The organism is Burkholderia sp. 567, from assembly GCF_040545115.1.
GTDB classification, from domain to species: domain Bacteria; phylum Pseudomonadota; class Gammaproteobacteria; order Burkholderiales; family Burkholderiaceae; genus Burkholderia; species Burkholderia ambifaria.
Genome location: NZ_JBEPLG010000003.1, coordinates 574,857 through 632,527, shown reverse-complemented (window position 1 = coordinate 632,527; position 57,671 = coordinate 574,857). Strand labels below are relative to the sequence as shown.

The following is a 57,671-nucleotide window of genomic DNA, read 5'->3' as shown; positions in this document are numbered from 1 at the left end:
AGCTCGCTGATCAAGAACGCCCTTCGTCAGGAAGCGTTCGAGCCCGGCCGGACGAGCTTCTCGATCTCGATCGCGGCGCTCTCGCACGAGAGCGGGTTGAACAGCAACAACACGAAGTACGTGAAGGACACGGTCAACTCGCTGATCAGTACCGTCGTCAACTGGGACTACCTTGCAGCGGACCGCTCGACGGTGTGGAAGGCGTCGGGCCTGCTCGCCGGCGCCGAGCTCGAGCAATCGGTGCTGAAGTACAGTTTCTCCGACCAGATTCGCAGCGAGCTGCTCAATCCGGAAATCTACGCGCTCATCGATATGCGGATCGCGCGCGAGTTTCGGCGCTCGCACTCGCTCGCGCTGTGGGAGAACACGGTGCGCTACGAAGGGATCGGCATCACGGCGAAGATTCCGCTGCCGAAATTCCGCGATCTCATTCTCGGTCAGGACAAGGCATCGCAGTCCTACAAGGAGTACAAGCTCTTCAAGAGCAAGGTCCTGGTGCCGTGCATTCAGGAGGTGAACGAAGTTTCCGACCATACGCTCGAGCTGATCGAACACAAGTCAGGTCGCAGCGTGGAGGCCGTGCAGTTCAAGGTGACGCGCAAGCAGAGCGCGGATACGGTCGAGGAAGGCGACGTCAAGAACGAAGCGCTCGTCGACGAGGTCGCCAAGTTCGGCATCCCGCGTTCGGAAGCGCGCCGGTTGATCACGCAGTACGGCGTGCAGCGCATCAAGGCGGCAATCGCCTATACGCTCAATCGGACTACGAAGAAGAACGCGGCGCCGATCGACAACGTGGCCGCGTATTTCCGCAAGGCGCTGACGCACGGCTATACGCTGGCTGATGGGCAGGGGACCGAAACGGCCGCCCCGGCGAGGGAATCCGCGCAGAGCAAGCAGGAACAGATTCGCGACAAATACCTGGCCGCGAAGGTCGACGAAGCCGGTGCGTATTTCCGCGAACTGGAGATCGACGACCAGACCAAGCTGATCGAGCGCTACAACGAGACGGTGGCCGGTTCGAAGGATCTCACGCTATCGCCGAAGAAGAAGGCGAGCAAGCTGGCGCAAACCAGTTTCTTCCGGTGGCTGGCGCTCGATACCTGGGGCGAACCGACCTCGGACGACTTGCTGGAATTCCTGCTGAAAAGCAGCCTCGCGACCAACTGATCGTTCGAGGCCTCGCGCCTGGGATGCGTCGCGCGCCGGACTGCGTCCGGCTACGCGGCGCCGTGCAGGTGCGAGGCCCTTGCCTGCGGCGCTTATTTTTGCGCCGCTACCGCCAGTTCGGCGACATATGCGTCGATCACGGTCTTGAGCCGGTCGGCGAGCGATTCCTGGTGGGACGCGTCGACGCCCTTCAGTTGCAGATCCAGGCGCCCGTCCGGATAGGTCTTCAGTTGACCGATCGCGCGCGATTCGAGCGCGAAATCGTGACGAACGCTGTAGCGCGTGCGCCCCGTCTTCTTGTTGCCGTCGCTCTGCGCGCGCAGGAAATTCTCGAGGTCGCGTACCGACTTTTTCCGGTCGATCACCGCCGTGAGCAAACGGTCGGCAGCCGGTTCGCCCAGGCGCTCGAAAATCAGCTTGAGGAAGTACGCCGCCTGCAGGCCGACCACGTCGTTCGCGCTGGCCATCCGTTCGAGCAGCGTGTTCGGGAGCGCGTTCAGCGACAGCGTCTTGCTGATCGATGCCTTGTCCTTGCCGATCTTCTCCGCGAGCGTGTTCTGGTCGGGGAAGACCTTTTCGTCGAGAAGCCGCTTCCACGCGACCGCGTCGTCGAAGATCGTCTGGCGTTCGTGGTCGTGGTTGGCGCGATACGCGATCGTATAGAGCTGCTCGGGCGTGTGGTCCGTGCGGAACGTCGCGTTGATCGTCTCGTCGCCGTTGATGCTCGTCGCACGCAAACGGCGTTGCCCGTCGATCACGACGAGCTTGCCGGGAAATTCCGGGAGCCGCGTGACCTTGATCGGCTCGATCTGCCCTTCCCGCTTCAGCGTCAGCGCGAGCTCGTGCAGGCTCGACTCCGAATAGAACACACGCGGGTTGAACGGGTTCGGGATGCAGTCCTTGACCGCGACTCTCTGCGGCGCGCCGAGATCGTGCGCGTCGGCGGGCGTGGCGGCAGTCGGGGCCGCGGGGGTTGCGGCTTCGGCGGTGGGGTCCGATGCCGGCGGCGGCTCAGGCAGGCGCGTTTCCAGCGCCGCGTTTTCCTGCGCGAGCCCGCGCAGCAGGCCGGCAGCGAGATGCAGGTTGCCGGTCGGCTTCTTGTCCTTCGATGTTTCCTTAGCCATGTGCGGCTCCCGTAGCGCGCGTCGACGCGATGTATTGGGCCATTTCGGTGACCAGTCTCTCGATTTCCGCGCGGGCTTCCTTCAGCCCCTTCAGGTATCGATTGTGGTGATGGATCGTGGTACCGAGGGCGAACGTCTGCCGGTAAACCTCGCGCTGCGCGATCTGGCTGTCCAGCAGATGCTCCCCTATTTCTTCTGCCCTTAGAATTTTTAAAATTTCTTCACGCATTTTAGTTTTTCCATTGACGCTATTCAGCATCAGCGCGGAAGACAAATTCGGGTTACGAACGGAACGCATCGATTCGATCATGCGAATCATCGCGACAGTGCTGTACAGGTCGGCCGGTGACGGCGACAGCGGCACGAGGCAGAAATCCGCCACTTCGAGCACGGATGCGATGCGCGGATCCTCGAGGTTGCCCGGGCAGTCAACGACGATTACATCGAAATTCGCATCCTGCTTCTTGATCTCGCCGCCGATCCCACGCCCGGCGGGGGCCAGCGACAGCACTGTCATCGGGAGCGTATTTTCGCCGCTCGTCACCCATCTGACCGACGTGCCTTGAGGGTCGGCATCTATCAAGGCGACCTTGTTGCCGCCGGCCTCGAAGGCTGCCGCGATATTGACGGAGATGGTCGTCTTTCCAGTACCACCTTTCTGATTGCTCACGGCGATCTTGAAAGCCATTAAATTCCTCCAAGGAGTTTTGCGTAATATATGCAGTTATTGCGGAAAAGTCCAGAAAAGTGGTAGATAAAAAGACGAGTTTTACGGAGGGGTGTGGTTGTTACGTGACAAGCCGGTCGAACGGCTAAGAAGTTCTTGGGGGAGTTGCGGGCGAATCAAAAATAAAAACGGATGAAAAATTTCGTTCGGGATGAAACTCCCTAAGAGGCGCTAATGAAAATACTGGGGCTTTAGCGTCGATGGGAGGGCGAGAAATCGGAATAGTTCGTAGGCGCCCGGTTTGGTTCTTGTGCGGCAAGTGCTGATGCTGTTTTGCTAACGACTTGCGAGCCTAAACTGCGCCGGAATCCGCAGTTGTCACGTGACAAGTCAATTCGGCTGGTCGGGGTATTCAAATATGGATCACCGGGCGGCGCGCGGATTCGATGTGCCGCGATGATTCCGGTAAAACCACTTTTCTCATTGATACTATCTCTGCTCGCACATGGCTGTCGGTGCTGGTGCTGGTGCTGGTGCTGGTGCTGGTGCTCGTGCTCGTGCTCGTGCTCGTGCTCGTGCTCGTGCTCGTGCGACTGCGACTGCGACTGCGACTGCGACTGCGACTGCGACTGCGACTGCGACTGCGACTGCGACTGCGACTGACGGGTGGGTTGTTACGTGACAACCTCGCACTGACGATTGAGGACGGACGTCTTCTGCCCGAGCGCGCCCACGGTAGAGATCGCTACCGTGAAGGGATCTGGGAGAGACACGAAGCGATGTTGGCCAGTTGTGCCCGGTCGCGGGTCGGCGTTCGATGTAGGCGAGCGGTTGTCACGTGACAACCGGTGCGGTTCGTTCCGGGAATGACCAGCGTGATAGCGGTGTGGCGCGCATGCGGTCTTGGACGAAGCGCACTATGTGAGCCGGAGCGTACACGTCGTATTCTGTTCCACTAGCCGGGTGGCTGGCGCCTTCTGGTGGCATCCTTCACCGGCGTGGGCTCTTCCGAGTGCATGCCGGCCTAGATCCTAGCGTTGATGATATGACCCCAATAAATTCGCCAGTTCAGCATCCACGAAGCAAACAACCCCGGGGCAGGGGAGGGGCAGATATTCCCGAGCTTGTTGTATCAGCGAGTGGTCTGATGGAGGCCCGACATCGGCATCCTGTCACGTAGCCTCGCGTGACGATTCCTCTTTTGAAGGTAAATTCATATGTCCGGCGACACGAAGCGACGTGGATCCGCAGGGTCGTGAAACATTTCTGAAAAACAGGGTGTCTTCGTAAACCCTTGTCTGGCAATGGGTTGCGCCACTTTCTTCATGTTGTTTCACGCAAAATGCGCATGATCTGCCGGCAAAATGGGGGCGCATGAATTCCGCACGGGAGATTGGCTGCGAGCAAGGATCGTCGGTGCGAAATCGTATCGTACGATACGTGTTTCGTGGTGAAAAACACGCATCGCAGACAAATGCAACCCGATCGACATACCAGCGACCCGATGCAGCGCGCCGAACAGTCGGGGGAAGAATTCAGTCGATGCAGTTTCCTCTCGATCGCCAGTTGTCACGTGACAACGAGCGTGTAGGATCGCGAACTGACGGGATGTCGGGAGAAGCCAAAGCTCGAGGCTGGCTATGTTGACTCTACAGTGCGCCCCAAGGCAGGTCGAGCGACATGTGATTCCGTAGACAACCTGAGGTGATCGGCGTGTCTATCGTGGCGCGGCGGGCGAATCCGGAATCTAGAGAGTCTGCATACGGGAGGCGAAGCGCGTCGGCATCGTCGGCCGACCGAATAGCTCTCGGCCGACGCCGAACGTCTGCTTTTCCGGCCGACCATCGTCACCGACACGCAATTGAAGAGTCCGCCGCCACGGCTCACGCCCCAACGCAGCGCAACACTCCTAGCGAGGAGCGCCCCGGCCATCAAACCTACTTCGTCGTCTCCGATGCGCACAGCTGCCACCGGCGCGGCTTAGCTGCTTGCGCCTTTTCTGCGTCATCGACGGTTCGCCACCACCGTTCCCCGCGATGCGGCTCGGTCAGATCGAGCCGCTCGCCCATCCTGGGCGTTGACAGCTCGACGCCGCGCACCATTGCCAACGCCGTGACGCGCTCGAACGGCTCCTGCCAACGATGCATCGCGAGATCGAACGTGCCGTTGTGAATCGGTATCAGCGTGCGTCCGCGCAGGTCGATGTGCGCCTGCACGGTTTCTTCCGGCTGCATGTGCACGTAGGGCCATTGCGGGTCGTATGCGCCGGTCTCGATCAACGTCACATCGAAAGGCCCAAGACGTTCGCCGATTGTCCGGAAACCGTCGAAGTAACCGGTGTCGCCGCTGAAGAACACGCGTAGATCGTCGGCGACGATGACCCAGGACGCCCACAGCGTGCTGTTGCCGTCAAACAGGCTGCGGCCGGAGAAGTGCTGCGCCGGTGTTGCGGTCAGCGTCAGGCCGTCGATGTCGATGCTTTGCCACCAATCGAGCTGGCGCACCTTCTTCGCGTCGATACCCCACTCGATCAGGCGGTCGCCGACACCCAGCGTCGTGACGAACACGCCAGTCGTGGCCGCAAGCGCGAGCACCGTGTCACGGTCGAGGTGATCGTAGTGATCGTGCGACAGGATCACGCCGCGCAACGGCGGGAGATCCTCGAGCGCAATCGGCGGCGCATGGAAGCGCTTGGGGCCGACGCGCCGAAACGGCGATGCACGTTCGGCAAATACCGGATCGGTCAGCCAAAACTCACCGCGCAGCTTAAACAGCAGCGTCGAATGTCCCAGCCGGTACAGGCTACGGTCATGGGCCGCGTCGAGTTGCTCGCGAGTCAGCGAATCGATCGGCAGGGCAGCAGTCGGAACCGTGTTGCGTGGCTTGTTGACCAGCATGTTCCATGCAATGCCGAGCGTCTTGCCGAAGCCTTCGACCGGTCGCGGCGCGACGTTGCTGAAGCGTTCGCCATTGTGCTGCGGCGACTCGCCGGACAGCGTGCGGCCACGCCTGGCGGCGGCGAAACCCAGTACGCGATGAAGAAAAACGAGGGGCGAAGCCATGTCGATCTGTCCGGAAATAAAAGTACACTGAGCAGTGTAGTTTATCCCTGGGAAAAGTAAACTCAGCGGTGTAAAATTTTTGCATGGATACGAGCACTTCCCCCCAGCGCATGACTGACCGAAAGCGCGCGGCAATTCTCGCCGCGGCGATCGAGGAATTTCGCGCGGCGGGCTACGACGCGACCAGCATGGATCGCATCGCCGCGCGCGCGGACGTGTCGAAGCGCACCGTCTACAACCACTTCCCCGGCAAGGAAGCATTGTTCGCAGCGATCCTGCACCAGCTGTGGGACGCGACGCTGACCGCCGGCGCGCCGGCCTATTGCGCCGACGTGCCGCTGCGTGATCAGTTGCTCGCACTGCTGGAGCGCAAATTGCGGTTGTTGAACGACGAAGCGTTTCTCGCGCTCGCTCGCGTCGCGATCGGCGCGGCCATCCACTCGCCGGAACGCGCGCGCGACATGGTCGAACGCATGGGCGAGCGTGAAGAGGACGTGACGGTATGGATTCGTGCGGCCGCGGCGGCTGGCCGGCTGGCGGCGACTGATCCCGTATTCGCCGCACATCAGCTGCACGGGATCGTGAAAGCGTTCGCGTTCTGGCCGCAGGTGACGATGGGCCAGCCGCCGCTGGGCGCACAGGAACAGCAGAAGGTCGCGGAAACGGCCGCCGACATGTTTCTTGCGTACTACGCGCGTCCGGATCACGGCGGTGCGTTAGGTGCACGGCAGGGCTGAGGGTGCACCATGCGACGCGCGAAGCGCACCGGGCGCGTCGTTTTACTCGATGCGCGGTCCATCCGCCGCTTGGAAGAAATCGCCACGCAACGACGGGCGAGTGCAGGATCGGGCATACCCGTGGAGATTGCCCGCTTGAGCCGATTAAGCCTTTTGCGCCGCATGAGCCGTATGAGCCGTATGAGCCGCACCGACGCGTATGGCCGCCGCATATGAACCCCAACCCGAGCGAACACCGATGAAGACGCTGTTGATCGTCTATCACACGATGACCGGCGGCACGCAGCAGATGGCCGAAGCGGCCGCGGGTGCAGCGCGCGAGCAGCCCGGTGTCGACGTGAGGTTGCAGCGTGCGGATGCGACAAGCGCGGACGACGTGCTCGCCGCCGACGCCTATTTGTTCGCGACGCCGGAAAATCTCGCCGCGATGTCCGGGCTGATGAAGGATTTCTTCGATCGCTGCTACTACGCGGCGCTCGATCGCGTGAATGGCCGCCCGTATGCGGCGATGATCTGCGCGGGCAGCGACGGACAGAACGCGCTGCGCCAGATCGACCGGATCGCGACCGGGTGGCGGCTCAGGAATGTTGCGCCGGGCCTGATCGTTTGCACCCATGCGCAGACGCCGGAGCGGATCCTCGCGCCGAAGACGATCGGCGCCGAGGATCTCGCGCGCTGCGCGGAGATCGGCGCGGGTCTTGCTGCCGGGCTCGCGCTCGGCGTGTTCTGATCATCGGCGATCAACCGGGTCGAAGCGGTGCCGCAGCTGCACGTAAGGACCGCGGCGCGACGCCTGCCGTTATATCTCCAATCGCATCGAGTTCAAGCGAAGTGCACTGTTCGCGCGACGTGGCGGCTGCGACTCGCATCGCCGTTCGCCGCAGCGGCCCTGTCGAGTATCGATGCCCTAGTCGCCCTGGGGCGACACGGTCGGCTGATGGTATTCGGGCCACAGGCGCTTCACGAGATCGCGCGAAGCGCCATACGCATAGCAGCTGTCGATCTTGAGCGGCTTTCCGTTGTCGTCCCGGTAATTCAGCGACGACGGCCGCACGCCGACCATCGTCTGATAAGCCGCGGTCGCGACCGGTCCGAGAATTTCCTTCAGATGGGTGCACGTGTCGCAGGACGGCAGGCGTTTGCGGACCTCGCTGTTCCAGCCCGCGCCGATGCGCAATCCGACGAGCGCCTGCAACGTATCGCCGCCGCCCGGACACTGCGCATAAGGATGCGACCGGATGAACGTGGATACCGCGCGCACGATCATGTCGACGTCGAACACCAGCGTCACGCCGAGGTCGTGAATCGGGGCCAGCGCCGCGACTGTGCGCGTGCCGCCGGGAGGGGTGAAATCGCGCGGCTTGCGGTCCGCGAGACAGGCCGTGACTTCGAACAGGCCGTCGCTGCGGCGATAGCCGCGCATGTCGATCTGCCGATGGTGAATCTCTTCGCGCGTAATGCCGTCGTGCGGGAGGTCGTGTCGGGGATTCATGTAACCGCTCCGTTTCGTATAACCGGGTCTTTTTGCATTCGACAACGATGTCGTTGGCTGATCGGTGCGTAGCGAAACCACCACAGGCCGCAGACGATGTCGATCCGGTCATACTACGCATTTTCCGGTGCCGCCGTACGATCGACGATCGATGCGTACGCAACTAATTGAATACCGACAGCGATCGACGCGAACGCCGCCACGCCGCGCGGGTCGTACGCGAAAGTCCGGTCTTCGAACCGCGTGAATCCGCCGGCGACGGCGTATTTGGACCTCCGTGCCATCTTTCGGCATTCCGTAGTGTGGAATGATCGGCTAAAACCGAAAGTACCGAAAACGGCACTACGTAACGCGTGTCTCGCTACCGGTCGAAAACGCCGCGATAATGCGCAACGTAGTCGCGTGGATGCCTTGCGCACCCTTCGGATCCGTCAAATGCGAACCGGTGAGTCAGCCGACTGACGCGCGTACCGGTATACTTCCACTCCTGCCTTTTGTCCGGCATCGTGGCCGGGTGCCTGAAAACAGCGGTTGTGGCGATGCGGCCCCGCAATGTTCCGCATCGGTGGCAGACAAGCCGCACGCAATGCGGCAAGACGCCGATGTGCGGAATGGCAGCACGAACCACACCTTATATTCCTGGTGGATTGAATTTATGGGTTTTGAACAACTTGCCGAATTGCGGGCGCAGCTCGCAGCCAAGGCCAAGCAGGAGCGCAACGCGAAGCGACCGGCTGCGCAACCTGACGCCGGCGCGAAGCCGAAGTCCGGCGACCGGCCCGCTCGTGGGGCCAAATCGGGTCCCGCGGCCAAAGCGCCGTCCGGTGCCAAGCCCGCTTCGGCGAAGCCGTCGACCCCGGTCGATCCGGTCATTGTCGCGATCGGCAAACTGCAGCGCCGCTTCCCGCGCGCGTTCCCGAAGAATCCGGCACCGAAAGTGCCGCTGAAGGTCGGCATCTGGGACGATCTCGCCCGCGAGGCGCAGGCCGTCGGCCTGACTGAAGCCGAACTGCGCGACGCGATGTCCACGTGGTGCCGCGGCAATCGTTACTGGTCGTGCCTCGTCGAAGACGCGGTGCGGGTCGATCTGCAAGGTAACGAAGCCGGGCGCGTGACGCACGACGACGCGGCGCGTGCGCGCCGGCTGAAGTCGCGTCGTCCGGGCAACAAGGGCGGCGCGCAAGCGGCAAAGGGCGCACCGCAGCAGCCGAAGGCGGAAGCGCAGGCCGACGCCGCCGCGCCGCAGCCGGCGACCGACGCAGCATCGGCCAACGCAGCACCGGTAAATGCAGCACCGGCGAACGCAGCACCGGCCGACGCAGCACCGGCCAACGCAGCACCGGCCAACGCAGCACCGGCCAACGCAGCACCGGCCAACGCAGCACCGGCAAATGCAGCACCGGCGAACGCAGCACCGCAGGCCGAGCAGCAAACGGCTGCGAGCGAGTAACGCGCCATGCGTCGCCGCGCGATCACGCGGTGACGGCACGCCTGCACCGCGCGTGCAGCGCATCACCTGACAGACCGGCCTATCCCCCTCGGGGCAGGTCGGGACTGCCTCCGCTGGCGACATCACCAGTCAGCTATCCATCCACCCGTCAGCATCGAATAGCCAATCGAACCCGCGATGAAAGCGCGTCGGCGAACGCAGCTTGCGCAATGCATCACTCGTGTTGAACGAGCATGGCGACCGGATATCGAAACAAGGACGATGTGCATCGCGAATCCGCTTACGTCGTGCCGCAATAGTTCGTTTTCCTAAAGTAACGGCAGCGCAGAGGAAATGCCCGATTCGCACTCACGCCCGTATGTCTCGCGTCAGAAATTACCCGGCGCGAAATGCAATCGTAGTCGCGTGACCGACGCGCGATGTCCGGACGCGCGACCACTGAAGCGGCCGCCAGCCCATCCGTTGGCGACCCGCGACACAAACGCCGATAATCTCAGCAACCGGGAACGCAGGGCCGATACACATTGCCGACCACACATGACGCACAAGTGCCTGAAAAGCCGGCGCCAGCTGCCCCGCAATCCCCGAAATTGAACGGCACCGGCAAACCGTCCGCGCTGCGGCATCACATGAAGCCTGCCAACGCCCAACACCTTACGCCCAACGCCTTACGCAAAGACCGCCTCATGAACCCGAGACACTCAGCGATTCTCGTCGCGCTCATCGCCGCCGCGCTGTTCGGCGCCGCGACGCCGCTCGCGAAGGCACTACTCGGCGCGATGTCGCCGTTCATGGTCGCGGGCCTGTTCTATCTCGGTAGCGGGATCGGTCTCGCCATCGGGATCCTGCTTCGCGGATTGCGCAGCCGCCACGCGCCGGCCGGGAATGCCGCGCCCCTGCAACGCGCGGACCTGCCATGGCTCGCCGGCGGGATCGCGGCCGGCGGCGTCGCGGGCCCGGCGCTGCTGATGCTCGGGCTGTCGAGCACGCCGGCCGCGACGAGTGCGCTGCTGCTCAATCTCGAAGGTGTACTAACGGCCGTCATCGCGTGGGTCGTGTTTCGCGAGAACGTGGATCTCCAGGTGTTTCTCGGCATGGTCGCAATCGTCGCCGGCGGCACGCTGCTGTCGTGGGTGCCGGGGCGCGCGGGCATGCCGGCCGGTGCGCTGCTGATCGCCGCCGCGTGCCTGTGCTGGGCGATCGACAACAACCTGACCCGCAAGGTCGCCGCGAACGATGCAATGGTCATCGCATGCGTGAAAGGCCTGGTCGCCGGGCCCGTGAATATCGGCATCGCGCTCGCAGCCGGTGCGTCGCTGCCCGCCGTTCCGGCCACGGCCGCCGCGATGCTGACCGGCCTCGGCGGCTATGGGATCAGTCTCGTGTTGTTCGTCGTCGCGCTGCGTCATCTCGGCAGTGCGCGCACGGGCGCGTATTTTTCCGTCGCGCCGCTGTTCGGCGTCGTGCTGTCGCTGCTGATCTGGCCGGCGCTACCGTCCGTCACGTTCTGGATCGCGGCCGCGTTGATGGCGCTCGGCATCTGGCTGCATGTGCGCGAACGGCACGAACACGAACATGCGCACGAGCGGCTCGCGCATACGCACCGGCATCGGCATGACGAACATCATCAGCACACGCACGACTTTCCGTACGAGGGCGATGAACCGCACACGCATCCGCACGTGCATCTGCCGATCACGCACAGTCACGCGCATTTCCCGGACATTCACCATCGCCATCGACACTGACCGCGCGGCCCACGGACAAAGACGCGCGACGCACTCAACGTGTTTCGCAAGGTAACCGTTTATGGGGCGTCGTTTCGTGTCCGCCGCGCCCCTTCGACACCCAACGATTCAGTCGTCCGTCTGAATCAGCCGGATCAATGAACCGTCCAGGTCGATCAGCGCACCGCGGGTACCGCCCCATGGCTCGCGTTTCGGCCGATGCGCACGCGGCCAGCCGGTCGTCTGTTCCGGAATGCCGGCCGCGAGCAGCTCATCGAAGAACGCGCCGACGTCGGCGAGCCGGAAACAGCAGCTGAACCAACTGGTGGCCGGATCGAGGTCGGGATGCGGAAAGAATTCCAGCAGCAGGTCGCCGCGCCTCAGGATCATCCACCTGTCGTCGCGCCAGGTTTCGACGAAGCCGAGATTCGCGTAGAACTGCGATGTGGCTTCGAAATCGCGTGACGGCAGATTGGGAGTGGCTAAATCGGTCAAGACTGTTCCTCCGGTGGGCGTTGAGATCGAACGAACGCGCGGGACAGCGCGCGAATGGCTCTCGTGCATGCTCGGTCAAGCGCTGCGTATCGGCAACCGTCGCAGGGCACCGTCGTGACGCAGGTGCGGCGAACGACGGGTCGTCATCGCAAGCGGTCAGACGATCAGCCGATCACTCGACTCCGACGATCACGCTCGACGCCTTGAAGATCGCCGACGCAGGCTTGCCGCTCGCGAGGCCGAGTCGATCGACGCTGTCGTTGGTGACGATCGCGACGATTTCCGCGCCACCCGCGGCCCGGATCACGACTTCCGAATTGACCGCACCCTTCGCGATCGACGACACGGTGCCCGCGATGCAGTTGCGGGCAGACACCTTGCTGCTGTCGACGTCGACCATCACGATCACCGACGATGCCTTGACGAGCGCGAACGCTTTCGTGCCGGCCGCGAGGCCGAGCGACGCGACGCTGCCGTGCGTGATCACGGCGACGATGTCGAGGCCGTCCGAGGTACGCAGCGTGATTTCGTCGTTGACGGCACCGGGCTTGACGGCGCTGATCTGGCCGGCGAACTGATTACGGGCACTGCTTCGCATGATGACTCTCCGGAACATGGGCCGCGCGGCGGGCGGCGAGCGAATGATGGAAACCGCGGACGAGCTTACCGGCAATGCCGGTGACGCGCGCCGTCGGCATCGACATACCGGACATGCGAGACCACGCAGGGTGATGCGCGACGGCGCGTGTCACGCACGCCGTCCCGCACAGTGCGCGATTACCTGGCCGGGGCCGACGCAGCAGCCGGCGCACTGGCCGCCGACGTCTGCTGCGACACAGCGGGCGCCGCGTCGCCTTCCCATCCGCCGCCGAGCGCGAGGAACAGCTTCACCTGGTCGGCGGCGACTTGCCCTTCGGCCGCAGCGACCTGCGCGCGCACACTCGTTAACGTGCGCGTTGCATCGAGATCGGAGATGAACGATTCGCGGCCGGCCACGAAGAGTCGGTGCGTTTCGTCAGCGGAGTTGCGCGCCGATTCGTAGGCCGTGCGCAACGCATCGGTGCGCTGCACGTCGGCCGCGTAGGTCGCGAGACTCGACTGCGTTTCGCGCAGCGCGTTCAGCACGACGCCGTCGAAGTGCGCGAGTGCGCCGCCGGTCGCGGCTTCGGCTTCGCGCACGCGCGCGCGCTGGCCGTTGACCGGGAACGACCAGCTGATCAGTGGTCCGAACGACCAGCGATTCGTGGTGGACGAGAACAGGTCGGCGGCGACGCCGACCGATCCGGCCGACGCGCCGATGCTGATCGACGGATACAGCGCGGCGGTCGCGACGCCGATCCGTGCGGTTGCGGCGGCGAGCTGGCGCTCGGCTTCGCGAACGTCGGGGCGGCGGCGCAGCAGCGCGGCGCCGTCGCCGATCGGAATCGGCTGGCGCAGCTTCGGCAGGCGCTCGCATTCGGCGACCGCCTTCGGCAGGTCGGCCGGCGAGCGCGCGAGCAGCGCGGCGAGCTGGTATTGCGCGATCTTGCGGCGACCTTCGAAACGCGGGATGTCAGCGGACAGCGTGCGCACCTGCGTGACGCCGCGCGTCACATCGGTCTGGTTGCCGCGCCCCGCATCGCGCAGCCGCTGCGACAGCTTCACGCGCTGCTGCTGCAGCGCGAGCGACTGCTTCGCGATCGCGAGCTCGTCGCCGGCGGAGCACGATTCGACGTACGCACGCACGACGTCCGCGACGACCGTGATGCGCGCGAGGTCGGCGGCCGCCTGCACGGCTTCGCTGTCCGCGCGCGCGGCCTCGACGCCGCGCCGCAACTTGCCGAACAGATCGAGTTCATACGACACGCTGATGCCGACCGTGCCTTCGTTGACGACCGGCAGCTTGTTCTCGAGCAGATACTGCTCGGCCGATTCCTGCGCGCGCTGCACGGCTGCTTCCGCGCTACCGGAGAAGCCGCCCTGTTCGTGCGCGACTTCCAGCGCTGCGCGCGAACGCGCGAGGTTGGCCGCGGCGACGCGCAGGTCGGTGTTCGATTTCAGCGCGCTACGCACGAGCGCGTCGAGCACGGGATCGTCGTACAACTGCCACCAGTTGCCGGGCACGGCGTCGCGCGAGACGAGCGCGCCGTTCGCGTCGTCGAGCGCATGGTTCGCGAGCGGCGCATTCACGTACGCCTGCTGCGGCAGCGTGTAATCGGGGCCGACGGACTTGCACGCGCCGAGTGCGAGCGCGAGCGGCGCGAGTGCCGCCGCGAGGCGCAGGTCGTGCCGCTTCATTGCGATGCTCCCGTCGCGCTGACGGCCGCCAGCGCGGATGCCGCGGGCGCCGAAGCGGATGGCACGGCTGCCGTGGAAGCGCCGGCAGCCGGCTTCGTCTTGTCGTCGCGGCGCGTGTCGGTGCGCACCGCGACGGTCGCGGTGCGGCCGGCGATCATCCGGAAGTCGTCGGGCACCTCGTCGAGCACGACCCGCACCGGCACGCGCTGCGCGAGCCGCACCCAGCTGAATGCCGGGTTCACGTTCGGCAGCAGGTTCGCGCCCTGCGTGCGGTCGCGATCCTCGATCGCGGCGACGATGCTCTGCACGTGGCCGCGCAGCGGATGCGGCTCGCCCATCACGACGATGTCGACCGGCTGGCCGATGTGGATGCCGCGCAGCTTGGTTTCCTCGAAGTAGCCGTCGACGCGGAACGAATTGCGGTCGACGACCGACAGCACCGCGCGGCCGGCCGGCACGTATTCGCCGACGCGCGGCGCACGGTCGTTCAGGTAGCCGTCGACGGGGCTCACGATCGTCGTGCGCTGCAGGTTCAGCTTCGCGGTATCGAGCGACACCTGCGCATCGGCGACGGCGGCTTCGCCCTGCTCGACGCGCGTGCGGCTTTCCTCGACCTGTTCGCTGGCGACCAGATTGCCGAGCTGCAGGTTGCGCGCGTATTCGCGCTTCGCCTGGGCGAGCGTCGCACGGCGCTGCGCGAGCGTCGCTTCGGCGAGCCGTTCCGCGAGCGTGTAGCGCGCCTGGTCGATCACGAACAGCACCTGGCCGCGCTTGACCTCCTGGTTGTCGGCGACCTGCACGGCGGTGATGAGCCCCGCCACGTCGGGCGCGACCTGGATCACGTCGGCGCGCACGTGCCCGTCGCGTGTCCACGGCGAGAACATGTAGTAGTTGATGATCCGCCACAGCACGAGGCCGGCCACGACGACGACGATCAGGGTGAGCAGGATCTGCCCTGCCGAGAGCCAGGTTTTTTTCACGGTTAGCTAGCCACGAGATGGTGAGACACGATGACGACGGCGGCAAACACGAACACGTAGATGCCGAGGTCGAAGATCGAACGGTGCCAGACGAGGCGGTAAAAGCCGACGCGCTCGAGCAGCGCGCGCACGACGATGTTGATCAGATAGGCAATCAGCATCAGCACGAGCGGAGCCGGCACGAATACGCCGAAGATGTCGATTTCGCCGATCATGGTCGCGGTCGGAAAGACAGGTTGGAAAGCGGGATCATGCGCGTGCTCCGTCCGGTGCCGATTGCGGCGGCTGAGCGGACGCGGCCGGGTACAGCGACAGCCGCAGGCCGACGAGCGCATGCAGCGTATCGCGCAGCCGGCGGTGCGTCGCGGGCGTGGCGGGGGCCGCTGGCGCCGCGGGCGTCGTGCCGTCGTCCGCCGGGGCCGCCGCCGCGCCCGGCAGGTTGCGACCGGCCACGCGCTGCAACGCATCGTCGATCGACGCGAGCAGCGCCGGTGGCGCCGGCTGGCGCGCGTTCGCGGCCGCGCAGCGCGTGTAGTGATCGGTGACGCCGGCCAGCACGCGGTCGATCGCGTCCGGCACGTCGCCCGACAGCTTGCGACGCGAGCGGCGCAGGTCGAGCGCGTTCAGCGCGATGCGCAGGTCGCGGAAGCTCTCGATCGACGGATGGCGATGGTCGTCGGACGCGCCGAGGCGCGGCAGCAGTTGCGTGACGCGATCGAGCATGCGCGACGCATGGTTGCGCTGGTCGTCGAGCGGCTGCGTCGACGCGGAGCGCGCGACGTCCTCCCAGCCCGAGCGCAGCAGTCGCCGCACCGCGAGTTCCGCGCCGAACGGCCGCGTCGCCCGCGTCCATACGTATGCGAACAGCAGCCCGGCGACGCCCGCGAGATTGCTGTTCAGGAACACGAAGAAGTCGGCCTCGTACGCGCTCTGGATGCTGATGAAGGTCGCGGTGTTCACCGCGACGAGCATCGTCACCATGTTGAACTGCGGGCGCGGCAGCAGCGTGCCGATCAGGATGAACGGGCCGGCGAACATCAGCACGAGCATCGCGAAGTCGTGCACGTGCGGCAGCACGGCGAACAGGTACAGGCCCGCGAACACGACGCTCGCGGTGGTGGCCAGGAAGAACTTGAACACGAGCGGCGCGGGCTCGTCGAGCGCCGCGAAGAAGCTGCAGGCGACGGCGACCAGCGTGACGGCGCCGGCGCCGTCGTGCCAGCCGGACTGGATCCACAGCCAGCACGCGAACACGATCGCGCCGGCCACGGTCAGCGTCGAGAACAGCATCATCCCGCGATCGAAGAAGCGCTCGGTGCCGCCGAGCCGCCAGTGCCGGTAACGCGGCTGCCAGACGCCCGACTCGTTCGCGATCAGCGCGCGCAGCGAGCGGCAGTCCTGCCAGATGTCGATGACCTGGCGCAACCGCCACAGCGCGTTCGACAGCAACGCGCCGTCCCAGCTCGTCAGCGCGCTGTCGGGCGGCTGCAGCGCCGCGACGCGCGCGCGCAAGTCGTCCGCGACCGGGTCGTCGGCCATCGCGCCGTCGGTGCCGTCCTTCAAGGCCGGCAGCGGCGCGTCGAACCACTTCGCGGCGTCGGCGAGCAGCGCGTCGAGCGCGGGAGGGCGCACGTGCAGGTCGCGCATCAGCGCGATCAGCGGATCGGCGAGCGACGACATCAGCGGCAGGAACAACTGCATCCGGCCCGCGAGCGCCTGCGTGCGGGCGAGCACGTGCGGGTGCGCGTGGTCGTAGCTCAGCTGGCTCAGCAGGAATTCGAGGCCGGTGATGGTCGCGGCGAGGCGTTGCCGGCACGCGGACAGCGCCTTGCCCGCGAGGTGCCCGGACAGCGTCTCGCGGCCGTAGAACGCGGCGTCCTTGAACCACGCGTCGGTGCGCTCGATCAGCGTGGGCGCGAGCCGGTTCGGGAACACGGCGCTGCCGACCACGCTCGCGCACACGATGCCGAGCACGATTTCCTCGGTGCGCGCGATCGCGACGTCGAAGACCGTCGACGGATCGGTCACGGTGGGCAGCGCGACCAGCGGCATCGTATAGCCGGCAAGCATGAACACGTAGCTGCGCGCGGTGCGGTCGGAGATCGCGAGGTAGAGCAGCGTGCCGCACCACGTCGCGACGATGACGCTGAACAGGAGCGGCGTCTCGACGAACGGCGGCACGAACAGGATCGCGGCGGCCGCGCCGAGCGCGGTGCCGAGCGCGCGATACAGCGCCTTCGAGCGCGTCGCGCCGACGAACGGGTTCGACACGATGTAGACGCTCGCCATCGCCCAGTACGGACGCGGCAACTGGAAATACAGGCCGAGATACAGCGCCAGCATCGACGCGGCGAACGTCTTGCCCGAGAACAGCCAGTCGCGAAGGCTCGGATAAGTCATGAAGCGGAATCGGCGGGATGGGACGGACGGGACGCCGGGTGCTGCGCATCGGCCGCGCCGAATGCGTTCAGGACGCGCAGCGTCGCTTCGAGATCGGCGCGCGTGACGCCCTTGAGCACCTGCGCGCGCAGCACGCGAAGGTCTTCTTCCATCTTCGCGGTGACCGCGCGGCCGGCGGCCGTCAGCGAAATCGTCTTCGCGCGGCGGTCGTGCGGATCCTCGTCGCGGCGCGCGAGGCCGGCCGCGCACAGCTGGTCGAGCAGGCGCACGAGCGACGGCCCCTCGATGCCGACGTGCTCGGCGAGCGTGCCCTGGCGCACGCCTTCGCCGAGACGGCCGGCGATCAGCAGCGGCGTCGCGCAGGCTTCGGACACGTTGTACGCGGTCAGCACGGCGTCGCTCGTGCGGCGCCACTTGCGCGCGGTGAGCACCAGCAGGCTGCTGACGGCGAGGCGAAGATCGTGCAGATTGGTCATGCGCGAGATGATAGAGGCAAAAACATTCGATAGCAAACTATCGGTTTTGTCACCGGAGTGTCATTGCCGAACGCTGCGGCGCCTGCCTGTAACCGGAAATTCGGGCAGCGGGCCCGGGGCTGGTCGCGCTGTAAACCTGTGAATTCGCGGTGGATCGAATCAGACCATGCCGCGCGGACTGCGGCGGTCGAGATCGCCGCGCTGGGGGGGCGCACGATTCGTGCGCCGTGTCGGCGCGTTATAAGCACGACGCGCGGACGCGCCACCTGGACAGCCCCACACCGGTCCCGCCGAATGAATGTAGCGCATCATGCGTTCCTGACCGTCCTGCTTGCACACGCGATTGCACTAGGACAATAATTTTCGGGTGTCTTTCTGAGCGACCATGCGAAAGCAACGACGGAGACATCGAGATGGGACGGACCGAGGTATCGGCGCGCTGGCACGACGCGATCGGCGCGGTGCACGGCATCGAGTCGAAATACAAGCGGCTCGTGAAGGCAATCGCCACCGACATCGAAAGCGGCGCGCTCGCACCGGGCGCGCGGCTCGCGCCGCAGCGCGACGTGGCGTCGAGCCTCGGCGTCAGCGTGCAGACCGTCACCAATGCCTACAAGGAACTCGAAAGGCAGGGCCTGATCCGCTGCGAAGTCGGGCGCGGCAGCTTCGTGGCCGCCCGCGTGACCGAATCGATGTCGAACTACATCCTCGATACGGCCGAGCGCGAGCTGGTCGACTTCTCGATCGCGCGCATCGTGCATACGCCGGAGCACGATGCCGCGTGGCGGGGCGTCTGCGCGGCGATGGCCGACACCGACGACCAGCCGTGGATCCGCTCGTTCCGGCCGATCGCGGGCCTCGACGCGCATCGCGAGGCCGGCGCCGCGTGGCTCGGCTCGCTGAACCTGCCGGTCCATCCCGAATCGCTGCTGATCACGAACGGCGCGGCGCACGGCATCTTTCTCGCGCTCGCGTCGATCGTCGGGCCGGGCGACACCGTGCTGTGCGAGAGCCTGACCGACCACGGCGTGATCGGCTCCGCGAACGTGCTCGGGTTTACGCTGAAAGGGCTCGAGATGGACGAACATGGGATCCGTCCCGAACATTTCGAGGAAATGTGCGACGGCGAGCGAATCAGCGCGCTCGTCTGCACGCCGACCCTCAATAACCCGACGGTGTCGATGATGTCCGATTCGCGCCGCAAGTCGATCGCGCGCATCGCGTCGCGCTACGGCGTGTACGTGATCGAGGACGACGTGTACGGCCCGCTCCCTGCGAAGACGGCGACGCCGATCGCGAGCCTGATCCCGGACCTCGGCTTCTACTGCACGAGCATGACGAAATCCGTGCTGACCGGTTTGCGCACCGGTTATCTCGCGATGCCGAGGCGGCTCGCGCTGCGCGTCGAGAGCGTGCTGCGCGTGAGCAGCTGGATGGCGACGTCGCCGATCGCGGAGATCGCGACGCGCTGGATCGCCGACGGCACCGCGCGCAGGCTCGTGGAGCTACAGCGCCAGCGGCTTGCGACGCGCCAGGAGATGGTGAAGGCCGCGCTCGGGTCTTATGTGCTGGGTGCGCATCCGAATGCATTGTCAGCGTGGCTGCGCGTGCCCGACTACTGGCAGGCCGACCGGCTCGTGCGCGAATTGCGTACCCGCAAGATCGCGGTGACGTCGCCCGACCCGTTCCTCGTCGGCGGCACGGAGCGGCCGAACGCGGTGCGCGTGTGCATCGGCGCGGAGACGACGGATGCCGCATGCAACGCCGCGCTCCAGACCATCGCGGGCGTGTTCGAGCAGTATCCGCACGTGCACGATTTTCACTGAAGCGCGGCAGGCGTCGTGCCAGCGACGCACAATGTACCAGGACATTCGAAAGCGCAATTTGGAACATTAGACTGGATCGCACCACATCAATGAGGCGCGCGATCCATGTCTTTCCTGTCGCTGTCCGACGTCTACCGCGCGCGCCGACGCATCGCCAGGCATGCGTGCGTCACGCCGCTCGTCACGTCCGCCGCGCTGTCCGCGCTGTCCGGCACCCCCGTCCATCTGAAACTCGAAACGTTGCAGCCGACCGGCAGCTTCAAGCTGCGCGGCGCGGCCAACGCGCTCGCTGAACTCGCGTCGCAGGGTGTGACGCGCGTCGTCACCGCATCGACCGGCAATCACGGCCGTGCGGTTGCGCATGCGGCGCGTGCGTTCGGGATCGAGGCCGCCGTCTGCATGTCATCGCTCGTGCCGGCCAACAAGGTGGACGCGGTCGCCGCGCTCGGCGCGCGGGTCGTGATCGCGGGCGACAGCCAGGACGACGCGCAGGCCGACGCGCGGCGTCTCGTGCGCGACGAAGGCTATGCGTACGTGCCGCCGTTCGACGATCCTCGAATCATCGCCGGGCAGGCGACGATCGGCGTCGAGATTCTCGAAGCGTTGCCCGATGCGGCAACGCTCGTCGTGCCGCTGTCCGGCGGCGGGCTGTTCAGTGGCGTCGCATTCGCCGCGAAGGCGATCCGGCCGGCGATCGAGGTGATCGGCGTGTCGATGACGCGCGGCGCCGCGATGCACGCGAGCCTCGCGGCCGGGCACCCGGTCGACGTCGACGAACAGCCGACGCTCGCCGATTCGCTCGGCGGCGGCATCGGTCTCGACAACCGCTACACGTTCGACATGACGCGCGCGCTGGCCGACGACGTCGTGCTGCTCGACGAGCCGGCGATCGCGCGCGGCATCGCGCATGCGTATCGCGAAGAGCGTCTCGTCGTGGAAGGCGCGGGCGCGGTCGGCATCGCCGCGTTGCTGGACGAACGGATCGCGCGCCGCGATCGCGGCGGTCCGATCGTCGTGGTCGTCAGCGGCGCGAACATCGACATGGCCGTGCATCGCCGGCTCGTTTCGGAGAACTGACATGACCCATCCCGTCACGCTGCTCGGGCAGGCGCAATTGCGCGCGCTGGTTCCGCTCGATCTGGCCGCGATCGACCAGGTCGAGGCCGCGTTCGTGTCGCTCGCCACCGATGCGGTCGCGATGCCGCCGATCCTCAATCTCGCGCTGCCGGCGCGGCACGGCGAAGTCGACGTGAAGACCGCCTACCTGCCGCGCTTTGACAGCTTCGCGATCAAGGTCAGCCCCGGCTTCTTCGACAACCCGTCGCTCGGGCTGCCGAGCCTGAACGGGTTGATGCTGGTGCTGTCCGCGCGCACCGGCCTGACCGAGGCCGTGCTGCTCGACAACGGCTACCTGACGGCCGTGCGCACCGCGGCGGCCGGCGCGGTGGCCGCGCGCCAGCTTGCGCGTGCCGATGCGCGCCGCGCGGCGATCGTCGGCGCGGGCGAACAGGCGCGGCTGCAACTCGACGCGCTGATGCTCGTGCGCGACATCACGCACGTGACGGTCTGGGCGCGCGACGCCGGGCGTGCCGCGCGATTCGCGGCCGACGTGCGCGCCGCGCACGGGATCGACGCGATCGTCGCGCGATCGGTGCATGCGGCGCTCGCCGACGCGGACATCGCGGTGACGACGACGCCGAGCCGCGAGCCGCTCGTGCACGCGGAGGATCTGCATCCGGGGCTGCACGTGACAGCGATGGGTTCCGACGCCGACTACAAGACCGAGCTCGCGCCGTCGGTGTTCGGCACGGCGCGCTACTTCTGCGACCGGCTGCAGCAGACCCGCGTGGCCGGCGAACTCGCGCACGCGATCGCCGCCGGTGCGGTCGCGGCCGACGCGGTGTTTACCGAGCTCGGCGAAGTCATCGTCGGGCAGCGCGACGGCCGCACGCATCGCGACGACATCACGATCTGCGACCTGACCGGCACCGGCGCGCAGGACACCGCCATTGCCGTGCTCGCGCTGCAGCGCGCCCGCGCGGCGGAGGTGGGCACGATTTTCCACAACGACCTCACGACCTGAGAGGAGACAGATGTCCGCAGTCATCGAACCCCACCAAGCCGTGCCACGTCTCGCGTTCGAGCGCAGCGAATACGCTGCGCGCATCGCGAAGACGCGCACGGCGATGCAGCGGGCCGGCATCGACCTGTTGATCGTCACCGACCCGACCAACATGGGCTGGCTCACCGGCTATGACGGCTGGTCGTTCTACGTACACCAGTGCGTGCTGCTGCCGATGGACGGCGAGCCCGTCTGGTACGGCCGCGGCCAGGACGCGAACGGCGCGAAGCGCACCGTGTTCATGGCGCACGAGAACATCGTCGGCTACCCGGATCACTATGTGCAGTCGACGGCCCGTCACCCGATGGACTACCTGTCGACCGACGTGATTGCCGCACGCGGCTGGAGCACGCTGCGCATCGGCGTCGAGCTCGACAACTATTATTTCAGCGCGGCGGCGTATGCGTCGCTGCAGAAGCATCTGCCGGCCGCGCGCTGGGTCGACGCGACCGCGCTCGTGAACTGGCAGCGCGCGGTGAAGTCGCCGCGCGAGATCGAGTACATGCGCGTTGCGGCACGGATCGTCGAGCGCATGCATGCGCACATCGTCGACACGATCGAGCCCGGCATGAAGAAGAGCGATCTCGTCGCGCAGATCTATGCGACCGGGATCGGCGGCGCGGACGGCTTCGGCGGCGACTATCCGGCGATCGTCCCGCTGCTGCCGACGGGCGCCGATGCGGCCGCGCCGCACCTGACGTGGGACGACACGACGTTCGCGCGCGGCGCGGGCACGTTCTTCGAGATCGCCGGCTGCTACCGCCGCTATCACTGCCCGCTGTCGCGCACCGTCTATCTCGGCAAGCCGCCCGCGCACTTCATCGAAGGCGAGCGCGCGGTGGTCGAAGGCATCGAGGCGGGGCTCGCGGCCGCGAAGCCCGGCAACGTGTGCGAGGACATCGCGAACGCGTTCTTCGCGGTGCTGCGCCGCGCCGGCATCGAGAAGGACAGCCGCTGCGGCTACCCGATCGGTGCGAGCTATCCGCCGGACTGGGGCGAGCGCACGATGAGCCTGCGCCCGGGCGACCGCACGGTGCTCGAACCCGGCATGACGTTCCATTTCATGCCGGGGCTGTGGCTCGACGACTGGGGTCTGGAGATCACCGAAAGCATCCTGATCACCGACACCGGCGTCGAGACGTTCTGCAACACGCCGCGCAAGCTGTTCGTGAAGGAGTAGGGCGATGCGGGCTTCTCCGATCACGCCGACCGTCGACTTCGACGCGGACGGCGAACAACATGGCTTTCTGAAGCTGCCTTACTCGCGCGACGATTCCGCGTGGGGGGCGATCATGATTCCGGTGACCGTCGTGAAGCGCGGCGACGGGCCGACGGTGTTGCTGACCGGCGGCAATCACGGCGACGAATACGAAGGGCCGGTCGCGCTGTCGAAGCTCGCCGGTTCGCTGAAGGCGGCCGACGTGACCGGCCGCGTGATCGTCGTGCCGTTCATGAACTACCCGGCATTTCGCGCCGGGTGCCGTACGTCGCCGATCGATTCGGGCAACCTGAATCGCAGCTTTCCGGGGCGGCCGGACGGCACCGTCACCGAGAAGATCGCCGATTACTTCCAGCGTCATCTGCTGCCGCTCGCGACCCACGTGCTCGACATCCATGCGGGCGGCCGCACGCTCGACTTCGTGCCGTTCGCGGCGATCCACGTGCTGGACGATCGCGACCAGCAGGCACGCTGCGATCGCGCGATGCGCGCCTTCGGCGCACCGTACTCGATGCGCATGCTGGAGCTCGACAGGGTGGGACTCTTCGACAGCGCGGCCGAGGCGGCCGGCAAGGTGTTCGTGTCGACCGAGCTGGGCGGCGGCGGGTCGTCGACGGCCGCGAGCGTCGCGATCGCCGAACGCGGCGTGCGCGGGTTTCTCGCGAATGCGGGCGTGATCGCGAAGGGCGACGGCGCACGCGCCACGCCGCGCACGACCACGCTGCTCGACATGCCGGACGGCTCGTGCTTCACGACCAGCGAGCATCGCGGGCTGCTGGAGATGTGCCGCGACCTCGGCAGCGAGGTCGACGCGGGCGACGTGCTCGCACGCGTGCACGACATCGACCGCACGGGCGTCGCGCCGGTCGAATACGTCGCGCGCCGGCGCGGCCTGCTCGCGGCCCGGCACTTCCCGGGCATCGTGCAGGCCGGTGACACGATCGCGGTGGTCGCCGACATCGTCGAGCGCAACATTCCGGTGGCCGCATAGGGGTGTGCACGACGTGATCAAGCTCGACCGATACGACCTGGCGATCCTGCGCATCCTCGAACGCGACGGGCGCATCACGAAGTCGAAGCTCGCGGAAGCCGTGAACCTGTCGATCTCACCGGCGTGGGAGCGCGTGCGCAAGCTCGAGGAAAGCGGCGTGATCCGCGGCTATCGCGCGGACGTCGACTGGATCGGTACGTTCTCGGGCAGTCGCATCGTCGTCGAGGTGACGCTGTCGCGTCATACCGCGCCCGACATGCGGCGCTTCGAGGATCGCGTGAGCGCGGCGCCCGAGGTCGCGCAGTGTTTCGCGACAGGTGGCGGCGTCGACTACGTGCTGCATGTGTTCGCGCGGGACATCGACCACTACCAGCGCTTCATCGATGCGTTGCTGATGGACGACCTCGGCATCGAACGCTACTTCACGTACATCGTGACGAAGGTCGTGAAGTGCGAATCCGGCGGCGCGCCGGACTGGCACTGAAACTTCGCGCGAACGCGCGGCAATACGGAAAAAACCGCAAGAAGCGGGCGCCGAAACCGAAATTTCCGCACCCGGCGGCACGACAGAATGACGCTCGTGCCCACCCAAACGAGGAGACGCAGCATGCTGCCCGGACACCCCGTTCTGTTCAAGTCGACGTGCTATGTCGACGGTCGCTGGATCCACAGCGACAGTGCCGCGACGGTTGCCGTCGTGAACCCCGCCGACCAGGCCGTGATCGGCCATGTGCCGATGCTCGAGCGCGCGCAGATCGTCGCCGCCGTCGACGCCGCGCAGCGTGCGTTCGACACGTGGCGCTGGACGCCGCAAGCGGTGCGCAGCGCGGCGCTGCTGCGCTGGCATGCACTGATCCTGCGGCATCTCGACGATCTCGCCGCGCTGCTGTCGCTCGAACAGGGCAAGCCGTTCGCCGAGTCGCGCGGCGAGATCCGCTATGCGGCGAGCTTCGTCGAATGGTTCGCGAACGAGGCGAAACGCGTCGCGGGCCGCACGATACCGACACATATCGACGGCGCGCATCTCGGCACGGTGATGGAGCCGGTCGGTGTCGCGGCGCTGATCACGCCGTGGAATTTCCCGGCCGCGATGATCACGCGCAAGGCCGCCGCCGCGATCGCGGTCGGCTGCGCGGTGGTGGTGAAGCCCGCGCACGAGACGCCGTTTTCGGCGCTCGCGCTCGCGCAGCTCGCCGACGAGGCCGGCTTCCCGGCCGGCGTGTTCAACGTCGTGCTCGGCGAACCGCGGATGGCGATGGAAACGCTCGTCGGCGATGCGCGCGTGCGCGCGGTGAGCTTCACCGGATCGACGCGCGTCGGGCGGCTCGTGACCGAAACCGCCGCAAAGGCCGGCATTCGCAAGATCGCGCTCGAACTGGGCGGCAACGCGCCGTTCATCGTCACCGAGGATGCGGACCTCGACCAGGCGGTGCGAATCGCCATCGGCGCGAAGTTCCAGACCTCCGGGCAGGACTGCTGCGCGGCGAATCGGATCTTCGTCGCACGGCCGCTGTACGAAGCATTCGTCAGCCGCTACGCGAACGCGGTGCGGGAACTGAAGACCGGCCCCGCGTTCGAGCCGGGCGTCGACGTCGGCCCGCTGATGCACCAGGCCGCGTTCGATGCGACGGCGGCGCGCGTCGACGACGCCCGTGCGCGTGGTGCGCGCATCGTCGCGGGCGGCCGGCCGCATGCGCTCGGCGGCTGGTTCTACGAACCGACCGTGATCGCGGATGCCGCACCGGGCATGCGCGTGGTCGACGAAGAAAACTTCGCGCCGATCTCGGCGGTGTGCGCGTTCGACACGCTCGACGAGGTGATCGAAAAAGCCAACGACACCGAGTACGGCCTCGCCGCCTACGTGTGCGCGACGCGTATCGACACGATCTTCCAGCTCGTGCGGCGGCTCGATTTCGCGATGGTGTCGGTCAACGGCGTGAAATTCACCGGGGCGCCGATCCCGTTCGGCGGGATGAAGGCGTCGGGCCTCGGGCGCGAAGGCGGCGCCGAAGGCTTCGAGCCGTTCAGCGAAACCAAGTACTTCTGCCTCGGCAATCTCGGCCTACCCGTCGCGGCGACGGCCTGACTCATTCAAAGGAACCCATCATGAAACAATCGATCGACGCACTGTTGCGCGAGGATCGCGCCCACTTCATGCACCCGTCGACGCACGCGTACGACCACGAGACCGGCGCGCTGCCCGGCAAGATCGTGCGCGGCGCCGAAGGCATCCATATCGAGGATCACCAGGGCAAGCGCTATATCGACGCGTTCGCCGGCCTCTACTGCGTGAACATCGGCTACGGCCGCACCGAGGTCGCCGAGGCGATGTACGAACAGGCGAAGCAGCTCGCGTATTACCACACGTATGTCGGCCACTCATCGGACGCGATCATCGAGCTGTCGTCGCGCATCATCGACTGGGCGCCGGCCGGGATGAAGAAGGTCTACTACGGGATGTCGGGATCCGACGCGAACGAGACGCAGGTCAAGATCGTCTGGTACTACAACAACGTGCTCGGGCGTCCGAACAAGAAGAAGATCATCTCGCGCGAGCGCGGCTATCACGGCTCGGGCATCGTGACAGGCAGCCTCACCGGCCTGCCGAGCTTCCACCAGCACTTCGACCTGCCGATCGATCGCGTGAAGCATACCGTGTGTCCGCACTGGTATCGCAAGGCGCCCGTCGGCATGAACGAAACGCAGTTCGTCGCGTACTGCGTCGACGAGCTCGAGAAGCTGATCGCGCGCGAAGGCGCCGACACGATCGCGGCGTTCATCGCCGAACCGGTGATGGGCACGGGCGGCATCATCGAGCCGCCGCGCGGCTACTGGCCGGCGATCCAGGCCGTGCTGCGCAAGCACGACATCCTGCTGATCTCGGATGAAGTCGTGTGCGGGTTCGGGCGCCTCGGCTCGAAGATGGGCGCGCAGCACTTCGGGATCGAGCCCGACCTGATCACCGTCGCGAAAGGGCTGACGAGCGCGTATGCGCCGCTGTCGGGCGTGATCGTCGGCGAGAAGGTGTGGGACGTGATCGCGCGCGGCTCGCAGGAGCATGGGCCGATGGGGCACGGCTGGACGTACTCGGGGCACCCGGTATGCGCGGCCGCGGCACTCGCGAACCTCGCGATTCTCGAGCGCGAGAATCTGGTCGGCAACGCCGCCGACGTGGGCGCGTATTTCGGCGCGAAGCTGCGTGACGTGTTTGGCTCGCATCCGCTCGTCGGCGAAGTGCGCAGCGTCGGGATGCTGGCCGCCCTCGAATTCATGGCGGACAAGGACGCGCGCACGCCGTTCGATCCGGCGCTGAAGATCGGCGCGCAGGTGTCGGCCGCGGCGCTGCAGCGCGGCGTGATCGCGCGCGCGATGCCGCATGGGGACATTCTCGGGTTTGCGCCGCCGCTCGTGATGACGCGCGACGAAGCGGACGAGATCGTCGGCATCGTGAAGGATGCCGTGGACGAGGTCGCGGAGCGGAATATTTCGACCGTCGCGTGAGGGTCATGCGGCGCTGATGTGCGCGAGAAGACGCCGTCGCACCGAAGTGCGGCGGCGTCTTTCTATCGACCGGTGCCGATTCGGGAAGCGTCGTCCGTCGTCAGCCTTGCATCAATCAGTAGTCCCACGTTACCGGAACGAAGCGGAAACCGTCGCCGTTCTTTGCGACATGCCCGATCGACGGGAACGCCACATGCGCCGCGGCCAGCATCGCGCCGGTTTCGGCGGCTTCGTTGAACAGCGCGATACGCACGTCGACGGCACCTTCGGGATCGTGTTCGAAGCCGTTTTGCCAGTCGGGATTGTCGAAGTTGACTTCGAAGACGGCGTCGCCGACGAACGTCAGCTTTTCACCCTTCGACGCGATGTCCACCACGCAGTGTCCCGGCGTGTGCCCGCCCGTCACGCGCGCCGACACGCCCGGCGCGACTTCCACGGTGCGGTCGAACTGCATGATGTTTTCGCCGTAGAGCTCGACGAACTTGGCCGCCGCCTTGCGCAGCGCGGGCGGAACGGTTTCCGGCATCACCGTCTTGCTGAAATCCGGATTCTTCCAGAACGCGACTTCCGCGGCCGCTACGTGAATGCGTACGTCCGGGCTCAGCCGGGCCTTGACGCCGTCGGTGTTCAGCCCGCCGACGTGATCCATGTGCATGTGCGTGATCACGATATCGGTGATCGCAGCCAGGTCGATGCCGGCCGATTCCAGACGCATGACCGAGCGCCCGGCGCGCGTGAAGTATTCGAAACCGTCGCCCACGCCCGAGTCGATCAGGATCAGGCGCTCGCCGCTGCGCACGAGCGCGATATTCAGCGCCCAGTCGAACATGTCGCGTTGCAGGAAACGGCCGTCGAACCATTCGTTGCGGTCCGCTTCGCTCACGTTGGTCGACATGGTGGAGGTCGGCAGCGGCAGAACGCCGTCGCTGATCAGCACGACATCGACGTCGCCGATGCGCACCGCATAGCGGGAAGAGACGAGTTCGCCCGCATCTTCGTTGCCGAGGGGGGCGGTAACCGGCTGTACATTGCGGATGGATTTGTTCATGGTCGATCGTCCTGTTGATCATGTGGGGTAAGCCGCACTGCGCAGCGCGGTTCGCGAGCACGACCGTGCAGGTCGCGTCCTTCGCTTCGCTCGCATGTCGATCGAGCGTGTGAGCGATTGTAGGAAAGCGCGGTGGATGCCAGTAGCACCGCGTGCGCGCACATGATGTTGTCCGGGCGACAACAATCCGGCGCCCGTCAGGGCGCCGAGGGGACCGACAGCGCTATCCCGCCAATCTCGTGATCGCGGCCTGGCTGCCCGCTTGCTCCCGAAGGCGGAACTTCTGGATCTTGCCCGTGGCAGTCTTGGGCAATTCGCCGAAAATCACTCGACGCGGGCATTTGAAATGCGCCAGTCGCTCGCGGCAGAACAGGATGACGTCCTGCTCGGTGATGGGGGAGGCATCCGGTTTCAGTTCGATGAACGCACAAGGCGTCTCGCCCCATTTGTCGTCCGGCTGAGCGACCACGGCCGCGTTGAGCACGCCTGCCATGCGATAAATGACCTCCTCCACTTCCACGGACGAAATGTTTTCTCCACCCGAGATGATGACGTCCTTGGAGCGGTCGGTGATCTGGATATAGCCGTCGGGATGCACGACCGCAAGATCGCCGGTGTGGAACCAGCCGCCGGCGAACGCTTTTGCCGTTGCGTCGGCATTCTTGAAGTACCCCATCATGACCGTATTCCCGCGGACCAGCACTTCGCCGCAAGACGTGCTATCGGCGGGGACGGGTTCGAGCGTCGCGAGATCGGTGACCGACATGTTCTCGAACGCAGCCGCGCGTACGCCTTGTCGCGCTTTCATTTTCCCTTGCTGCTCCGGCGGCAACGTATCCCACTCGTCGTGCCATGCACAGCTGATCGGCGTGCCGGCGATCTCGGTAATGCCATAGACGTGGTCGACGTCGAAACCCATCGCGCCGACGGCCTCCAGCACCGCCGCCGGCGCCGGCGAGCCGGCGGTCAGGACCCGCACACGACGAGGCAACGGCTGCAGTTCCGACGCGGGCACGCTCGCGATGCCTGCGAGGACAATCGGCGCCGCACAAAAATGATCGACGCCGTGCTTGGCGATCGCGGAGAGAATATTCGCGGCATTCACCTTGCGCAAACAGACATGGGTGCCCGCCGCTGCCGTAATCGCCCACGTGAAGCACCAGCCGTTCGCGTGGAACATGGGAAGCGTCCACAGGTAGATCGGCGCACGCGGGAGCGGCCAGTTCGTCATTTGCAACAGGCTCATCACATAGGTGCCACGATGGCTCGGCACGACGCCTTTCGGATCCCCGGTGGTGCCCGACGTGTAGTTCAACGCGATCGGCGTCCACTCGTCGATCGGGCGGCGGCCTGCAAATTCCGGATCGCCGCTCGCCAGCAGCGACTCATAATCGGTTTCACCGATGGCCGGGCCGTCGGGGGCCTCGTGATCGTTGATGTCGATCACGCGCGGCGGGTGGGGAACCGACTGCAACGCTTTCTCGACCAGAGGCGCCAGTTCGCGATCCACGAGCAGGAGCTTGCATTCACCGTGGCGCAGAATGAATGCGATGCCGTCGGCATCGAGGCGGCAATTGATCGCATTGAGAACGGCGCCCGACAGCGGGACGCCGAAGTGGGCCTCGAGCATGGCCGGGGTGTTCGGCGCGATGATCGACACCGTGTCGCCCGGCTCGATCCCCAATCGGACGAGCGCCGACGCGAAGCGATAGCAACGCTCGCGCGTTTTCGCCCACGTCTGCCGGAAGTCGCCATGAATGATCGCGGTGCGATTCGGAAAGACGTCGGCGGTTCGATCGAGAAAGGTCAGCGGCGTCAATGGAACGTGGTTTGCCGCGTTCTTCTCGAGCCCACGAGAATAGGCCGTTGCACTCATGACGTTGTCTCCATTCATTCATTATAAAAAGTGGTGAAATCGCGTACCGGACTGCGCTCCGTGACCAGCGTGTTCTCGATGCAGCCGTGATCCGCATAACCGAGGCTCATTCCGCACACCAACATCTGGTTGTCGGGAATGGACAGTTCGTTGGCGATGACGCGGTGGAACTTGTTGAAAGCCGCCTGCGGGCAGGTGTCGAGGCCGCGCGCCCGGGCGGCGATCATCACGCTTTGCAGGAACATCCCCGTGTCGAGCAGACTGCCTTCACGCATGACCCGGTCAACCGTGAAGAACAGGCCCACGGGTGCGTCGAAGAAGTTGTAGTTGCGACCGTGCTGGACGTGCATGCGCTCCTTGTCACCCTTCTCGATGCCCAGCAAGCCATACAGGTTCCAGCCAACCGCGCGCCGGCGATCCACATAAGGTGCGATCCATTCGCGCGGGTAGTAGTCGTAGGGCTCGTCCAGGTCGGAGCTGCGCTCAGGATCGTCATTGATCTCGTTGATGGCGGCAGACAGGCGGGACTTCGTCGCGCCCGTCACGACATGCACATGCCAGGGCTGGATGTTGACGCCGGTCGCGCTGAAGCGAGCCACGTCGAGGATGGCCTCGATGTGCTCGCGAGGAACCGGCGTCGGAAGGAAAGCGCGGACGCTGCGCCGCGTGACGAGCGCCCAATCGACGGCGCGGGTCACGTCGGCGAACGAGTTCAACGGAGGAGGAGAGAGACGGTCCATTTCGATACCGGCATTGAAAGGTGCGTTGCACTTAGCCATACGGTGTTTGCTGAGGTAGAGCTCATCCGAGCCGTGTTGTTCGCAAGGATGTCGGCGATCGAGTTGCGATGGCAGAAGCGTCAGTGGCCCGCGCTACCCTGAACCGCGACAACAGGCGCACTGTTCGAGCGATGCGAGTCGGCACGTGTCTGGTTGATCAGCGTCACCGCCGCCGCGCCGACGAGGCCCGCCAGGCCGATGGCCATGAAATTCTGCTCGAGCGGCAGCTTCAAGGACACGAGCCAACCGATGAGCACCGGCGCCACGATCGCGCCGATCCGGCCCACGCCGGAAGCAAAGCCGACACCCGTAGACCGGATCGCATGGGGATAGAAGTCACCGGCATACGCGTACGCAAGCAATTGCGTACCGAGCGTCGATGCACCGACCACGAATACGACGACAAACAACGATACGGCCGATTTCGTGTAGCCCATCAGTGACAGCGCAGCCGCGCCGACGATGTAAAACGCAATCAGCACGCGCTTGATGTTGACCTTGTCGCTGAGCCAACCGCCGAAGATCGCGCCGGCGATGGCGCCGACGTTGAACACAATCACGAAGTTCAACGCCGAGCCGAGGCTATATCCGGCCATGGCCATCAGCTTGGTCAACCACGAACTGAGCGCGTAGACCATGAAGAGGCCCGTCATGAACGCGACCCAGATCATCGAGGTACTGAAGCCGCGCCCGTCCTGGAAGAGGCGTCGCACCGACGCGTCCTGGGCTGTGTCTGACGAACCTCCCGCAAACTGCTCTTGACCGCTCGACGGATAGTCAGGCACCAACCGCTTCAGCACCGCGCGCAGTGTGTCGTGCCGGCCGCGTTTGATCAGGAAGACCATCGAATGGGGCATCGTCTTGATGATGAACGGGATCAGCAGGACGGGCAGGCCCGCGGCGAAAAAGACCGATTGCCAGCCGTAGCTGCCGATCAGCTGCTTCGCGGTGAGCGCCACCAGAATTCCGCCAATCGAATATCCGGCGAACACCAGCGTGACCAATCGGGTTCGCAACGCATTGGGCGAAAACTCCGCCATCTGCGCGGTGACGATCGGCAACACGCCGCCGATGCCGAGACCGGCGACGAAGCGCGTGACGCTGAAACTGACGGGATCGCTCGTCAATCCGGCGGCCGCGGTGAACAGACTGAACAGCGCCACGCAAACGCACATCATCGTTGGTCGTCCGAAACGGTCGGCCAGCGTGCCGAGGAAAATGGCCCCGAGCATGACGCCAAACAGCGTCGAGCCGGCCATGATGCCGGCGCTGGTCGCGTCGATGTGCATGTCCTTCATGATCGACGGCAGCGCCGCGCCGACGACGGCAAGATCGTAGCCGTCGAGTATCAACATCAGGACACACCAGAACAGCACAAGGGCATGAAAGCCATTGAATCTGGCCCGACCGGCGAGTGAGTACACGTCTATCTGGTTCATGTCGTCTCCTTGGATTTAGTGTCGTGCATTGAAATGCGCGCGCGTTGCAGCCAGTGTCAGACGGGCGCGATTCGCAGTCCATGTCCGTGAACTTCAACCTGAATGAGGTCGCCGGACACCGACGTTTGCGGTGTTACGGCACTGGCGGCAGCCAGTTGGAGAAATCGCTTCTTTTGACGATGGATTGCCTCAGTCCGTCGGGCAGACCGTGCCCCGTGCGACGGTCCGCATCGCACGGGCTATTCGTTTATTCGTTTGAGTACGGGCGTAGCGCGGGTAGTGATTTGAATCGGGCTGGAACGTGCGAACCCGATTGCGTCAGCGCGGACAATTCCGGGCGGAAGCCAACCGCCCGATACAGCCGATTGCCGCGCACGGCGAACCGCACTAATTCGAGCACGAGAAGCTCGCCGCCAGATTCTGGTCGCCCCCGATGTATTTCGGCCACTGCGGGTATTCGCACAGCGGTCGGGTACGTCCGGCTGTTGCCGGAGTCAGGTCGGTGATGGTCAGATCTTGGGGCGCGATTCCTTTCGTCACCCAGTTGTCCAATGCCGTCAGACCGTCATATGAACCATTGAATTGTCCGCCGAAGCTGTGGGCCGCACCCGGAACCAGGTAGAACTTCAGAAATTGACTGAGCGGCCCCTGCCCGAATCGGGACACCAGCCTGTTGTAGTAATCGATCGACAATTGCGCCGGGATGAACTGGTCTGATTGTCCGTGCTGGAGAATGATCTTCCCGCCGCGGCTCTGGAATTGACTCAAGTCGGTGCTGGTGCTGTCCATGAGCGCACTCACCGCCTGGACGCGCGAGGTCAATGAGCCCGGGTTCGCAGGATTGAAATTCAGAATGCTGGCGGCAGCGTCGCGAGCGACCGCGAACCGGAGCATGTCATTTGGAAACGCGTAAAAGAATGCGGTCTTGCCGACGACCCCGGGCTCGACCGTCGCATCGGCGGCGGAACTAGCCCAAGCCAGCGGAGTCGACCAAAAGTCCGCACCGGAGAACGCGTTATATGCCGGAAAGGTGTGAATTCCGTTTGCCAGATCGAAGCTGAAGTCGAGCGGTGTGCCGGCGGTGTTCAGCGTATTGATTTGCGCGTCCGACAAGCAACTGTCGCCGGTGTCGCCGCCGCCCGAGCAGCGAATCGCTGCCGGATCGAACACGCACGCAGCCGGGTTGCTGATAATGCCGTCGGTCACACCGTCCAGCGCGTCGCATTGCTTGATGACCGCTGCGAGCACGGCCTTGCCCTTGGCGGGCGTGACGTATCCTCCGGGCGCCAGCAGAGATCGCGAGATCCTGCCCATCTGCAGCCAGAGTCCCGTGATTCCCGACGCGGGGTAGGTGGAAATGATGCCGTCGTAGTCGTGCGGGAAGCGTTGCGCGGCGATCAAGCCTTGTCGTCCGCCGCTCGAGCCGCCGATGAAATAGCTGTGCACGAAGTCCGACCCATATCGTGCCTTTGCGAGGTAGGCTGCGAAATCATGCGTCTTCTTGATGTGGTCGCCTGCGTAGTTGGCAAGTGCCTCGTCGTTCGCCGCAAACGAACCGTCCAGCGCGTTTCCCTCATGCCCGCTGTCGCTCCCCATCGTTACGTAACCCCGGCGCAACGGCGTACTGACGCCCGCGGGCTCTGCCCCCGCCAGGAACCCGTCGGCGGGCGAACCCTCGGTATCGGCAATGGTGCCGTCAAATCCGCCGCCGCCAAAGTGGACCGCTTTTCCGTTGAAGTTGGTCGGAAGATCCACTTCCACCCGAATATCGGGTGCGTTGAAATCGACCGGATGAATGGTGCCGAGCACTTTGCAGTACTCACCATTGCGGTTACCAGAAGCGGTATCGGCGACGAGCGTCGCGGACACGACAGTCGCACCGGTGGTCGGCAACCCGATCGAGCTGGCAGGAACGGTCGTGCCAGCCAACGCACTGCACTTCGCGGCTGCCGTCACGGCCGTGGCGTTTGCCGGTGCGGCGTCATCGTCGCCGCAGCCCGATACGGTAACGGCTGACGCTGCGAATAGCGCACTCACAATAGCCGAGCTTCGGCGGGTGCTGAACCGGGTTCTCATTCTCGTCTCCATATATTTTTTGCAACCGCAATGCGCTGCTCGTCGAGGGCAATTCTTCTCTTCTCGCCGCTGATTTCGCAGCGGTTGAAAGGAAGGCTGCGGCCCGAGTAAGCGAGTGCCTGTCTTGCGGTGTTTATCAAGCGCGGGGCTTTCGCGGAGCCAACTCCGGTTACGCCGCGCAACCGGGCGCGAGGCTTGTTCTGGTTTGCCGAACGCGGTTGCAGTGTCAGCCTGGGCGGCACACCAATCCATGCCCGCCGACCTCAGTTTGCGTGAGGTCTGTGGACACGCCGGGTTTTCACTGTGCTTCGTGCGTCGGCTGCCCAGGGAACATGAGCGGAATGCGGCATCGGCGCTGCCCGCCCGCGCGCGATTCACCGGTGGCACGGCTTGGCGCTGCGTTGCGTCGGCAGCCATGCTCTTGTGCAAAATTCGTTTGGAAACGAGGCTCGGGCCTACGATCAAGCGTTCGTCTTGCCGTGGCGGTACATTCCCGGGCTGGCGCCCGTCCACTTCCTGAAGGCCCTGTGAAAAGCACTGGCTTCCTGAAATCCAGTCCGTGCAGCGACTTCCGCGACCGTGAGAGAAGTGCTGGAGAACAACTCGATCGCGATGTCGCGGCGCAATTCGTCTTTCAGTTGCCGGTAGTTCGTGCCTTCGGCCAGCAGGCGGCGTTGCAGCGTGGCCGCGGATAGATTCAGCAACCGCGAGAGCGCGTCGAGGTCCGGCCAATCGTCGGGGGCCTGGTTTCTGAGTCGGCGCCTGACCTGGGCCGTCGTGCTCGATTCATTGCGATACTTCACCAGGATATTGGCCGGTGCATTCTCGAGGAACGCACGAAGGCTCGCTTCCGTGCCGGACAGTTTGAGATCGAGGAAACTGCGATCGAACCGGATCAGGGTCTCCTCCGCGGAGAACGTCACGTTCTCGCAGAAGCGCATCCGGTAGTCGCTGTCATCGCTTGGTGCGGACGCGCGAAACCTCATCTCGATCAGCGGAATCCGTCTGCGCGCGAGCCAGCATGCAAAACCGTGCACGAGGATGAACCACGTGCCGTAGGCAAAGAGCCGGCGTGTGCGCCCATCGTCATGCAGGACGATCACCGCATGCTCGCCTTCGCAGCGCAACTCGCCGTGAATGTCGTCGAGCACGGCGCGCAGGAATTTAAGCATGCGGCGCAGCGCGTGTTCCAGATTGTCCGAATGCAGCACCGCGTGACACATCAGCGCGTAACTGCCCCGGCGCAGTGGGTGGCTGTCGAGACCAAAGAACTCGTCGTCCATCAAATCGGCCAGCGCCGCCCACAGGCGCGAAAAGGCCAACGCCGGCACGCGGGCTCTCGGCACATCCAACAATTCTGCCGCGATTCCAGCGTGCTGGAGGACGGCCGACACATCGAGATTCCGCTGTGTCGCCACGAGAATGGCCTCACGCACCAGGCTGATGGAGGTTGTGCCCTTGTCTTGAGCATCGTTCATGGTCAGGCTCATCCACGGAAAGTGCAGTGATGTTAATCGCTGCCGGGCGCAAGCGAAACCTGCTCCCCGTGATGGCCGTGCGTGTGGTGCTGATAGAGGGCATCGGCGTGCTGCGCGGTGCGGGACTCGAGTGGCCGTATCCGGGGATCATGCGAAACGACATCGCGCCGGGCGGCAAGTGGATGTACCGCTGAAATGCGCATCGCCCGCGGTCCGTTGCCGGAAGGCGGGCGATGCGAAGGATGCCATTTATGGGAAGCGGAAGCCGAGGCGGATCAGTCGCGTATCAGCCCGCTCGCCCCGGCACCGTGTCCCCGCGCAGCGAGCACCCGCGCGTCTCGATCACGCCCGCCAGCGCAACCAGCCCGACCGCACAGGCCGCCATCATGTAGTACGCGGGAATCATCGTATTGCCGGTCTTGCCGATCAGCCAGTCGTTGACGATCGGCGCGGTGCCGCCGAACAGCGACGTCGACACGTTGTATGCGATCGCCATGCCCGCATATCGCACATGGGTCGGGAACATCGCCGGGAACATCGCGGAAATGGTCGCGAGCTGCGGCACGTACAGCAGGCCGAGCACCGCGAAGCCGATGAATGCGCCGAGCACGCCGTGCGTCATCAGCGTGAACATCGGCACGGCCGCGACGAACAGCCCGACGAGCGAGATCCACCACATCGTCTTGCGGCCGACGCGATCCGACAGCCAGCCGGCGAACGGCAGCAGCACCATCATCGCGAGCATGCCGATCAGCGGAATCAGCAGCGACATGTTCTCGCTGACGCCGAGCTCCTTGTGCATGTAGGTCGGCATGTACGCGAGCAGTACGTAGTTGACGACGTTCAACGCGACGACGAGCCCGCCGAGCAGCAGCAGCGGCCGCGCATAGCGGACCAGCAGCTGACCGACCGGCAGCGCGGTGGCCGCGGTGCTCTGCTCGCGCCGCTGCGCCTGCTCCTCGAGTTCGCGGAACACCGGCGTTTCCTCGAGACGCGAACGCAGGTAGAAGCCGATCAGCCCGAGCGGGGCCGCGACGAGGAATGGCAGGCGCCAGCCCCATGCGTGCATCGACGAGTCGCCGAGCAGCAGCGCGAAGCCGAGCATGAGCAGCGCGCCGAGCGAGAACCCGGCAATCGTCGCGAATTCGAGGAAGCTGCCGCACAGGCCGCGTCGCGAATCCGGTGCGTATTCGGCGATGAAGGTCGCCGCGCCGCCGTATTCGCCGCCGGTCGAGAAGCCCTGCACCATGCGCAGCACGATGAGTGCCGCCGGCGCGAGCCAGCCGGCCGTCGCGTAGGTCGGCAGCACGCCGACGAGCAGGGTTGCACCCGACATCGTCAGCACGGTCAGCGCGAGCACCCGCTTGCGGCCGAGGCGGTCGCCGAGCGGGCCCCAGAACAGGCCGCCGAGTGGGCGGATCAGGAACGAGATGGCGAAGGTGCCGAGCGCGAACAACGTCGCACTGGCCGTGTTGCCGGGAAACAGCGCCGCGGAGATGTAGGCGAGCCCGTACGCGTAAATGCCGTAATCGAACCATTCGGTCGCATTGCCGAGGGCGGCGGCCGCGATCGCGACCCGCGGCAGGCAGTGCGGCTCGTCGCCGCGGGAAGCCGTCTCGTCCGGAATGGACGCGGCGGGGGAAACGGAAGTCCACGATGGCACGTATCGCATGAGGGATCCTCGTTATCAGCATGCGCCCGGGCGGGCGCCGACGAGGATCAAAGTAATCCCGCCAATTAGCGAGGCCGGATGTCATAGGACGATATTGGCGATCGGGGTTTTCCCCGTGCCGTGGACGAGGATGCGGCGATGCGGCGATGCGGTGATGCGGCGATGCGGTGATGCGGCGATGCGGTGATGCGGCGATGCGTTGGCGCGGCCGGCCCGCGCATCGCCCGAAGCGGTGCCTAGCGAATATGCGGCAGCAACGCGCGCAACCAGCACGCGACCGCCACCGCGCCGCCATCCGGCGTGCCGATCGCGCGTTCGCCGAGATAGCTCGCCCGCCCCGCGCGCGGCGTCATGCCGGCCGTTTGCTGCGCACCGTGTTCCGCGGCTTCCACTGCGGCCGCCCATGCGCTCGCGGGGTCGCGATCATGGTCGAGCGCGCGGTCGAACGCAGCGGCGGCCGGCACCAGCGCGTCGAGCATCGTCCGGTCGCCGGCGCGTGCGCCGCCCAGTTCGCCGATCGCATCCACCGCGCTACGGAACGCCGCGGCCCAGTCGCGCGCCGACGGCTCGGCAGTAGCGTCGGCATCGTCGGTGGAGGCGAGGCGGCGCGACGCGCGCACCAGCGCGGTCGCATAAAACGGTCCCGAACTTCCGGCGATCGCGCGGCGCAACGCGGCGCCCAGCGCCGCGAGCGTACCGGCCGGCGTGCCGAACGCGGTTTCCGGCAACGCGAGGATCGCCTGCGCGGCGCGATACATGCTTGCGCCGAGATCGCCGTCGCCCGCGGCCGTGTCGAGCTCCGTCAGCGTCGCTTCGTTGTCGATCAACGCCTGCGCGACCGCATGCAGCGCCGGCTGCAGCCGCGCGGCCCACGCGCGACCGGCCGCGTCGAGCGGCGGCGGCGGCTCGTCGTGCGCGGCCGCCGAGGCCACATGAATCTGCGCATTGACCGCGCCGCCGCCGGGCCAGGCGCGCGCCTGCGTCGGCGCGTCGAGCAGCGCGGCGCGTTCGTCGTTCAAGCGCAGCAGCGAAATCGAGCAGCCGGGCATGTTGAGCGCGGACAGGAACGTGCCGGCCCACGCGCGCGCGACCGTGATGCCGCGCCGGTTCAGGTTGTCGTACGCGGCGCGCAGCACGATCGCCAGCTCCATGTCCGGCGTCGCGCCGAGACCGTTGACGAACAGCGCGACGCGTTCGCCGCGATCGAGCACGAGATCGGCGACGATGCTCGACAGCAGCGTGTCGACGAGCGCGTCGGCCGGCAGCGGCGCGGTGCGTTCGACGCCTTTCTCGCCGTGGATGCCGAGGCCGAGTTCGATCTCGTGATCGGCGAGACTGAACCCCGATTTCTCGGCGCCGGGGATCGTGCAGCCGTCGAGCGCGACGCCCATCGTGCCGAGTTCGGCCGCCGCGTCGCGCGCGATTGCCGCGACGCGGGCAAGTGGCAGCCCGCGCGCGGCGGCCGCGCCGGCCAGCTTGTGGATCAGCACGGTGCCCGCGATTCCGCGCCGCTGCCCGCGCTCGACGCGGCCGCGCAGCGACACGTCGTCGGCGACGATCACCGTCTCGACCGGAATTCCTTCCGCGCGGGCGAGCTCGGCGGCCAGCCCGAAATTGAGGCGGTCGCCGGTGTAGTTCTTCACTACGAGCAGCGCGCCGTTCGGGCCGGCACTCGCGCGGATCGCGGCGAGCACGGCGTCGGTCGACGGCGACGTGAACACTTCACCGCAGACGGCCGCGCTCAGCATCCCTTCGCCGACATAGCCGCCGTGTGCGGGCTCGTGGCCGCTGCCGCCGCCGGACAGGATCGCGACGGGGCGCTGCGACGGCTCGGGCATCGGCTGGCGAATGAGCACGTGCTCGTCGCCGAGGATCGCGAGATGCGGCGACTGCCGCGCGATGCCTTCGAGCATTTCGTGCACGACATCGGACGGGTGGTTCACGAGTTTTTTCATGGCGACGGTTTCCTGACGATGGGACTGAGGCCCGCCGGGCGGCGTGCTGTAAACGACAGGCGACGCGCACAGCAGAGTCGGCGTTACGGGCGATGCATTCGTAGCACGAATGTAACGATAATAGCGTCGCGCCGATTCCCGGGCTCGTCGTGAGCAGCCTAGTCGGCGCTTCGGTCACGGCCGTGCGGAACGGGGCGGCAAATGGCGAGGTCGAGCGGTTCGGGCGGGGTGGGGCTGCAACGCGGCTTGTTGTCGGGACTTGGCCTGATGCCGCTCGGTTCGCTGACCGTCGCTCGCCGCGGCGGCGTCGCGTGTGCCGCCTCGCTCGCGTCGGTCGACGACGCAGCAGGGATCGTGGCAGGCTCGGCGCGAGCGTTATCCGCATCGCGAAAGCGCGGCACTGCGTGTCGCCGCGCGCTTCCTCTTACTTGACCGCCGCGATCACCTTCGCGCGAATCAGCCGCGCGCGCAGCACATTGCGGCTGATGCCGAGCAGTCGCGCGGCCTGGATCTGGTTGCGGTGGCTGAAGTCGAACGCTACGCGCATCACGGTGTCCTCGATACGCTCGAACAGGTTCTCGTGCGCGTCGTCGAACAGCGCGCACAGCGCCAGTTCGAGCGCTTCCTGAGCAGGCGCATGGGTCGCTGCTTCCCGCGCGCCCGTGGCCGGTGCGCATGCCGACGACAGGTTCAGGTCGGTGTCCTGCAACGCATCGTGGCGGCTCACCAGCACCGCATGATGCATCACGTTCTCCAGTTCGCGGATGTTGCCGGGCCACGGATGCGCTTCGAGCCGGCGCGCCGCGAGCGGATCGATGCTGCGCGGCCCGTGGCCGAGGCGGCCGCGGTATGTGTCGAGGAAGTGGCGCGCGAGCGGCAGGATGTCGCCGGGACGTTCGCGCAATGTCGGCACGTCGAGCCGCACGACGTTGAGCCGGTAGAACAGGTCGCCGCGAAACCGTCCGGCCGCCACCGCCTGCTCCAGGTCGACGTTGGTCGCGGCCACCACGCGCACGTCGATCGGGATGCTCGCGCGCGAGCCGAGCCGCACGACCTCGCGCTCCTGCAGCACGCGCAGCAGCTTGACCTGCATCGATAGCGGCAGGTCGCCGATCTCGTCGAGAAACAGCGTGCCGCCGTTTGCGGCTTCGAACCAGCCGGGCTTCGCGCCGACCGCGCCCGTGAATGCGCCTTTCTCGTGACCGAACAGTTCGCTGTCGACGAGCGTGTCGGACAGCGCGCCGCAGTTCACGGCGACGAACGGCCCGTCGCCGCGATGGCTGACGTCGTGCACGCGGCGCGCGATCAATTCCTTGCCGGTGCCGGTCTCGCCGGCGATCAGCACGTTCGCGTCGCTCGGCGCGACGCGCCGCACGCGTTCGAGCAGCGCGAGCGAACGCGGATCGACGAACACGTGTGCACGGGTGCGATCCGCCGCTTGATGCGCCGAGCCGGTGAGAACGGGTGCGCCGCGCGAGCGTGTGCGCGATTCGTCCGGCTGAGCGGTGACGATACGAAGATTGACCGGACGCGGCGGTGCAAACAGGGAGGTCATGGCGATGAAGGCGTGAGTCGTTCGAACGTGCGGACCCGCGCTGGCGGGCGCGGTGGTCCGGTTGCTGCGTGGTCAGCAGAGTGTTCCGTGTTTTGCGTCGCTCGGGAAGCATCGATTTCTGATAACGAAAGCGCCATTGCTGCGCAGGATGCAGCGACGCGCGAGCGCGCTGCGGCGACAGCGGATTCGACGTCATCGTGTTCGATGCGACGGTGCCTGACCGCTGCGATCGGACGCGCGCCGCGCGCCAAACTGCTGATTGAGCAGCAGCGCATCAGCAACGCTGTTTCCGCCGGTTCATCTCGCTGTGGAATATCGATGTGAGGCGTTTCCTGGAACGCTTGCCACGGCTGGCCAATTGGCCGCGGAACCCATACCCGACGGGCGATCGAGGAAAACTTCGTGATGCAGATGATCGGACGATCGCGCAACCGTCGACAATGGCACGCTCCTTGCAACCCTGGCACCGTATAGGCGCGACAGCGCGCCGCTCGACCACGGGAACGCATGGCATGAGCAACACCCTCAACGTAGTCGCCCTGTCGGGCGGGCTGCAACGACCGTCACGCACGCTGGCACTGACGAACGCGATCGTTGCCGCGCTCGGCGACACGTTACCGATCGACACGCGGCTGATCGAACTCGGCGAGATCGGCAACCGGCTGGCCGGCGCGCTGAAGCGTGCGCAGGTACCACCCGATCTCGACGCGCTGATCCGCGCGATCGAGACGGCCGATGCGCTCATCGTCGCGAGCCCCGTGTATCGCGCGTCGTACACCGGCCTCTTCAAGCACCTGTTCGACCTCGTGTATCACGAGTCGCTCGTCGATGTGCCGGTGCTGCTCGCGGCCACCGGCGGCAGCGAGCGCCACGCGCTCGTGATCGATCACCAACTGCGGCCGCTGTTCAGCTTCTTCCAGGCGCGCACGCTGCCGATCGGCGTGTACGCGGCCGAAAGCGATTTCGACGGCTATGAGATCGCGAACCCCGCGCTGCGCGCCCGCATCGCGCTCGCGGTGGACCGTGCGGTGCCGCAACTGCGGCCGCGCGCACTCGCCGCCGTGGCTGCGTAACCCGTTTTCCCCTTCGATCAGGACCTTTCATGAGCATTCACGAACCTTCGGCCGATGGCGTCAAATTCGCGTACTGGGTGCCGAACGTCAGCGGCGGCCTCGTTGTCAGCACGATCGAGCAGCGTACCGACTGGAGTCTCGAATACAACCAGAAGCTCGCGCGCACGGCCGAGGCGGCCGGCTTCGACTACGCGCTGAGCCAGATCCGCTTCACGGCCGGCTACGGCGCCGAGTACCAGCACGAATCGGTCTCGTTCAGCCAGGCGCTGCTGCACGCGACGACGAAGCTCAAGGTGCTCGCCGCGATCCTGCCGGGGCCGTGGCATCCGGCCGTGGTCGCGAAGCAGCTCGCGACGATCGACCATATTTCGAATGGACGCATCGCGATCAACGTCGTCAGCGGCTGGTTCAAGGGCGAATTCAGCGCGATCGGCGAGCCGTGGCTCGAGCATGACGAACGCTATCGGCGCTCGAAGGAGTTCATCCAGGCGCTGAAGGGTATCTGGACGCAGGACAACTTCACGTTCAAGGGCGACTTTTACCGCTTCAACGACTACACGCTGAGCCCGAAACCCGTGCAGAAGCCGCATCCGGAGATCTTCCAGGGCGGCAGCTCGCGCGCGGCGCGCGACAACGCGGCGAGCGTGTCGGACTGGTACTTCACGAACGGCAATACGCCGGAGAACCTGAAGGCGCAGATCGATGACATCCGCGCGAAGGCCGCCGCGAACAACCATCGCGTGCGGATCGGCGTCAATGCGTTCGTGATCGCGCGCGACACCGAGGAAGAGGCGCGGGCCGTGCTCGACGACATCATCCGGCACGCGCACGTCGAGGCCGTGCATGCGTTCGGCGATGCAGTGAAACAGGCCGGCAGCGCATCGCCGGAAGGCGAGGGCAACTGGGCGAAGTCGACGTTCGAGGATCTCGTGCAGTACAACGACGGCTTCCGCACGAACCTGATCGGCACGCCGCAACAGATCGCCGAGCGGATCGTCGCGCTGAAGGCGATCGGCGTCGATCTCGTGCTCGCCGGGTTCCTGCATTTCATCGAGGAAGTCGAGTACTTCGGCCAGCGCGTGCTGCCGCTCGTGCGCGAGCTCGAAGCGCGGCGGCAGGCGGTTGCCGCGTGATGCGGGCGGCTGTGCGGCGGCCGGTTGCGATCGCCCGCGACTGCCCGAGCGTGTGAATGCAATATCCGGCGACACGTGTCGCTGGCCACCGACGAGCGCTGCCTCACGACGGGCGGCGCGTGCGGGCCGGCGCTTCACCCGATCCGCGACCCGCCGAGCGCGTTACGCGACATCCGCCATTCTCGACGCCTCGACGAGCATCTGCACGCCGAGGCTGCCGAGCACCGCTCCCATCGCCCAGCGCTGCGCGAGCAGCAGTGCCGGACGCCCGCGCAGGAACGTCGCGATGCTGCTCGAGCAGATTGCGACCAGCCCGTTCGCGGAAGCGAACACCGCGATCAACAACGAACCGAGAAACAGCGACTGGCCGAACACGCTGCCTTGCCGGTAATCGATGAACTGCGGCAGCAGCGACACGAACAGCATCGCGAGTTTCGGATTCAGCACGCTGGTGGTCGCGCCCATCGCGAGCAGCCGCAGCGGCTGCTCGTTCGGCAGCGTCCGCACCTCGAACGGCGAGCGACCGCCGGGCCGCACGGCCTGCCATGCGAGGTAGAGCAGATAGGCGGCGCCCACCACGCCGAGCACGGTGCCCGCATAGGGCACGCTCATGAACAGCGTCGTGATGCCGAACGCCGCGCCGAACATGTAGAACAGGTAGCCGATCATCACGCCGGCGAGCGAAATGAGCCCGGCCGCACGCCCTTGCGCGATCGAGCGCGACATCACGTAGACCATGTTCGGCCCCGGCGTGACCGCGAGCATGCCGCCGATGACGAGAAACCCGTAGAGCGATCCGGACGTATGCATGTTGTTCGCTTCCTGCATCGAATGAGTGCTGACGGGATTGATTGTCCGATCATGGAGGCGGACAGTAAAACGGGATAAACTGAATCGATTGATCAGTTTTTCTGAATCGAAATGAAAAAGCTCGACCTCGATGTACTCGCGATGGTGGTGGCCGTCGCGGAATCCGGCTCGTTCGCGCAGGGCGCGCAGGCCGTACACCGGTCGCCGTCGGCGGTGAGCATGCAGATCAAGGCGCTGGAGGATGCGCTCGGCAAGCCGCTGTTCATCCGCGACACGCGCAACGTCACGGCCACCGACGACGGCCGCACGCTCGCCGACTACGGCCGCCGGATGCTGGCGATGCGCGACGAGGCGTGGGCGTCGGTCGTGCGGCCGGAGATCCGCGGTCGCGTGACGATCGGCGTGCCGGACGACTACATCTCGTCGCTGCTGCCGCAGGTGCTCGGCAAGTTCGCGGCGATGCATCCGCGCGTCGAAGTGCGTGTGATCGGCCAGCCGAGCAGCGCGCTCGTGCCGATGCTGAAGGACAACACCGTCGACCTCGCGTGCCTCACGCGGATCAAGGGCGTGACCGGCGAGCTGATCCGGATGGAGCCGCTCGTCTGGGTCGGCTCACCGAAGCGTAACGTGTGGGAGGAGCGGCCGCTGCCGGTCGCGTTCTTCACGCACGGCGGCAGCATGGCGCGCGATCATGCGGTCAAGGCGCTGAACCGGCAGAAGATCCCGTACCGGATGTCGTACGAAAGCCCGAGCCACCTCGGGCTGTTGAGCATGGTGGAGGCCGGGCTCGCGGTCGCGCCGCTCGCGCGCTGCTGCATTCCCGATCATCTCGTGCAGCTGTCGGAAAGCCACGGGCTGCCGCCGCTCGGCGAACTCGAGGTCGTGCTGGCGCGCAGCGCGAAGTCCGCGCGCCCGCCGTGCGACTACCTGGCGGAGCAGATTCTCGATGAATGGCGCACGTGATCGCGTCAGCACGACTTCAGCAGCCACTCCCGAAACGCCACCAGCGACGGCAACGTGTCGTTTTCCGGCGGGTACACGAGGTAGTAGCTGCGCTGGCTGGTGATCGCGTCGCCGATCGACACGAGCTCGTTGCGGCTCAGTTCGTCTTCCACCAGCACCTTCGGCACGAGGCCGATTCCCATGCCGGCCCGCACGGCCTGGATCAGGTGCGACGTCAGCTCGAAGCTCGGGCCGATCCGCATCTCGCGATGATCGAGGCCGAAGTGCGAGAACCATTCCGCCCATGCGTGCTGATTGCTCGTCACGCCCAGCAGCGTCTGCCCGACCGCCCATGCCGGCGCGCGCGGGCCGGCCTTGCGGCGCCCGGCCGCATCGGGGCTCGCGATCGCAATCAGGAACTCGTTGTACAGCCGGTGCGCGTGCAGGCCGGGCCAGTCGCCCGCGCCGACGGTAATGGCCGCGTCGAGATCGTCGGTATGGAAGTCGATGCCGCCGATCCGCGAATGCAGGTGCACGGTCACGCCCGGATGCGCGGCATAGAAGTCGTGCAGGTGCGGCAGCAGCCATTTCGAGCCGAAGGTCGGCAATGTCGCGAGCCGCAGCGTGCCGGCGCCGGCCTGATGCGACATCGCCTGCAGCGTCGCGCCGCGGATGCGCCCGAGCGCGCCGCTCAGCTCGACGTAGTAGCGCCGTCCGACTTCCGTCAGCTTCACGGATCGGCCCTCACGCCGGAACAGCGGCACGCCGAGCTGATCCTCGAGCGTTTGCACCTGCCGGCTGATCGCGCTCTGGCTCAGGGACAGCTCGTCGGCCGCGCGCGTATAGCTTTCGTGGCGCGCGGCGGCCTCGAACACCAGCAACAGCGACATGGACGGGGTAAGGCGACGGTAATTCATGAGTTTTATGCAAGTTTTTCCGGGGGAGAATTCGTTTGTTTCTCGCGCTGATTCGCAAGATACTGGATTTCCGCGTGGCGTGGAATCTTGCTCAAAACTCATGTTTCTGATCGAGACCGCGCGCCGGTCTCACTCATCTCGCGCTTTCATCCCATGTCGATCGCTCCGTTGCCCCGTCCCGTCAGCCCGCCCGAGGGCCGTTACCGCGACTTTCTCGCCGCCCTCCAGGCCGCCGGATTCGCCGGCGAAATCCGCGCGGACCATGCGAACCGGACCGTGCAGGCGACCGACAACTCGATCTACCAGCGTCTGCCGCAGGCGGTGATCTGTCCCGCGCATGCCGAGGACGTGCGGCTCGTCGCGCGGCTGCTGGCTGAACCGGCGCACCGCGACGTCGCGGTGGCGGCGCGCGGCGGCGGCACCGGCACCAACGGGCAGTCGTTGACCGACGGCGTGGTCGTGGACCTGTCGCGCAACATGAACCGGATCCTCGAAATCAATGCCGACGAGCGCTGGGTGCGCGTGCAGGCGGGCGTCGTCAAGGATCAGCTCAATGCGGAGCTGAAGCCGCACGGCCTCTTTTTCGCGCCGGAGCTGTCGACGTCGAACCGCGCGACGGTCGGCGGGATGATCAACACCGATGCGAGCGGGCAAGGCAGCTGCACGTACGGCAAGACGCGCGACCACGTGCTCGCGCTCGACTTCGTGCTGATGGGCGGCGAGCAGCTGCACAGCGACGCGCTCGCGGACGACGAGCTGGAACGCCGCTGCGCGCGGCAGGACCGGGTCGGCAAGGTCTATCGCACCGCGCGCCGCATCAGCGACGAAAAAGCCGCGCTGATCGACGCGAAATTTCCGAAGCTCAATCGCTGCCTGACCGGCTACGATCTCGCGCACCTGCGCGAACCGGACGGTCGCTTCAACCTCAACAGCGTGCTGTGCGGCGCCGAAGGCTCGCTCGGCTTCGTCGTCGAGGCGAAGCTGAACGTGCTGCCGATCCCGAAGGTGTCGGTGCTGGTGAACGTGCGTTACGCCGGCTTCATGGACGCGCTGCGCGATGCGCGCGCGCTGCTCGCGCTCGAGCCGCTGTCGATCGAGACGGTCGACTCGAAGGTGCTGATGCTCGCGATGAAGGATTTCGTGTGGAGCAGCGTGGCCGAGTATTTCCCGCAGGACGAAGCGCGTCCGACGCTCGGCATCAACCTGATCGAATTCAGCGGCGACGATGCTGAGGAGGTCGATGCGCGCGTGCGTGCGTTCGTCGAGCATCTGCGCACCGATACGAGCGTCGAGCGCCTGGGCCATACGCTCGCGACCGGTGACGAGGCGGTCAAGCGCGTGTACGCGATGCGCAAGCGCGCGGTCGGCTTGCTCGGCAACGTGCAGGGCGAGGCGCGTCCGCAGCCGTTCGTCGAGGACACCGCGGTGCCGCCCGAGAACCTGGCCGCGTACATCGCCGAATTCCGCGCGCTGCTCGACGGCCACGGGCTGCAGTACGGGATGTTCGGCCACGTCGACGCGGGCGTGCTGCACGTGCGCCCGGCGCTCGACATGAAGGACCCGAAGCAGGCCGCATTGGTGCGGCCGGTGTCGGACGCGGTGGCCGAACTCACGCAGCGGCATGGTGGCCTGTTATGGGGAGAGCACGGCAAGGGCGTGCGCTCCGAATATGCGCCGGCGTTCTTCGGCGAACTGTATCCGTCGCTGCAGCAACTGAAGGCGGCGTTCGATCCGCACAACCAGTTCAACCCGGGCAAGATCGCGACGCCGCCGGACAACACGCTGCGGCTGCTGAAGATCGACGAGGTGCCCACGCGCGGCGACCACGACCGGCAGATCGACGAGCGCGTATGGCAGAGCTACGGCACGGCGATGCACTGCAACGGCAACGGCGCGTGCTACAACTTCGATCCGGACGACGCGATGTGCCCGTCGTGGAAGGCGACGCGCGAACGGGTGCAGTCGCCGAAGGGGCGCGCGTCGCTGATGCGCGAATGGTTGCGCCTGCAAGGACAGGCCGGCATCGACGTCGTCGCGGCGGCGCGTGCGCGGCAGCCGTTCCTGCGCGGCCTCGCGGCCCGCTGGCGCAACAGCCGCGCCGCGCGCAACGGGGAAGCCGACTTCTCGCACGAGGTGTATGACGCGATGGCCGGCTGCCTCGCGTGCAAATCGTGCGCGGGGCAGTGCCCGGTCAAGGTCAACGTGCCCGAGTTCCGCTCGCGCTTTCTCGAGCTGTATCACCAGCGCTACCTGCGGCCGGTGCGCGACTACCTGATCGGCTCGCTGGAATTCACGATGCCGTGGATGGCGCGCGTGCCGGCGCTGTACAACGGGCTGATGCGCGCCGGCTGGGTGCGCACGCTGCTCGAACGACACGTCGGCATGGTCGACAGCCCGCTCGTGAGCCGCTTCGATCTCGCGGCCGTGATCCGGCAGTGGAACGTGCGGCCGGCCGATCCGCATGCGCTCGCCGCGCTGGGCGACGCACAGCGCGCGCGCAGCGTCGTCATCGTGCAGGACACGTTCACGCGCTATTTCGACACCGAGCAGCTGGCGACGCTGATCGAGCTGGCCGCACGCATCGGCTTCCAGGTTTGGCTCGCGCCGCTCGCGCCGAACGGCAAGGCGCTGCATGTGCAGGGCTTTCTTCGCGCGTTCGAGAAGGCGGCGATTCGCAACGCGACGCAACTGGCCGCGCTCGCGCGCTCGGGTGTCGCGCTCGTCGGCCTCGATCCGGCGATGACGCTCACCTATCGGCAGGAATACCTGAAGGTGACGGGGCTGGCCGACGTGCCGAAGGTCGCGCTGCCGCAGGAGTGGCTGCTGCACGCGCTGCCGGAAGGCGGCGCGGACCCGGGCGCTGCCGATCTTTCGGCAGCGTACCGGCTGCTGCCGCATTGCACGGAGAAGACCAACGCGCCGGACAGCGGCAAGCAGTGGGCGCAGGTGTTCGCGCGCCGCGGGTTGCGGCTGACGGTTCAGGCGACCGGATGCTGCGGAATGTCGGGGACCTACGGGCACGAGGCGCGCAACCTGCAGACATCGAAGACGATCTATGCACAATCGTGGGCCGCGCATGTCGATGCGCCGCAAGCGCAGGGCGAAGCGCTGGCCACCGGCTATTCGTGTCGGAGCCAGGTGAAGCGCATGTCCGCGCGGCAGATGCGTCATCCGCTGCAGGCGCTGCTCGATCACGTGCGTAATGGACTGTGACCGCTGGTCGAATCGGCGACGCGGAGCACGGCGCGCAAGCGTTCACCATAGCCGGCGCCGGCATGATGCCGGACACCGGGGCGGCGGACCGGTTCCACATGCGGCTGGGCTCGCAGCATGCATGCACGCGCTTCACACACGTATGCCGTTGTGCCGGCAACCGGCACGGGAGGCCGAATCGCGCCGCCTGTAATTAGTAGATGATGCCGAGCAACACGGCCTTGACGATCGCTTGCGTCTTATTGACCGAGTTGAGTTTCTCCATGATGTTCTGCATGTGGAAGGTGATGGTTCGCTCCGAGATGGAAAGAATGGAAGCGATTTCCAGCGCGGTCTTCCCGTCAGCGGCCCATTTCAGCACTTCCTTTTCGCGCGTGGTGAACGGGCCCATTTGCATCGCGGCCGCCGGCGCGTCGACCAGGCGCGAATTCACCGCGTGAGCGGCGTGCGCCAGATAGATCAGCCGGCTTTCCGTGGCCGCAAGTTCGAGATCCGAAATCGGGTCCGCGCTGCGCGCGACGCTCCACATCGCGATGCGCCCGTGCTTGTCGCGGATGGGCTGCGACCAGCCGTGCGCAACACCATGTGCCTTCGCTTCCTCCCAGAATGATTCATCGGCGCACGCGTCGACAGGCCATACAAGCGGTGACGTATAGATCAGCCCGTAACGAACGACGGGGTCGCGTGCGAAATAGTTTCCCTCGATATAGCGCTGTTGCCAGGATTCCGGATAGGTATTGCGTGTACGGAACGTGGGCCGCGTCACGGGTAGCGGGTCGCGTGCGCCGTAGGCGCACATTTCAAAATCGAGCGCGCGTGCCTGTGCGGCAACGATTTCGAATACATCGTCGAAGCTCAGCGCGCGCGACAACGTCGTCATGACGTCTTCTCTCCATGCATCCACAACAATCTCCAAATAGCGTGTAGTGTCAAACGCACGCGGTCGATGACCAGGCCGCGTGCGCGGGCGACATGTTCGCTGCGCATGGAGCCGGGAAGCTCGAGCCCGCGCGCAACACAGTGATCCAGGAGGTTTCTGCGGCGTGTCGATATCGACTGGCTGAATCAGTCGGGGAAGAAGCGTGAAGCTCTTCGAGTGCCACCGACGTGATGCACCCGGTTCCGGCCGGATGCTGTTGTGTGTGTTGTTCTGGAAAGCGCGCTGACCCCCGGCGCCTGAAGTGCTGCACGAATGCTTCCGCCGGGTGCATGCACGGATGCTTCGCACGTGCGTGATGCAGAGCCGGTTGTATCGTCGATGCACGGTGACGAACCCGCCGGCGTCCGGGCGGCAGACGGACCGTCAAGCGTCGAGTCGAATCTGAATCTTCAGCGAAGCGCTCGATCGTGGTGTAGGCGAGCGTTGTCGACGGCGTGGTACGACGAACCACCGTTTGTTCTTGTCGGCTACGCGCAGCTCGTGTGCTGCGCGCACGTGGCCTCTTTCATGCGGTACGGCATGCGTGCACGATCAGTCGAGCCAGATCGGCACGATCGACAGCGCGAGCAGGAGCCCCAGCGTAACGTTTGCGATGCGCCAATGACGGTCGGTCCGCAGCGTGCGGCCGAGCAGCACGCCGGCCGTACACCACAGCACGAGGGAAAAGATCGCCGCGATGCCGAATGCGATCCCGAGTATCACGGCGAGGTGCATCGGGTCGGGCGTCAGCGCCGCGAACGACGCGGCCGCGCCGAGCGCCATCGTCCATCCTTTCGGATTGAGCCACAGCAGCAGCGCGCCGCCGAGGAAGCTGGTCGGCGTTTGCGATGCATTCACGTGACTCTTGGGCGCGCCGCTCGACGCGATTTTCCACGCGAGCCACAGAAGGTAGGCGGAGCCCAGCACTTTCATGATCAGTTGCAGCGCCGGCACCGCGTGCAGCAGCCCGGCGAGCCCGGCCGCCGAGATTGCCGCGAGCGATGCGAGGCCGAGTGCGATGCCGCCGAGCAGCGGCACGCTGCGCCTGAACCCGAACTGCGTGCCCGACGCCGTCGCGAGCGTGGTCGCGCCGCCCGGCGTGATGGTGGCGACGATGACGAACACGATCAGTGAGAACAGCGTCTGGGACATGGTTGGACAACCTCGTATGAAGAGCGGGCGGCTTTGGAATCCGTCTTGGCGCGAATGGGATCGGGTGCCTGACAAACTCTAAAAGTCTTTCGCAAGCTAGGGTATGGAATGTTTATAATGGGCCTATTAGCGTTGCTAATACTCTATTTTTCCCCATGCCCCGCAATCTCGATACGAGTCTGTTGCGCACCTTTGTCACCGTTTCGCGTCGCTCGACCATGACGGCGGCGGCGCACGCGCTACATCTGACCCAGGGCGCGATCAGCCAGCAGATCAAGCGGCTCGAGGAGTGCTTTGGCCAGCGGCTGTTCGATCGCTCGCAGGGGCGCCTGAAACTCACTGCCGCGGGCGAACGTCTGCTCGAGCGGGCGGAGCAGCTCGTGCGGCTCAACGATCGCATCTGGGACGACATGAGCGAGCCGGTATTTGCCGGCGTGCTGCGTGTCGGCGCGCCGTCCGATCTGGTCGGCACGTATCTCGCCGGCATTTTCAAGGCGTTTGCTCAGCACTATCCGCACGTCGAGATCGTGCTCGTCAATCTTGCGTCGGTCGAACTGTCGGCCGCGCTGCTCGATGGAAGAGTCGATATTGCGGTGATCGAGCAGCCGGCGAGCGAGCCGGGCGGGGAGCGCCTGCGCATCGAGCCGCTCGCGTGGGTCGGTGCGGTCGGCGGCAACGCGCACCTGAAACGGCCGCTGGCGGTGTCGATCGTCAGCGACGCGTGCGTGTTTCGCCCGGCATTGTTCGACGCGTTGACGCAGCACGAGATCGCGTGGCGGACGGTGTTTGAAAACGGCGACATCGAGGCGACGAAGGCGACCGTCCGGATGGACATGGCGGTGACCGCATGGCTCGCGTCGACGGTCCCCTCTGATCTGCAGACGCTGCGACCGGCGCAGGGTTTGCCCACGTTGCCGGATTTCGCCGTGACCTTGCATCTGCCGCCATCCGGAACCACGCCGCTCGTCGAGGAAATGGCGAACTTCATTCGCAACGGCTTTCTCCACGCGCCGTCCGTTGGCGATGGCATGTTGTCTGCTGCGGCCGATCGCGCGGCCTGAGCGCGTGCGTCGAATGCGACCGTCGCCGCCCGCCTGTAGGTCCTTCCAGTATCGCCACGCGTAGCCGCGCTATAGGATCGATGCCGAGATTCGGTTGACGGCATCGCGAAGTGTGCGTACGTACTGCACGCGTTGCGATGCGCGTTCGACCACACTTCGGCTTTGCGCCGCTTCCCCGTTTCCGCCAGTCGATTTTTCCCGAGGCATTCCATGACTATCTGGTTGCTGCAACTCATGCTCGTGATCGCGTGCTGCAACGTCTGCGGCCGTGTTGCCGAGCGGCTCGGCCAATGTGCGGTCGTCGGCGAAATCGCGGCCGGGCTCCTGCTCGGCCCTTCGCTGTTCGGCGCGATCGCACCGGATTTCTACGATGTGCTGTTCGGCCCGCGCGCGCCGTCGGCGATGGCGCAGGTCGGTGAGATCGGCCTGGTGTTGCTGATGTTCCAACTCGGGCTGCATATGGAATTCGGCGTCACGTTGCGCGGCGGCCGGTGGCGCGTGCCCGTCGCCGTCGCGATCGGTGGCTTGTGCATACCGGCCGCGATCGGCATGGTTATCGCGATCGTGTCGAAGGACACGCTTGCGATCGACGCACCGTGGCTGCCGTACGTGCTCTTCTGCGGTGTCGCGCTCGCGGTGTCGGCTGTGCCGGTCATGGCGCGCATCGTCGACGATCTGCGGATCGGCGCGATGAGCGGCGCGCGGCACGCGATGTCCGCGGCGATGCTGACGGATGCGCTCGGCTGGATGTTGCTGGCGACGATCGCGTCGCTGTCGAACGGGCCCGGCTGGGCCTTCGCGCGCATGCTCGCCAGCTTGCTCGTGTTTCTGGCGGTGAGTGCGTTGCTGGCGCGCTTCGTCGTTCGCCCGCTGCTCATGCGGTTGGCGCAAACGGCGCACGCGACGCGCGACCGGCTGGCGGTGTTGTTCTGCTTCGTGTTGGCGTCGGCGGTCGCAACGTCGCTGATCGGTTTCCATAGCGCATTCGGGGCACTGTCGGCGGCGCTGTTCGTGCGTCGCGTGCCGGGGCTGGACGTCGAGTGGCGCGAGAACGTCGAGGGCTTCGTGAAGCTCGTGCTGATGCCGGTGTTCTTCGCGTACGCCGGGTTGCACGCGTCGATCGGGATGATCGACGATGCGTCTTCGTGGATGTGGTTCGGCGTGTTTCTCGCCGGCGGGTTCGCGGGCAAGTTCGGCGGCAGCTACATCGGTGCGCGCGTGACGGGGCTTGCGCCGCGCGACGCGATGCTGGTCGGCTCGTTGATGAATACGCGCGGCTTGATGGAACTGATCGTGCTGTCGATCGGGCTGCAGATGCAGATTCTTCCGACCCGGGTTTATACGATCCTCGTCATATTCGCGCTGGTGACGACGGCGCTGACCGCGCCGCTCGTGCGGCTCACGCTGCGCGCGCATTCGCGCTCGGCCCCGGCGATGCAGATCGTCGGCGAGTGACGGGGGCGGCGCGCACGGGGAAGCGTATCCGGATGCGCGCCTCACCTCGCGACGACAGCGTCGATTGCGTCAATCGCGTACGACGGCGTCCCACGCACGCTTCAACCGGCGAGCGGCCTCTTCGGCGCTCTGTTCTCCGAGCATCGAGTACGACACGCGCAGCGTGTCGCGTTCCGGATCGGATGCATAGAATGCGTTGCCAGGCACGAACACGACCTTTTCGCGGATGGCCGCTTCGAGCACCTTTTCCGCCGGAACTTGCCGCGCGAAGCGGCACCACAGGAACATCCCGCCTTCGGGTTCGTTGAACGACAGGTCGTTGCCGAAGGCGTCGCGCAATGCCTTCGTCAGCGCGTCGCGGCGCGTGCGATAAGCGGTGCGCAGCACGTCGATGCGGGACGCCAGGCGGCCCGACGCGAGATAGCGCGCGACGATGTTCTGCGTCAGCGTCGACGTGTGCAGATCGAATGCCTGCTTCGCGACGGCCATCGGCGGACGCAGCGCCGCGGGCGGCACGATCCATCCGACGCGCACGCCGGGCGAGAAGACCTTCGACAAGGTGGACAGGTAGCACACGGTGCGGTTGCCGCCCGGCTGCTGCGAAGCGATCGACAGCAGGCTCGGGATCGCCGCGCCGCTGAAGCGCAACTGGCCGTACGGGTCGTCCTCGATGATCGCGCAACCGTGACGCTGCGCGAGTTCGACCAGGCGGATACGCTGCGCGAGCGGCATCGTATAGCCGGTCGGATTCGCGAAATTCGGCGTCAGGTAGATCGCCTTGACGCCGCCGCGCTTCAGTTCGCGTTCGACCTGATCGAGATCGAGCCCGTCCGGGCCGCCGTTGATGCCGTCGATCCGGGCGCCGATGAACTGGAATACCTGTAGCGCGGCGACATAGGTCGGCCGCTCGACGAGTACGCGATCGCCCTGATCGAACAGCACGCGCGCAACGAGATCGAGCCCCTGCTGCGATCCGGACGTGATCAGCATCGATTCCGGCGAAGCCGGTATGCCGAGCGTGCCGGCCCAGTTGCCGATTTGTTGGCGCAAGCCCGCTTCGCCCTCGGTGAGGCCGTACTGGAAGAGGTCGCGGTGCTCGTCGCGCAGGATGGCGCCGAGTGTGTCGTCGATGCCGTCCATGTCGAACAGGTCGGAAGCGGGGATGCCGCCGGCCAGCGAGATCACGTCCGGATTCTTGCTGAACTCCAGCAGCTCGCGCACTGCGGAGGACTTGATGCCACGCGCGCGCATGGCCAGCACGATGTCGTTCATGGAGGTGTCTGTTGTCGGAAATGCCGGCGCGCAGGGCCGCCGGAAGTGAAAAAGGCCGGCAGGTTCGTCGAACCGGCCGGCGGATGGGAAGTGTGTCGAGCGAATCGCGCGCGAAGCACGATTGCCGTCGCTCAATCGAACATGCGCCAGCCGTCTTCCTGGTGGATCAGGAACAGGCCCATCGTGCGTCGCGTCGACGTACAGCGCTCGATCGCATGCAGGTTCTTGCTCTGGAACAGCGTCAATTGACCGGGCTGCGGCTTCAGCATGATCTTCGCGGCCCTTTCGAGCGCGGCGATCGCACCGGTTTCACGATATTCGGCATGCATCTCATCGAGGGCGGCGCGCGATTCCGGTCGGTTGTCCCACATCACCATGCCTGCGTCGTTGTCGGCGCCCTGAATGGTCAGGAACCCGCCGAGCTGCCGTGGAAACGATCGCTTCAGCGGCCAGTTCGCGGTGTCGCGCCCGTAGCTCACGTCGTCGCAGTGCGGCGCGAAGTTGAACGGCGCCTCGAAGGGTTCGTACACGCGTCGCGTCGCCAGCAGGAACTCGACTTCGTAGTCGTGCCCGATCGTCAGCGGCCTCGCGTCCAGCGCATCCGCAAACAGGCGAACGAAGCGGGTCGTACGCAGGCCGTCGTTGACGCGACAGGCGATCCCGAAGTACTCCGCCGCCTTCGAAACGAGCTTGTCCCCCTGTTCGCGCTGGAGCTGGCCGAGCGTGACCGACGTGGCGACGATACCCGCGTGGTGGGCGTTTTTCGTAAACGGCGAGCTCGAGAAGCCCTCGTCGTCCCACCATGCGTCGCGCTCGCCGTCGGGCACGATGTCCATGACGATGGCGTCGGCTTCGTCCGCATCGAGCGCTTGAACCGCCGAGGCGATGGTCATGCGCTCGGCGCGCGCCGCGGTGCCGAAGCGCATCAGTTGAGCTGGGTAGGTATGCTGCATGATGCCTCCACGTGTGCGGAATGATTAGGATTGCGGCATAAGGCAGTCGCCCTTGCCCAGTTCGGACAATGCCGGTTGCCTCAATAGACGGTACAACTCCGCTGGTTTCGGCTCGGATTCGGAGCGCCGGTATTTCGGAAACAGCAGCAGGCCGCTCGTGCCGGCGACGAGCGGCGCGCCGTCCCGCGTGCCGAGACGATCGCCGGCCCGGACCGGCTGGAAATTCCGCAAGCCTGCGTCGAGCCTGACCTCGCCGTCCGGATAGGGGACGATGTGCGCCCACGTATAGATCGGATTCGCGCATGCATCGACGGGCGGCAGCGAAGCGCCGTGCACGACCGCGCTGACGGTGGTGATCGCGTCCAGGCACACGCGCACGCCCGCCGCGATCTGGTAGAGGCCGAAGCCCTTCTGGCCAAGCTCGATGCTCAGCGCAACGCCGTCGCCCTGCTGGATGAATTCGTCCGACGTGCAGCCGCCTGCGGACGCGCTGGAAAAGGGCCTGCCCCAATGCGTGACGACGGGCGTGTCCGGTGCGATCGCATGCGCCAGTTGCAGGCTCGTCGGGTGGTAGTTGAAGACGAAGAACGGCGCTTCCGACGGCTCGATCGTCTGATGCAGGTCGACGCAGAAGCGCGCGCGCCTCATCACCGGCTCCATCTCGCGAGCGCGCCGGTCGTCGGCCGTGTCTCGTCCGGCGCGGCCGAACGTGCGGTTCAAGTCGCGTTCGACGAAGCGCGTGCCGCGCCGCGCGGCCTCGACGTTGCCCAGCAGAAAGCCGATCGACACCGACGGCGCCAGCACGCCGGCCTCCACGTAGCGGCAAAGCGCATTGAGCACGGGGAGTCCGGCGTATTCGTTGCCGTGCGTCAGCGCGATGAACAACAGGTCGAATCGCGGCTCGTGTGCCGCGTTCGCGTGGGGCGGATGGATCACGAAGCCGAAGCGCTCGACACGCTCGACGCGCGCGCGACCGATCGTGCTCGATGCGGCGAACCGTTCGAACGCCGCGATCTCGGCCTCGAGCCGACTGCGCGCGGGGTCGTTACCCGCCGTTGAAGCGATGTCTGTCATCAGTGAAACATCCGCCATTGACCGTCGTGCCAGACGAGGAACGATCCGAGCGTGCGGCGCACGGTCGTGCATTGCTCGACCGCATGCATGACGCGCGTGTTGAGAA

General features: G+C 65.9%; 48 protein-coding genes (2 of these 48 cut by a window edge). 20 read left to right on the top strand and 28 right to left on the bottom strand.

What is annotated here, in order from left to right; genetic code table 11:
- Positions 1-1,167 carry the 3' portion of a replication initiation protein gene (locus tag ABIC50_RS13305; RefSeq protein WP_354164393.1) on the top strand. The gene continues 150 nt to the left of window position 1, outside the view, so only the last 1,167 of its 1,317 coding nucleotides appear in the window; the start codon falls outside the window, past its left edge; its stop codon occupies positions 1,165-1,167.
- A 92-nt stretch (positions 1,168-1,259) separates the two neighbouring features.
- Here ABIC50_RS13305 and ABIC50_RS13300 read toward each other — a convergent pair whose 3' ends face one another.
- The 3 genes from ABIC50_RS13300 to ABIC50_RS13290 all read right to left on the bottom strand — a co-directional run bounded on the left by ABIC50_RS13300 (position 1,260) and on the right by ABIC50_RS13290 (position 6,020).
- A complete protein-coding gene (locus ABIC50_RS13300; RefSeq protein WP_354164390.1) occupies positions 1,260-2,291 on the bottom strand; it encodes a ParB/RepB/Spo0J family partition protein in 1,032 nt (343 codons plus the stop codon).
- The gene (locus ABIC50_RS13295; protein WP_098553043.1) at positions 2,284-2,979 is read right to left on the bottom strand and encodes an AAA family ATPase; all 696 of its coding nucleotides are present in this window, start codon (positions 2,977-2,979) and stop codon (positions 2,284-2,286) included. The genes ABIC50_RS13300 and ABIC50_RS13295 overlap by 8 nt, the downstream gene beginning before the upstream one ends.
- 1,916 nt (positions 2,980-4,895) lie before the next feature.
- Positions 4,896-6,020 (bottom strand): MBL fold metallo-hydrolase, encoded by a 1,125-nt coding sequence (locus tag ABIC50_RS13290; RefSeq protein ID WP_354164387.1) that lies wholly within the window; start codon positions 6,018-6,020, stop codon positions 4,896-4,898.
- An 83-nt stretch (positions 6,021-6,103) separates the two neighbouring features.
- Between ABIC50_RS13290 and ABIC50_RS13285 the strand changes: the two genes are divergently transcribed.
- Both ABIC50_RS13285 and ABIC50_RS13280 read left to right on the top strand, forming a co-directional pair.
- A complete protein-coding gene (locus tag ABIC50_RS13285) occupies positions 6,104-6,757 on the top strand; it encodes a TetR/AcrR family transcriptional regulator (protein WP_354164385.1) in 654 nt (217 codons plus the stop codon).
- A 238-nt stretch (positions 6,758-6,995) separates the two neighbouring features.
- Positions 6,996-7,487, top strand: a complete 492-nt coding sequence (locus ABIC50_RS13280; protein ID WP_011660890.1) for a flavodoxin family protein — start codon at positions 6,996-6,998, stop codon at positions 7,485-7,487.
- A gap of 177 nt (positions 7,488-7,664) precedes the next feature.
- Here ABIC50_RS13280 and ABIC50_RS13275 read toward each other — a convergent pair whose 3' ends face one another.
- A complete protein-coding gene (locus ABIC50_RS13275) occupies positions 7,665-8,249 on the bottom strand; it encodes a DUF2889 domain-containing protein (RefSeq protein ID WP_175676717.1) in 585 nt (194 codons plus the stop codon).
- 655 nt (positions 8,250-8,904) lie between these two features.
- On the opposite strand from ABIC50_RS13275, the gene ABIC50_RS13270 reads away from it, so the two are divergent.
- Positions 8,905-9,699 carry a ProQ/FinO family protein gene (locus ABIC50_RS13270; protein ID WP_354164503.1) on the top strand — a complete coding sequence of 265 codons (795 nt, stop codon included), beginning with the start codon at positions 8,905-8,907 and terminating at the stop codon, positions 9,697-9,699.
- A gap of 686 nt (positions 9,700-10,385) precedes the next feature.
- Positions 10,386-11,447, top strand: coding sequence for a DMT family transporter (locus ABIC50_RS13265; protein WP_354164382.1), 1,062 nt, complete (start codon positions 10,386-10,388; stop codon positions 11,445-11,447).
- A 108-nt stretch (positions 11,448-11,555) separates the two neighbouring features.
- Here ABIC50_RS13265 and ABIC50_RS13260 read toward each other — a convergent pair whose 3' ends face one another.
- From ABIC50_RS13260 to ABIC50_RS13230, 7 genes are all read right to left on the bottom strand, one after another.
- The gene (locus tag ABIC50_RS13260; protein WP_354164380.1) at positions 11,556-11,921 is read right to left on the bottom strand and encodes a bleomycin resistance protein; all 366 of its coding nucleotides are present in this window, start codon (positions 11,919-11,921) and stop codon (positions 11,556-11,558) included.
- 172 nt (positions 11,922-12,093) lie between these two features.
- Positions 12,094-12,519: a TOBE domain-containing protein gene (locus tag ABIC50_RS13255; RefSeq protein ID WP_175666392.1), complete on the bottom strand. Its 426-nt coding sequence runs from the start codon at positions 12,517-12,519 to the stop codon at positions 12,094-12,096.
- A 179-nt stretch (positions 12,520-12,698) separates the two neighbouring features.
- Entirely contained in the window at positions 12,699-14,198 is a 1,500-nt protein-coding gene (locus ABIC50_RS13250) for an efflux transporter outer membrane subunit (RefSeq protein ID WP_354164377.1), read from the bottom strand.
- Positions 14,195-15,178, bottom strand: coding sequence for an efflux RND transporter periplasmic adaptor subunit (locus ABIC50_RS13245; RefSeq protein WP_175666390.1), 984 nt, complete (start codon positions 15,176-15,178; stop codon positions 14,195-14,197). The genes ABIC50_RS13250 and ABIC50_RS13245 overlap by 4 nt, the downstream gene beginning before the upstream one ends.
- 2 nt (positions 15,179-15,180) lie before the next feature.
- The gene (locus ABIC50_RS13240) at positions 15,181-15,393 is read right to left on the bottom strand and encodes a DUF1656 domain-containing protein (protein WP_006755496.1); all 213 of its coding nucleotides are present in this window, start codon (positions 15,391-15,393) and stop codon (positions 15,181-15,183) included.
- 34 nt (positions 15,394-15,427) lie between these two features.
- Entirely contained in the window at positions 15,428-17,578 is a 2,151-nt protein-coding gene (locus ABIC50_RS13235; RefSeq protein ID WP_354164374.1) for an FUSC family protein, read from the bottom strand.
- Positions 17,575-18,054: a MarR family winged helix-turn-helix transcriptional regulator gene (locus ABIC50_RS13230; protein ID WP_006755464.1), complete on the bottom strand. Its 480-nt coding sequence runs from the start codon at positions 18,052-18,054 to the stop codon at positions 17,575-17,577. Before ABIC50_RS13230 ends, ABIC50_RS13235 begins: the two co-directional genes overlap by 4 nt.
- Positions 18,055-18,467: 413 nt before the next feature.
- Here ABIC50_RS13230 and ehuR point away from each other — a divergent pair, with 413 nt between their 5' ends.
- From ehuR to ABIC50_RS13190, 8 genes are all read left to right on the top strand, one after another.
- On the top strand, positions 18,468-19,880 hold the full coding sequence (gene ehuR / locus ABIC50_RS13225; RefSeq protein ID WP_175700657.1) for a MocR-like ectoine utilization transcription factor EhuR: 1,413 nt from the start codon (positions 18,468-18,470) through the stop codon (positions 19,878-19,880).
- Between the two features lie 105 nt (positions 19,881-19,985).
- Complete coding sequence (eutB, locus tag ABIC50_RS13220; RefSeq protein ID WP_354164371.1) at positions 19,986-20,957, top strand: hydroxyectoine utilization dehydratase EutB; 972 nt, start codon at positions 19,986-19,988, stop codon at positions 20,955-20,957.
- 1 nt (position 20,958) lies between these two features.
- Entirely contained in the window at positions 20,959-21,963 is a 1,005-nt protein-coding gene (locus tag ABIC50_RS13215) for a cyclodeaminase (RefSeq protein WP_354164368.1), read from the top strand.
- Between the two features lie 10 nt (positions 21,964-21,973).
- Positions 21,974-23,182 (top strand): ectoine hydrolase DoeA, encoded by a 1,209-nt coding sequence (gene doeA / locus ABIC50_RS13210; RefSeq protein ID WP_354164365.1) that lies wholly within the window; start codon positions 21,974-21,976, stop codon positions 23,180-23,182.
- 4 nt (positions 23,183-23,186) lie between these two features.
- Entirely contained in the window at positions 23,187-24,212 is a 1,026-nt protein-coding gene (gene doeB, locus ABIC50_RS13205) for a N(2)-acetyl-L-2,4-diaminobutanoate deacetylase DoeB (RefSeq protein WP_354164363.1), read from the top strand.
- A gap of 13 nt (positions 24,213-24,225) precedes the next feature.
- Positions 24,226-24,696: an Lrp/AsnC family transcriptional regulator gene (locus ABIC50_RS13200; protein ID WP_165754747.1), complete on the top strand. Its 471-nt coding sequence runs from the start codon at positions 24,226-24,228 to the stop codon at positions 24,694-24,696.
- A gap of 123 nt (positions 24,697-24,819) precedes the next feature.
- Positions 24,820-26,298 carry an NAD-dependent succinate-semialdehyde dehydrogenase gene (locus tag ABIC50_RS13195; protein ID WP_354164360.1) on the top strand — a complete coding sequence of 493 codons (1,479 nt, stop codon included), beginning with the start codon at positions 24,820-24,822 and terminating at the stop codon, positions 26,296-26,298.
- 20 nt (positions 26,299-26,318) lie between these two features.
- Positions 26,319-27,713 (top strand): aspartate aminotransferase family protein, encoded by a 1,395-nt coding sequence (locus ABIC50_RS13190; RefSeq protein ID WP_354164357.1) that lies wholly within the window; start codon positions 26,319-26,321, stop codon positions 27,711-27,713.
- Between the two features lie 115 nt (positions 27,714-27,828).
- Here ABIC50_RS13190 and ABIC50_RS13185 read toward each other — a convergent pair whose 3' ends face one another.
- From ABIC50_RS13185 to ABIC50_RS13160, 6 genes are all read right to left on the bottom strand, one after another.
- The gene (locus ABIC50_RS13185) at positions 27,829-28,761 is read right to left on the bottom strand and encodes an MBL fold metallo-hydrolase (protein WP_354164354.1); all 933 of its coding nucleotides are present in this window, start codon (positions 28,759-28,761) and stop codon (positions 27,829-27,831) included.
- 223 nt (positions 28,762-28,984) lie between these two features.
- The gene (locus ABIC50_RS13180) at positions 28,985-30,637 is read right to left on the bottom strand and encodes an AMP-binding protein (protein WP_354164351.1); all 1,653 of its coding nucleotides are present in this window, start codon (positions 30,635-30,637) and stop codon (positions 28,985-28,987) included.
- A gap of 14 nt (positions 30,638-30,651) precedes the next feature.
- Positions 30,652-31,416, bottom strand: a complete 765-nt coding sequence (locus ABIC50_RS13175; RefSeq protein ID WP_354164349.1) for a nitroreductase — start codon at positions 31,414-31,416, stop codon at positions 30,652-30,654.
- 80 nt (positions 31,417-31,496) lie between these two features.
- Complete coding sequence (locus ABIC50_RS13170; RefSeq protein WP_354164346.1) at positions 31,497-32,855, bottom strand: MFS transporter; 1,359 nt, start codon at positions 32,853-32,855, stop codon at positions 31,497-31,499.
- Between the two features lie 387 nt (positions 32,856-33,242).
- Positions 33,243-34,931 (bottom strand): tannase/feruloyl esterase family alpha/beta hydrolase, encoded by a 1,689-nt coding sequence (locus ABIC50_RS13165; protein ID WP_354164343.1) that lies wholly within the window; start codon positions 34,929-34,931, stop codon positions 33,243-33,245.
- A 461-nt stretch (positions 34,932-35,392) separates the two neighbouring features.
- Entirely contained in the window at positions 35,393-36,409 is a 1,017-nt protein-coding gene (locus ABIC50_RS13160) for an AraC family transcriptional regulator (RefSeq protein WP_354164341.1), read from the bottom strand.
- A 29-nt stretch (positions 36,410-36,438) separates the two neighbouring features.
- On the opposite strand from ABIC50_RS13160, the gene ABIC50_RS13155 reads away from it, so the two are divergent.
- The gene (locus ABIC50_RS13155; protein WP_354164339.1) at positions 36,439-36,603 is read left to right on the top strand and encodes a hypothetical protein; all 165 of its coding nucleotides are present in this window, start codon (positions 36,439-36,441) and stop codon (positions 36,601-36,603) included.
- A gap of 92 nt (positions 36,604-36,695) precedes the next feature.
- On the opposite strand, the gene ABIC50_RS13150 is transcribed toward ABIC50_RS13155, so the two are convergent.
- The 3 genes from ABIC50_RS13150 to ABIC50_RS13140 all read right to left on the bottom strand — a co-directional run bounded on the left by ABIC50_RS13150 (position 36,696) and on the right by ABIC50_RS13140 (position 41,591).
- On the bottom strand, positions 36,696-38,081 hold the full coding sequence (locus ABIC50_RS13150; RefSeq protein WP_354164336.1) for an MFS transporter: 1,386 nt from the start codon (positions 38,079-38,081) through the stop codon (positions 36,696-36,698).
- Positions 38,082-38,317: 236 nt separating this feature from the next.
- Positions 38,318-40,036, bottom strand: a complete 1,719-nt coding sequence (locus ABIC50_RS13145) for a dihydroxyacetone kinase family protein (RefSeq protein WP_354164334.1) — start codon at positions 40,034-40,036, stop codon at positions 38,318-38,320.
- A gap of 424 nt (positions 40,037-40,460) precedes the next feature.
- Positions 40,461-41,591, bottom strand: coding sequence for a sigma-54 interaction domain-containing protein (locus ABIC50_RS13140; RefSeq protein ID WP_354164332.1), 1,131 nt, complete (start codon positions 41,589-41,591; stop codon positions 40,461-40,463).
- A gap of 512 nt (positions 41,592-42,103) precedes the next feature.
- Here ABIC50_RS13140 and msuE point away from each other — a divergent pair.
- Positions 42,104-42,664: an FMN reductase gene (msuE, locus tag ABIC50_RS13135; RefSeq protein WP_354164330.1), complete on the top strand. Its 561-nt coding sequence runs from the start codon at positions 42,104-42,106 to the stop codon at positions 42,662-42,664.
- A 29-nt stretch (positions 42,665-42,693) separates the two neighbouring features.
- A complete protein-coding gene (gene sfnG / locus ABIC50_RS13130; RefSeq protein ID WP_354164327.1) occupies positions 42,694-43,797 on the top strand; it encodes a dimethylsulfone monooxygenase SfnG in 1,104 nt (367 codons plus the stop codon).
- Positions 43,798-43,959: 162 nt separating this feature from the next.
- Here sfnG and ABIC50_RS13125 read toward each other — a convergent pair whose 3' ends face one another.
- Entirely contained in the window at positions 43,960-44,607 is a 648-nt protein-coding gene (locus ABIC50_RS13125) for a LysE family translocator (protein WP_175734376.1), read from the bottom strand.
- 111 nt (positions 44,608-44,718) lie between these two features.
- Between ABIC50_RS13125 and ABIC50_RS13120 the strand changes: the two genes are divergently transcribed.
- Positions 44,719-45,570, top strand: a complete 852-nt coding sequence (locus ABIC50_RS13120) for a LysR substrate-binding domain-containing protein (RefSeq protein WP_126224139.1) — start codon at positions 44,719-44,721, stop codon at positions 45,568-45,570.
- A gap of 5 nt (positions 45,571-45,575) precedes the next feature.
- On the opposite strand, the gene ABIC50_RS13115 is transcribed toward ABIC50_RS13120, so the two are convergent.
- Complete coding sequence (locus ABIC50_RS13115) at positions 45,576-46,466, bottom strand: LysR substrate-binding domain-containing protein (RefSeq protein ID WP_354164324.1); 891 nt, start codon at positions 46,464-46,466, stop codon at positions 45,576-45,578.
- A gap of 153 nt (positions 46,467-46,619) precedes the next feature.
- Between ABIC50_RS13115 and ydiJ the strand changes: the two genes are divergently transcribed.
- Entirely contained in the window at positions 46,620-49,679 is a 3,060-nt protein-coding gene (gene ydiJ / locus ABIC50_RS13110) for a D-2-hydroxyglutarate dehydrogenase YdiJ (RefSeq protein WP_354164321.1), read from the top strand.
- Positions 49,680-49,872: 193 nt separating this feature from the next.
- Here the strand turns inward: ydiJ and ABIC50_RS13105 are convergent, their stop codons facing one another.
- Positions 49,873-50,559, bottom strand: coding sequence for an autoinducer binding domain-containing protein (locus ABIC50_RS13105; protein ID WP_011660922.1), 687 nt, complete (start codon positions 50,557-50,559; stop codon positions 49,873-49,875).
- A 591-nt stretch (positions 50,560-51,150) separates the two neighbouring features.
- Entirely contained in the window at positions 51,151-51,750 is a 600-nt protein-coding gene (locus tag ABIC50_RS13100; protein ID WP_011660923.1) for a LysE family translocator, read from the bottom strand.
- A 155-nt stretch (positions 51,751-51,905) separates the two neighbouring features.
- On the opposite strand from ABIC50_RS13100, the gene ABIC50_RS13095 reads away from it, so the two are divergent.
- Together ABIC50_RS13095 and ABIC50_RS13090 are read left to right on the top strand one after the other, a co-directional pair.
- Positions 51,906-52,811 carry a LysR family transcriptional regulator gene (locus ABIC50_RS13095; protein WP_354164318.1) on the top strand — a complete coding sequence of 302 codons (906 nt, stop codon included), beginning with the start codon at positions 51,906-51,908 and terminating at the stop codon, positions 52,809-52,811.
- A 210-nt stretch (positions 52,812-53,021) separates the two neighbouring features.
- Positions 53,022-54,266 (top strand): cation:proton antiporter, encoded by a 1,245-nt coding sequence (locus ABIC50_RS13090; RefSeq protein ID WP_354164316.1) that lies wholly within the window; start codon positions 53,022-53,024, stop codon positions 54,264-54,266.
- Between the two features lie 69 nt (positions 54,267-54,335).
- Here ABIC50_RS13090 and ABIC50_RS13085 read toward each other — a convergent pair whose 3' ends face one another.
- The 4 genes from ABIC50_RS13085 to ABIC50_RS13070 form a co-directional block, all read right to left on the bottom strand.
- Positions 54,336-55,538 (bottom strand): aminotransferase-like domain-containing protein, encoded by a 1,203-nt coding sequence (locus ABIC50_RS13085; protein WP_354164313.1) that lies wholly within the window; start codon positions 55,536-55,538, stop codon positions 54,336-54,338.
- A 131-nt stretch (positions 55,539-55,669) separates the two neighbouring features.
- Complete coding sequence (locus ABIC50_RS13080) at positions 55,670-56,491, bottom strand: hypothetical protein (protein ID WP_354164310.1); 822 nt, start codon at positions 56,489-56,491, stop codon at positions 55,670-55,672.
- 24 nt (positions 56,492-56,515) lie between these two features.
- Positions 56,516-57,565 (bottom strand): succinylglutamate desuccinylase/aspartoacylase domain-containing protein, encoded by a 1,050-nt coding sequence (locus tag ABIC50_RS13075; protein WP_354164307.1) that lies wholly within the window; start codon positions 57,563-57,565, stop codon positions 56,516-56,518.
- Positions 57,565-57,671 carry the 3' end of a hypothetical protein gene (locus ABIC50_RS13070; RefSeq protein ID WP_012372173.1) on the bottom strand. It continues 715 nt past the right edge of the window, so the window shows 107 of its 822 coding nt (coding positions 716-822); its start codon lies beyond the right edge, outside the window — the gene reads right to left on this strand; its stop codon occupies positions 57,565-57,567. The genes ABIC50_RS13075 and ABIC50_RS13070 overlap by 1 nt, the downstream gene beginning before the upstream one ends.

Bases quoted from the DNA above. Each gene is read 5' to 3' on its own strand.
- ABIC50_RS13300 (WP_354164390.1), bottom strand. From the start codon at position 2,291: ATGGCTAAGGAAACATCGAAGGACAAGAAGCCGACCGGCAACCTGCAT.
- ABIC50_RS13295 (WP_098553043.1), bottom strand. From the start codon at position 2,979: ATGGCTTTCAAGATCGCCGTGAGCAATCAGAAAGGTGGTACTGGAAAG.
- ABIC50_RS13290 (WP_354164387.1), bottom strand. From the start codon at position 6,020: ATGGCTTCGCCCCTCGTTTTTCTTCATCGCGTACTGGGTTTCGCCGCC.
- ABIC50_RS13285 (WP_354164385.1), top strand. From the start codon at position 6,104: ATGGATACGAGCACTTCCCCCCAGCGCATGACTGACCGAAAGCGCGCG.
- ABIC50_RS13280 (WP_011660890.1), top strand. From the start codon at position 6,996: ATGAAGACGCTGTTGATCGTCTATCACACGATGACCGGCGGCACGCAG.
- ABIC50_RS13275 (WP_175676717.1), bottom strand. From the start codon at position 8,249: ATGAATCCCCGACACGACCTCCCGCACGACGGCATTACGCGCGAAGAG.
- ABIC50_RS13270 (WP_354164503.1), top strand. From the start codon at position 8,905: ATGGGTTTTGAACAACTTGCCGAATTGCGGGCGCAGCTCGCAGCCAAG.
- ABIC50_RS13265 (WP_354164382.1), top strand. From the start codon at position 10,386: ATGAACCCGAGACACTCAGCGATTCTCGTCGCGCTCATCGCCGCCGCG.
- ABIC50_RS13255 (WP_175666392.1), bottom strand. From the start codon at position 12,519: ATGCGAAGCAGTGCCCGTAATCAGTTCGCCGGCCAGATCAGCGCCGTC.
- ABIC50_RS13250 (WP_354164377.1), bottom strand. From the start codon at position 14,198: ATGAAGCGGCACGACCTGCGCCTCGCGGCGGCACTCGCGCCGCTCGCG.
- ABIC50_RS13240 (WP_006755496.1), bottom strand. From the start codon at position 15,393: ATGATCGGCGAAATCGACATCTTCGGCGTATTCGTGCCGGCTCCGCTC.
- ABIC50_RS13235 (WP_354164374.1), bottom strand. From the start codon at position 17,578: ATGACTTATCCGAGCCTTCGCGACTGGCTGTTCTCGGGCAAGACGTTC.
- ABIC50_RS13230 (WP_006755464.1), bottom strand. From the start codon at position 18,054: ATGACCAATCTGCACGATCTTCGCCTCGCCGTCAGCAGCCTGCTGGTG.
- ehuR (WP_175700657.1), top strand. From the start codon at position 18,468: ATGGGACGGACCGAGGTATCGGCGCGCTGGCACGACGCGATCGGCGCG.
- eutB (WP_354164371.1), top strand. From the start codon at position 19,986: ATGTCTTTCCTGTCGCTGTCCGACGTCTACCGCGCGCGCCGACGCATC.
- ABIC50_RS13215 (WP_354164368.1), top strand. From the start codon at position 20,959: ATGACCCATCCCGTCACGCTGCTCGGGCAGGCGCAATTGCGCGCGCTG.
- doeA (WP_354164365.1), top strand. From the start codon at position 21,974: ATGTCCGCAGTCATCGAACCCCACCAAGCCGTGCCACGTCTCGCGTTC.
- doeB (WP_354164363.1), top strand. From the start codon at position 23,187: ATGCGGGCTTCTCCGATCACGCCGACCGTCGACTTCGACGCGGACGGC.
- ABIC50_RS13195 (WP_354164360.1), top strand. From the start codon at position 24,820: ATGCTGCCCGGACACCCCGTTCTGTTCAAGTCGACGTGCTATGTCGAC.
- ABIC50_RS13190 (WP_354164357.1), top strand. From the start codon at position 26,319: ATGAAACAATCGATCGACGCACTGTTGCGCGAGGATCGCGCCCACTTC.
- ABIC50_RS13185 (WP_354164354.1), bottom strand. From the start codon at position 28,761: ATGAACAAATCCATCCGCAATGTACAGCCGGTTACCGCCCCCCTCGGC.
- ABIC50_RS13180 (WP_354164351.1), bottom strand. From the start codon at position 30,637: ATGAGTGCAACGGCCTATTCTCGTGGGCTCGAGAAGAACGCGGCAAAC.
- ABIC50_RS13175 (WP_354164349.1), bottom strand. From the start codon at position 31,416: ATGGCTAAGTGCAACGCACCTTTCAATGCCGGTATCGAAATGGACCGT.
- ABIC50_RS13170 (WP_354164346.1), bottom strand. From the start codon at position 32,855: ATGAACCAGATAGACGTGTACTCACTCGCCGGTCGGGCCAGATTCAAT.
- ABIC50_RS13165 (WP_354164343.1), bottom strand. From the start codon at position 34,931: ATGAGAACCCGGTTCAGCACCCGCCGAAGCTCGGCTATTGTGAGTGCG.
- ABIC50_RS13160 (WP_354164341.1), bottom strand. From the start codon at position 36,409: ATGAACGATGCTCAAGACAAGGGCACAACCTCCATCAGCCTGGTGCGT.
- ABIC50_RS13155 (WP_354164339.1), top strand. From the start codon at position 36,439: ATGTTAATCGCTGCCGGGCGCAAGCGAAACCTGCTCCCCGTGATGGCC.
- ABIC50_RS13150 (WP_354164336.1), bottom strand. From the start codon at position 38,081: ATGCGATACGTGCCATCGTGGACTTCCGTTTCCCCCGCCGCGTCCATT.
- ABIC50_RS13145 (WP_354164334.1), bottom strand. From the start codon at position 40,036: ATGAAAAAACTCGTGAACCACCCGTCCGATGTCGTGCACGAAATGCTC.
- ABIC50_RS13140 (WP_354164332.1), bottom strand. From the start codon at position 41,591: ATGACCTCCCTGTTTGCACCGCCGCGTCCGGTCAATCTTCGTATCGTC.
- msuE (WP_354164330.1), top strand. From the start codon at position 42,104: ATGAGCAACACCCTCAACGTAGTCGCCCTGTCGGGCGGGCTGCAACGA.
- sfnG (WP_354164327.1), top strand. From the start codon at position 42,694: ATGAGCATTCACGAACCTTCGGCCGATGGCGTCAAATTCGCGTACTGG.
- ABIC50_RS13125 (WP_175734376.1), bottom strand. From the start codon at position 44,607: ATGCATACGTCCGGATCGCTCTACGGGTTTCTCGTCATCGGCGGCATG.
- ABIC50_RS13120 (WP_126224139.1), top strand. From the start codon at position 44,719: ATGAAAAAGCTCGACCTCGATGTACTCGCGATGGTGGTGGCCGTCGCG.
- ABIC50_RS13115 (WP_354164324.1), bottom strand. From the start codon at position 46,466: ATGAATTACCGTCGCCTTACCCCGTCCATGTCGCTGTTGCTGGTGTTC.
- ydiJ (WP_354164321.1), top strand. From the start codon at position 46,620: ATGTCGATCGCTCCGTTGCCCCGTCCCGTCAGCCCGCCCGAGGGCCGT.
- ABIC50_RS13105 (WP_011660922.1), bottom strand. From the start codon at position 50,559: ATGACGACGTTGTCGCGCGCGCTGAGCTTCGACGATGTATTCGAAATC.
- ABIC50_RS13100 (WP_011660923.1), bottom strand. From the start codon at position 51,750: ATGTCCCAGACGCTGTTCTCACTGATCGTGTTCGTCATCGTCGCCACC.
- ABIC50_RS13095 (WP_354164318.1), top strand. From the start codon at position 51,906: ATGCCCCGCAATCTCGATACGAGTCTGTTGCGCACCTTTGTCACCGTT.
- ABIC50_RS13090 (WP_354164316.1), top strand. From the start codon at position 53,022: ATGACTATCTGGTTGCTGCAACTCATGCTCGTGATCGCGTGCTGCAAC.
- ABIC50_RS13085 (WP_354164313.1), bottom strand. From the start codon at position 55,538: ATGAACGACATCGTGCTGGCCATGCGCGCGCGTGGCATCAAGTCCTCC.
- ABIC50_RS13080 (WP_354164310.1), bottom strand. From the start codon at position 56,491: ATGCAGCATACCTACCCAGCTCAACTGATGCGCTTCGGCACCGCGGCG.
- ABIC50_RS13075 (WP_354164307.1), bottom strand. From the start codon at position 57,565: ATGACAGACATCGCTTCAACGGCGGGTAACGACCCCGCGCGCAGTCGG.